Source organism: Nocardia inohanensis NBRC 100128, from assembly GCF_001612945.1.
Lineage (GTDB): Bacteria > Actinomycetota > Actinomycetes > Mycobacteriales > Mycobacteriaceae > Nocardia > Nocardia inohanensis.
Genome location: NZ_BDBK01000022.1, coordinates 1 through 57,179, shown reverse-complemented (window position 1 = coordinate 57,179; position 57,179 = coordinate 1). Strand labels below are relative to the sequence as shown.

The 57,179-nt window shown below is 68.1% G+C and carries 53 protein-coding genes and 2 pseudogenes (1 of these 55 running past the window's edge); 34 read left to right on the top strand and 21 right to left on the bottom strand.

The features are described from left to right. Nucleotides 1–610 carry the end of a polysaccharide biosynthesis protein gene (locus NI1_RS36365; protein ID WP_067830850.1) on the top strand. 812 nt of this gene lie to the left of the window's left edge, so the window shows 610 of its 1,422 coding nt (coding positions 813–1,422); its start codon lies beyond the left edge, outside the window; its stop codon occupies nt 608–610. A gap of 9 nt (nt 611–619) precedes the next feature. Further along, the gene (locus tag NI1_RS39725) at nt 620–2,740 is read left to right on the top strand and encodes an MmpA family trehalose lipid delivery protein (RefSeq protein WP_067830847.1); all 2,121 of its coding nucleotides are present in this window, start codon (nt 620–622) and stop codon (nt 2,738–2,740) included. A 97-nt stretch (nt 2,741–2,837) separates the two neighbouring features. Here the strand turns inward: NI1_RS39725 and NI1_RS36355 are convergent, their stop codons facing one another. Next, a complete protein-coding gene (locus NI1_RS36355; RefSeq protein WP_067830845.1) occupies nt 2,838–4,016 on the bottom strand; it encodes a glycosyltransferase family 4 protein in 1,179 nt (392 codons plus the stop codon). Between the two features lie 270 nt (nt 4,017–4,286). On the opposite strand from NI1_RS36355, the gene NI1_RS36350 reads away from it, so the two are divergent. Beyond that, on the top strand, nt 4,287–5,144 hold the full coding sequence (locus NI1_RS36350) for a class I SAM-dependent methyltransferase (protein ID WP_084524246.1): 858 nt from the start codon (nt 4,287–4,289) through the stop codon (nt 5,142–5,144). Here the strand turns inward: NI1_RS36350 and NI1_RS36345 are convergent. Beyond that, nucleotides 5,106–5,408 carry a hypothetical protein gene (locus NI1_RS36345; protein WP_067830843.1) on the bottom strand — a complete coding sequence of 101 codons (303 nt, stop codon included), beginning with the start codon at nt 5,406–5,408 and terminating at the stop codon, nt 5,106–5,108. The two genes, NI1_RS36350 and NI1_RS36345, sit on opposite strands and share 39 nt — an antisense overlap. Nucleotides 5,409–5,610: 202 nt before the next feature. Continuing rightward, nucleotides 5,611–5,814 (bottom strand): hypothetical protein, encoded by a 204-nt coding sequence (locus NI1_RS36340; protein ID WP_067830840.1) that lies wholly within the window; start codon nt 5,812–5,814, stop codon nt 5,611–5,613. Nucleotides 5,815–6,081: 267 nt separating this feature from the next. Here NI1_RS36340 and NI1_RS36335 point away from each other — a divergent pair, with 267 nt between their 5' ends. Then, entirely contained in the window at nt 6,082–7,512 is a 1,431-nt protein-coding gene (locus NI1_RS36335) for an aldehyde dehydrogenase (RefSeq protein WP_067830837.1), read from the top strand. A 60-nt stretch (nt 7,513–7,572) separates the two neighbouring features. After that, the gene (locus tag NI1_RS36330; protein WP_067830834.1) at nt 7,573–7,872 is read left to right on the top strand and encodes a DUF4190 domain-containing protein; all 300 of its coding nucleotides are present in this window, start codon (nt 7,573–7,575) and stop codon (nt 7,870–7,872) included. Nucleotides 7,873–7,934: 62 nt separating this feature from the next. Here NI1_RS36330 and NI1_RS36325 read toward each other — a convergent pair whose 3' ends face one another. The 3 genes from NI1_RS36325 to NI1_RS36315 form a co-directional block, all read right to left on the bottom strand. Beyond that, nucleotides 7,935–9,761: a phosphoenolpyruvate carboxykinase (GTP) gene (locus tag NI1_RS36325; protein ID WP_067830830.1), complete on the bottom strand. Its 1,827-nt coding sequence runs from the start codon at nt 9,759–9,761 to the stop codon at nt 7,935–7,937. A gap of 244 nt (nt 9,762–10,005) precedes the next feature. After that, nucleotides 10,006–11,541, bottom strand: coding sequence for a hypothetical protein (locus tag NI1_RS36320; RefSeq protein WP_067830951.1), 1,536 nt, complete (start codon nt 11,539–11,541; stop codon nt 10,006–10,008). Between the two features lie 513 nt (nt 11,542–12,054). Beyond that, nucleotides 12,055–12,729: a tRNA modification GTPase gene (locus NI1_RS36315; RefSeq protein ID WP_067830827.1), complete on the bottom strand. Its 675-nt coding sequence runs from the start codon at nt 12,727–12,729 to the stop codon at nt 12,055–12,057. Between the two features lie 261 nt (nt 12,730–12,990). Between NI1_RS36315 and NI1_RS36310 the strand changes: the two genes are divergently transcribed. The 4 genes from NI1_RS36310 to NI1_RS36295 are packed head-to-tail and all read left to right on the top strand — an operon-like array spanning nt 12,991 to nt 19,797. Beyond that, the gene (locus NI1_RS36310) at nt 12,991–14,484 is read left to right on the top strand and encodes a lipase family protein (RefSeq protein WP_084524244.1); all 1,494 of its coding nucleotides are present in this window, start codon (nt 12,991–12,993) and stop codon (nt 14,482–14,484) included. Nucleotides 14,485–14,543: 59 nt separating this feature from the next. Beyond that, entirely contained in the window at nt 14,544–15,347 is an 804-nt protein-coding gene (gene trmB / locus NI1_RS36305; RefSeq protein ID WP_067830824.1) for a tRNA (guanosine(46)-N7)-methyltransferase TrmB, read from the top strand. Next, nucleotides 15,344–16,093 (top strand): NYN domain-containing protein, encoded by a 750-nt coding sequence (locus NI1_RS36300; RefSeq protein ID WP_084524243.1) that lies wholly within the window; start codon nt 15,344–15,346, stop codon nt 16,091–16,093. Before trmB ends, NI1_RS36300 begins: the two co-directional genes overlap by 4 nt. After that, nucleotides 16,093–19,797 (top strand): MMPL family transporter, encoded by a 3,705-nt coding sequence (locus NI1_RS36295; protein ID WP_067830821.1) that lies wholly within the window; start codon nt 16,093–16,095, stop codon nt 19,795–19,797. The genes NI1_RS36300 and NI1_RS36295 overlap by 1 nt, the downstream gene beginning before the upstream one ends. A gap of 70 nt (nt 19,798–19,867) precedes the next feature. Here the strand turns inward: NI1_RS36295 and NI1_RS36290 are convergent, their stop codons facing one another. The 6 genes from NI1_RS36290 to NI1_RS36265 form a co-directional block, all read right to left on the bottom strand. Further along, nucleotides 19,868–22,015 carry a DUF2339 domain-containing protein gene (locus NI1_RS36290; protein WP_245663584.1) on the bottom strand — a complete coding sequence of 716 codons (2,148 nt, stop codon included), beginning with the start codon at nt 22,013–22,015 and terminating at the stop codon, nt 19,868–19,870. A 96-nt stretch (nt 22,016–22,111) separates the two neighbouring features. Next, entirely contained in the window at nt 22,112–22,933 is an 822-nt protein-coding gene (locus tag NI1_RS36285; protein WP_067830816.1) for an alpha/beta fold hydrolase, read from the bottom strand. Between the two features lie 117 nt (nt 22,934–23,050). Next, the gene (locus tag NI1_RS36280; RefSeq protein ID WP_067830813.1) at nt 23,051–23,722 is read right to left on the bottom strand and encodes a DUF1707 SHOCT-like domain-containing protein; all 672 of its coding nucleotides are present in this window, start codon (nt 23,720–23,722) and stop codon (nt 23,051–23,053) included. A gap of 62 nt (nt 23,723–23,784) precedes the next feature. After that, nucleotides 23,785–24,447, bottom strand: a complete 663-nt coding sequence (locus NI1_RS36275) for a response regulator (RefSeq protein WP_067830942.1) — start codon at nt 24,445–24,447, stop codon at nt 23,785–23,787. A 56-nt stretch (nt 24,448–24,503) separates the two neighbouring features. Beyond that, on the bottom strand, nt 24,504–25,724 hold the full coding sequence (gene macS, locus NI1_RS36270) for a MacS family sensor histidine kinase (protein ID WP_067830940.1): 1,221 nt from the start codon (nt 25,722–25,724) through the stop codon (nt 24,504–24,506). Next, complete coding sequence (locus NI1_RS36265; RefSeq protein WP_084524258.1) at nt 25,672–26,961, bottom strand: AI-2E family transporter; 1,290 nt, start codon at nt 26,959–26,961, stop codon at nt 25,672–25,674. Before NI1_RS36265 ends, macS begins: the two co-directional genes overlap by 53 nt. Nucleotides 26,962–27,279: 318 nt before the next feature. Here NI1_RS36265 and NI1_RS36260 point away from each other — a divergent pair. From NI1_RS36260 to NI1_RS36250, 3 genes and pseudogenes are all read left to right on the top strand, one after another. Then, a pseudogene (locus NI1_RS36260) lies at nt 27,280–28,797 on the top strand (adenylate/guanylate cyclase domain-containing protein). A gap of 4 nt (nt 28,798–28,801) precedes the next feature. Next, on the top strand, nt 28,802–29,929 hold the full coding sequence (locus tag NI1_RS36255; RefSeq protein ID WP_067830806.1) for a lysylphosphatidylglycerol synthase transmembrane domain-containing protein: 1,128 nt from the start codon (nt 28,802–28,804) through the stop codon (nt 29,927–29,929). Between the two features lie 53 nt (nt 29,930–29,982). After that, nucleotides 29,983–30,357, top strand: a complete 375-nt coding sequence (locus NI1_RS36250) for a DUF3054 domain-containing protein (protein WP_067830800.1) — start codon at nt 29,983–29,985, stop codon at nt 30,355–30,357. A 67-nt stretch (nt 30,358–30,424) separates the two neighbouring features. Here the strand turns inward: NI1_RS36250 and NI1_RS36245 are convergent, their stop codons facing one another. Then, a complete protein-coding gene (locus tag NI1_RS36245; protein ID WP_067830938.1) occupies nt 30,425–32,101 on the bottom strand; it encodes an NTF2-like N-terminal transpeptidase domain-containing protein in 1,677 nt (558 codons plus the stop codon). A 338-nt stretch (nt 32,102–32,439) separates the two neighbouring features. Between NI1_RS36245 and abmR the strand changes: the two genes are divergently transcribed. From abmR to NI1_RS36220, 5 genes are all read left to right on the top strand, one after another. Further along, nucleotides 32,440–33,036, top strand: coding sequence for an ATP-binding transcription factor AbmR (abmR, locus tag NI1_RS36240; protein WP_067830935.1), 597 nt, complete (start codon nt 32,440–32,442; stop codon nt 33,034–33,036). 28 nt (nt 33,037–33,064) lie between these two features. Next, nucleotides 33,065–33,502: a type II 3-dehydroquinate dehydratase gene (gene aroQ / locus NI1_RS36235; protein WP_067830798.1), complete on the top strand. Its 438-nt coding sequence runs from the start codon at nt 33,065–33,067 to the stop codon at nt 33,500–33,502. Nucleotides 33,503–33,681: 179 nt separating this feature from the next. Further along, nucleotides 33,682–34,608: an ABC transporter ATP-binding protein gene (locus NI1_RS36230; protein ID WP_067830796.1), complete on the top strand. Its 927-nt coding sequence runs from the start codon at nt 33,682–33,684 to the stop codon at nt 34,606–34,608. Further along, entirely contained in the window at nt 34,605–35,456 is an 852-nt protein-coding gene (locus NI1_RS36225; protein ID WP_067830794.1) for an ABC transporter permease, read from the top strand. Before NI1_RS36230 ends, NI1_RS36225 begins: the two co-directional genes overlap by 4 nt. Then, nucleotides 35,446–35,682, top strand: a complete 237-nt coding sequence (locus NI1_RS36220; protein ID WP_067830790.1) for a helix-turn-helix transcriptional regulator — start codon at nt 35,446–35,448, stop codon at nt 35,680–35,682. Before NI1_RS36225 ends, NI1_RS36220 begins: the two co-directional genes overlap by 11 nt. Nucleotides 35,683–35,742: 60 nt before the next feature. Here the strand turns inward: NI1_RS36220 and NI1_RS36215 are convergent, their stop codons facing one another. Then, a complete protein-coding gene (locus NI1_RS36215) occupies nt 35,743–36,627 on the bottom strand; it encodes an NAD(P)-dependent oxidoreductase (RefSeq protein WP_067830786.1) in 885 nt (294 codons plus the stop codon). Between the two features lie 138 nt (nt 36,628–36,765). On the opposite strand from NI1_RS36215, the pseudogene NI1_RS37645 reads away from it, so the two are divergent. After that, a pseudogene (locus tag NI1_RS37645) lies at nt 36,766–37,092 on the top strand (winged helix-turn-helix transcriptional regulator); the annotation flags it as partial. A gap of 29 nt (nt 37,093–37,121) precedes the next feature. Here the strand turns inward: NI1_RS37645 and NI1_RS36205 are convergent. Beyond that, nucleotides 37,122–38,255, bottom strand: coding sequence for a glycerate kinase (locus NI1_RS36205; RefSeq protein WP_067830775.1), 1,134 nt, complete (start codon nt 38,253–38,255; stop codon nt 37,122–37,124). Nucleotides 38,256–38,356: 101 nt separating this feature from the next. Here NI1_RS36205 and NI1_RS36200 point away from each other — a divergent pair, with 101 nt between their 5' ends. Further along, nucleotides 38,357–38,689 carry a GNAT family N-acetyltransferase gene (locus NI1_RS36200; protein ID WP_067830774.1) on the top strand — a complete coding sequence of 111 codons (333 nt, stop codon included), beginning with the start codon at nt 38,357–38,359 and terminating at the stop codon, nt 38,687–38,689. Between the two features lie 15 nt (nt 38,690–38,704). On the opposite strand, the gene NI1_RS36195 is transcribed toward NI1_RS36200, so the two are convergent. Then, on the bottom strand, nt 38,705–39,466 hold the full coding sequence (locus NI1_RS36195) for a lysophospholipid acyltransferase family protein (RefSeq protein WP_067830773.1): 762 nt from the start codon (nt 39,464–39,466) through the stop codon (nt 38,705–38,707). Between the two features lie 88 nt (nt 39,467–39,554). Between NI1_RS36195 and NI1_RS36190 the strand changes: the two genes are divergently transcribed. Genes NI1_RS36190 through NI1_RS36180 form a run of 3 tightly spaced genes read left to right on the top strand, consistent with a single transcriptional unit; the run spans nt 39,555 to nt 41,428 of the window. Beyond that, on the top strand, nt 39,555–40,169 hold the full coding sequence (locus tag NI1_RS36190) for a YqgE/AlgH family protein (protein ID WP_439957336.1): 615 nt from the start codon (nt 39,555–39,557) through the stop codon (nt 40,167–40,169). Between the two features lie 42 nt (nt 40,170–40,211). Further along, on the top strand, nt 40,212–40,718 hold the full coding sequence (locus NI1_RS36185) for a sigma-70 family RNA polymerase sigma factor (RefSeq protein WP_067830772.1): 507 nt from the start codon (nt 40,212–40,214) through the stop codon (nt 40,716–40,718). Further along, nucleotides 40,715–41,428 carry an anti-sigma factor family protein gene (locus NI1_RS36180; protein ID WP_067830770.1) on the top strand — a complete coding sequence of 238 codons (714 nt, stop codon included), beginning with the start codon at nt 40,715–40,717 and terminating at the stop codon, nt 41,426–41,428. Before NI1_RS36185 ends, NI1_RS36180 begins: the two co-directional genes overlap by 4 nt. 4 nt (nt 41,429–41,432) lie before the next feature. Here NI1_RS36180 and NI1_RS36175 read toward each other — a convergent pair whose 3' ends face one another. From NI1_RS36175 to NI1_RS36165, 3 genes are all read right to left on the bottom strand, one after another. Then, complete coding sequence (locus tag NI1_RS36175) at nt 41,433–42,203, bottom strand: ABC transporter permease (protein ID WP_067830767.1); 771 nt, start codon at nt 42,201–42,203, stop codon at nt 41,433–41,435. Continuing rightward, nucleotides 42,200–43,150 carry an ATP-binding cassette domain-containing protein gene (locus tag NI1_RS36170; RefSeq protein WP_067830766.1) on the bottom strand — a complete coding sequence of 317 codons (951 nt, stop codon included), beginning with the start codon at nt 43,148–43,150 and terminating at the stop codon, nt 42,200–42,202. Before NI1_RS36170 ends, NI1_RS36175 begins: the two co-directional genes overlap by 4 nt. A 110-nt stretch (nt 43,151–43,260) precedes the next feature. Then, nucleotides 43,261–43,776: an EXLDI protein gene (locus NI1_RS36165; RefSeq protein WP_067830765.1), complete on the bottom strand. Its 516-nt coding sequence runs from the start codon at nt 43,774–43,776 to the stop codon at nt 43,261–43,263. Nucleotides 43,777–43,907: 131 nt separating this feature from the next. Here NI1_RS36165 and NI1_RS36160 point away from each other — a divergent pair, with 131 nt between their 5' ends. The 4 genes from NI1_RS36160 to NI1_RS36145 are packed head-to-tail and all read left to right on the top strand — an operon-like array spanning nt 43,908 to nt 48,493. Continuing rightward, entirely contained in the window at nt 43,908–45,605 is a 1,698-nt protein-coding gene (locus tag NI1_RS36160) for a thiamine pyrophosphate-binding protein (protein ID WP_067830760.1), read from the top strand. A 2-nt stretch (nt 45,606–45,607) separates the two neighbouring features. Next, nucleotides 45,608–46,276: a hypothetical protein gene (locus NI1_RS36155; protein ID WP_067830756.1), complete on the top strand. Its 669-nt coding sequence runs from the start codon at nt 45,608–45,610 to the stop codon at nt 46,274–46,276. A 10-nt stretch (nt 46,277–46,286) separates the two neighbouring features. Beyond that, on the top strand, nt 46,287–47,327 hold the full coding sequence (locus NI1_RS36150; protein ID WP_067830749.1) for a 3-oxoacyl-ACP synthase III family protein: 1,041 nt from the start codon (nt 46,287–46,289) through the stop codon (nt 47,325–47,327). Continuing rightward, nucleotides 47,324–48,493, top strand: coding sequence for an aminotransferase class I/II-fold pyridoxal phosphate-dependent enzyme (locus tag NI1_RS36145; protein ID WP_245663581.1), 1,170 nt, complete (start codon nt 47,324–47,326; stop codon nt 48,491–48,493). Before NI1_RS36150 ends, NI1_RS36145 begins: the two co-directional genes overlap by 4 nt. On the opposite strand, the gene NI1_RS36140 is transcribed toward NI1_RS36145, so the two are convergent. After that, nucleotides 48,447–49,415 (bottom strand): bile acid:sodium symporter family protein, encoded by a 969-nt coding sequence (locus NI1_RS36140; protein WP_067830748.1) that lies wholly within the window; start codon nt 49,413–49,415, stop codon nt 48,447–48,449. The genes NI1_RS36145 and NI1_RS36140 overlap by 47 nt on opposite strands. 98 nt (nt 49,416–49,513) lie before the next feature. Between NI1_RS36140 and NI1_RS36135 the strand changes: the two genes are divergently transcribed. From NI1_RS36135 to NI1_RS36105, 7 genes are all read left to right on the top strand, one after another. Further along, nucleotides 49,514–50,461: a TIGR04222 domain-containing membrane protein gene (locus tag NI1_RS36135; RefSeq protein WP_067830747.1), complete on the top strand. Its 948-nt coding sequence runs from the start codon at nt 49,514–49,516 to the stop codon at nt 50,459–50,461. A gap of 23 nt (nt 50,462–50,484) precedes the next feature. Beyond that, nucleotides 50,485–51,387, top strand: a complete 903-nt coding sequence (locus NI1_RS36130; protein WP_067830746.1) for an MbnB/TglH/ChrH family RiPP precursor modification enzyme — start codon at nt 50,485–50,487, stop codon at nt 51,385–51,387. After that, nucleotides 51,384–51,761, top strand: a complete 378-nt coding sequence (locus tag NI1_RS36125; RefSeq protein ID WP_067830744.1) for an SCO6045 C-terminal-like domain-containing protein — start codon at nt 51,384–51,386, stop codon at nt 51,759–51,761. The genes NI1_RS36130 and NI1_RS36125 overlap by 4 nt, the downstream gene beginning before the upstream one ends. A gap of 94 nt (nt 51,762–51,855) precedes the next feature. Further along, nucleotides 51,856–52,152 carry a hypothetical protein gene (locus tag NI1_RS37640; RefSeq protein ID WP_084524239.1) on the top strand — a complete coding sequence of 99 codons (297 nt, stop codon included), beginning with the start codon at nt 51,856–51,858 and terminating at the stop codon, nt 52,150–52,152. Between the two features lie 104 nt (nt 52,153–52,256). After that, nucleotides 52,257–52,541, top strand: a complete 285-nt coding sequence (locus NI1_RS36115) for a cupin domain-containing protein (RefSeq protein ID WP_245663580.1) — start codon at nt 52,257–52,259, stop codon at nt 52,539–52,541. A gap of 45 nt (nt 52,542–52,586) precedes the next feature. Continuing rightward, nucleotides 52,587–52,850, top strand: a complete 264-nt coding sequence (locus NI1_RS36110; protein ID WP_067830738.1) for a hypothetical protein — start codon at nt 52,587–52,589, stop codon at nt 52,848–52,850. 20 nt (nt 52,851–52,870) lie between these two features. After that, on the top strand, nt 52,871–53,302 hold the full coding sequence (locus tag NI1_RS36105) for a GNAT family N-acetyltransferase (RefSeq protein ID WP_067830736.1): 432 nt from the start codon (nt 52,871–52,873) through the stop codon (nt 53,300–53,302). On the opposite strand, the gene NI1_RS36100 is transcribed toward NI1_RS36105, so the two are convergent. Next, a complete protein-coding gene (locus NI1_RS36100; RefSeq protein WP_067830733.1) occupies nt 53,299–53,706 on the bottom strand; it encodes an SdpI family protein in 408 nt (135 codons plus the stop codon). The genes NI1_RS36105 and NI1_RS36100 overlap by 4 nt on opposite strands. Before the next feature lie 171 nt (nt 53,707–53,877). On the opposite strand from NI1_RS36100, the gene leuS reads away from it, so the two are divergent. Beyond that, nucleotides 53,878–56,748 (top strand): leucine--tRNA ligase, encoded by a 2,871-nt coding sequence (gene leuS, locus NI1_RS36095; RefSeq protein ID WP_067830730.1) that lies wholly within the window; start codon nt 53,878–53,880, stop codon nt 56,746–56,748. Nucleotides 56,749–57,179: the final 431 nt, after the last annotated feature.

The following is a 57,179-nucleotide window of genomic DNA, read 5'->3' as shown; positions in this document are numbered from 1 at the left end:
CTTCCGGGCCGCGCAGGTGCAGGCGGCGTTGATGGCTATGTCGTCGGCGGATCTGATCGTGTCGCGGATCGTGCTCGGCGAGAACGATGCTGGGCGATATGCGCTGGGGGCGATCGCGGCGAAGATCGCGTTCTGGTTGCCGCAGGCCGTGGGGGTGGTGCTTTATCCGCGGATGGCGCAGCCTCGGCATTCCGCGCGTGCGGTGCGGTCGGCGTTGGCGGTGCTCACGGGCATCGGGGCGTTGGCCGTGGCGGGTGCGGCGGTGGCGGCTCCGCTGGCCCCGCTGTTCGCCGGGCAGGATTACGCGCCGATCCAAGGACTTTTGTGGGTGTTCGCGTTGAACGGTGCGCTGCTCGCGGTGCTTCAGGGGGCGCTGCTGTCCGCGATCGCCGCCGATCGCACCGCCCCCGCAGCGATCACCTGGATCGGACTCGCGATCGGCGTCGCCACCATGCTGACCTGTGCGCATTCGGTGACGAGCCTGATCGTCATCGCCACCGTCACCTCGGCCGCGACCACGCTCATCATCGCCGCCCTGGTGCTGCGCACCGCCCGCGACGACGACGAAACCGCTTCCAGCATCCCCGATTCCGGCCCGGCCGGAACATAGGGTGCCGGTGTGAACGAGCCCCGCGAACGGCGCTGGACCAGGCTGATCCCCGCCGGATACAGCCTGATCCTGGCCTTGCTGGTGCTCGGTCCCCTGCTTTCCCCCGGCTATCTGCTGCTCCGCGACGCCGTCAGCACCCCCCGCTCCTACCTCACCGACTCCGCTCTCGGTCTCGGCGATGCCGCCCCGCGCGCCGTCCCGCAGGACGCCCTCATCGCCACCCTCTCCACCGTGATCGACGGCGGCCTCCTGGTGAAAGCCATTCTCCTGGCCGCGATCTGGCTGGCGGGCTGGGGCGCGGCCCGCCTCGCCCGGGAACTGCTGGACGTCACCCTCGCACCGCAGCTCGCCGCCGCCACCGTCGCCATCTGGAACCCCTACGTCGCCGAACGCCTCCTGCAAGGCCACTGGAGCCTGCTCACCGGCTATGCCGCCCTCCCCTGGATCGCCCTGCTGGCCAACCGCTTACGACGCCCCCGCCGGGCGATCGAGAGCGCAATCGACGAACAGTCCACGAACGACGTGAATGCGACTGTCACCGGCAGCAAGAAGCCTCAGCAGGATTGCGGCCCTGCTGAGGGCACCGCCAGGAGAGGAGAGCAAGACGCCGCTGCCGCAGTTCGAGGCGCTGACGATCAGGCTGGCGCGCAGCATATTTCGGCCCAGCGCGACTGGTGGATGTGGGCGGCGCTGGGTGGCTTGCTAGCGGCCGCGGGTCTGACGCCGACGGGTTCGCTACTCGCGGGCTGCGTTTTGGCGCTGCTGGTAGGTCGGCGGAATCTTGTTGGCGCGCTGGCACTATGGGTACTGACATCCGCTCCCTGGCTGGCGGCGACCGCGCTCGCGGGTAGCGCGGCGCAGACCTCGGATCCGGCGGGCGTGGCGGCTTTCGCGGCGCGCGCGGAACCCTGGCTGGGCACCGTCGGCAGTTTGGCCGGGCTGGGCGGAATCTGGAATTCGACGGCGGTGCCGGGGTCGCGTACCACCTTCTTCGCGGCGATCGGGACCTTGCTTCTGCTGGCCGTCGTCGCCACCGGCGTGCGGGCGGTCATGGGCACGGCAGGCTCCCACCCGCGGGTGTTTCAGCCGGCCGAGCCGGGTGACACGCTGGCCGCATCCGGCATCGCCACTGGCCCTTCCGATTCGGGCGTGGTGCTCCGAAACTCATCCGGCACGGATCACCGGCCAGCTGCGGACCCGAACCCGCACGCTCGCCGCATGCTGCTGGGCTTGGCCCTCATCGCGGTGGTGATACCCGCCCTCGGCGCGACCGGGTGGGGGTTGGCTGCGGGCGAATTCTTGGTGACGAAGGTGCCGGGAGCCGGGCTGTTTCGCGATACGCAGAAGTTCGTAGCGCTGGCGATACCCGGATACGCATTGTGTGCGGCTGCGGGATGCCGGGTTGTAGGCGAATGGATTTCGGCCCGGCAGGCACGCGCGGCCGGCCTGAGTGGGACCGAGGCGCGGTCGGGCGGAAGTAGTCGAACCGCCGGGGTGGCAGCGGGGTTCGTCGTTCTGCTGGCCATCGCGCTGCCCGATCTGGCGTGGGGCGTGGGCGGAGCGCTGCGCCCGGTGCAGTATCCGGCCGGGTGGGCTCGGGTTGCCGAAATAGTCGATGCACCAGGCGATGTGGCGGTGCTGCCCGGCGGGATGTTCCGCAAGTTCCGGTATTCGGGGAAGGCTCCGGTACTGGACCCCGCCCCGCGCATGCTGCGCCGGGACGTATTGCAGACCGGCGAGCTACCGGTAGCGGGTGGCTCGGTGGCCGGGGAGGGGACGCGCGCCCGCGAGGCGGAGCAGGTGCTGCTGCACGGCGGCTCGGCGGCGCGTCTGGGTGAGCTCGGCGTCGGCTGGGTACTGATGGAGGGCGGCACGCCAGGTCCGGTCGGGGAATCGAAAACCACTCTGGACCAGTTGATTCCGGTGTATGCGGATCGGGAACTACGACTGTATCGGGTGCCGGGAGCGATCGCGGATCACGACGCCTCCGCCGCGGATCGCCGAATCTCCGGGGCGGCGCATCTGCTCTGGGCGGCCTTGCTGATCAGCGGAATGCTCGCCGCCGCATGGCATTCGAGGGATACGCGGATCAGTCGCGCGGGAAACCCAGGGCGAACCCGATCGCGATGACGACGACGCTGACTGCCGCGATTACGGCGATTATCCACACGGATAGGAGCGTACGAGCGGCGGGAACCGGTCGGCGGGGAATCGAAAGAGAAAGCGGCTAGGGCTGATTCGCGGGTGCGAGGGCGACCAGACCGGAGACGCGCTCACCGCGCGCGACCGCGGACAGCACCTGGTGGACGCCGATTCCGGTTTGCTCCCAGGAGAATTCACGAGCCCGCATGCGCGCCTTCTCGCCGAGTTCGGTACGCGCCTCGTGGTCGGCGAGCAGATCGCCGGCGGCGGCGGTGAGCTGCGCGGCATCATCGACCAGGATGCCGGTAACGCCGTCGACGATGGAGTCGGTGAGCCCCCGTGAGCTGCGGTAGCCGATGGTCGGCACGCCGTGCTGCGCCGCCTCGATGACCGCGAGCCCCCAGCCCTCCTTGCGGGAGGGCAGCACATGCACCCAGGCCCGGGACAGCAGCTGATGCTTGCGGTCCTCGTCGACGTGGCCGTGGAAGGTGACCGCGTCGGCGATGCCGAGTTCGCGGGCGTGGTCGCGCAGATTGTCGGCCCACCACCCGCCGCCGATCACATCGAGATGCAGGTCCGGAATGCGCTCGCGCAGCCCGGCGACCGCCGCCATGGCGTCTTCGATCTGCTTGTGCGGCACCAGTCGCGACAGCACCACGATGCTGGGGTGCGACGTGCGGGTGGCATCGTCACCGGCGGGTACGTGCGCGGGCACGGGTTCGGCCCCGTTGCGCACCACGGCAATCCGCGATCCCTCGACCCCGAGCGCGGTCAACTCCTCGGCCGACGGCAGCGACACCGTCAGATACTGATTCCCGCGATGCACCCGCGGCGAGAGCCGCGATTCGATCCACCAGCCGATGCGCCCGACCAGCTTGCCCGCGACCGGCCACTGCTCCCGATGCCCGTGATGCACCAGCAGCACCGTCGGCGCACTGCTCGCCGCGCGCGCGAAGAAGGGGATCCCGTTCTGGGTGTCGATCACCGCGTCCGGCCGGACGCCGCGCAACGGCCCGATCCCGACCCGCCCCAGCGCGATGGCCGCCAGCGCCCGCGGATACACCGTGTACCGCCCGCCCGCGCGACTGATCTCGATCCCGTCGACCCGTTCCCGCTTGGCCGCCCCCGGATACCGCGCGGTCCGCAAGGTGACCTTCACGCCCCGCGCCGCCAGCTGCGCCCCCACCTGTTCCAGGTAGCGCTCGCTGCCCCCGCCCTGCGGATGCCCGGTGTCGCGCCAGCACAGCAGCAGCACTTCACGCACGGGCGGATCTCCAGGGTTCACGATGACGTTCGACGGACAATGGGCTCCACCCTATAGCCCCACGTCGACCCCGACACCCCAAGTGGTCATCCGACCCGTTGCAATCGCCCCGCAGTTGCCGGCCACCGCGCACCCGACCCGCCCCGGCGGCATCACGTTCGAGTCCGCGGCGCGGCGCTCGCCACGCCGCGACGGGGCCGGGTGGGGTGGGGTGGCGCGAGAGTTCGGGTGGGCGGCGTCGGGCGGGATGGTTGTGCGAGACTTTCCGCCGTGCTTCGAGCTGAACAGATCGCTTCGCGCCGGGCCGGGCGTCGCCCGCGATTCGCCGGGCGGGCGACGCTGCGACGGTCGTGGCGGTTGCTGTCGAGTTTCCGGTTCGAGCAGACGGATCCGGCGATCTTCTACGGCGGGGTGGCCACCGATACGGCCGAGCTGGTGGGGGATTTCTACCGGGATCTGACCGGACGGTCGCTGCGCGGGACCATCGTGCTGGATGTGGGCGGCGGGCCCGGGTATTTCGCGGACGAGTTCGGCCGCGCGGGCGCCCGGTATGTGCCGGTGGAGCCGGATCCTTCGGAGATGCACGCGGCGGGCCTGCGGGTGGCGGGTTCGGTGCGCGGGTCGGGGATGGCCCTGCCGTTCCGGGACGATGCCGTCGAGGTCTGCGTCTCGTCGAATGTGGCCGAACACGTCCCGCAGCCGTGGGTGATGGCCGAGGAGATGCTGCGCGTCACCAAACCCGGTGGGCTGATGGTGTTTTCGTACACGGTGTGGCTGGGCCCGTTCGGCGGGCACGAGACCGGGCCGTGGCATTACCTGGGCGGGGAGTTCGCGGCGCGGCGGTACGCGCGTAAGCAGGGCCGGGAGCCCAAGAACCGTTTCGGGCGTTCACTTTTCGCGGTTCGCGCGGCGGACGGCCTGCGCTGGGCGGAGTCGACCCCGGACGAGGTGGAGATCCTCGCGGTCTTCCCGCGGTATCACCCGTGGTGGGCCTGGTGGATGGTGCGGGTGCCCGGCCTGCGTGAGCTGCTGGTCAGCAATCTGGTTGTAGTGGCCACCAAACGCGCTGCGGCCGAACCGAATCGAGACTCAGCGCTCGAGGCGGCCGCGACGCCAGAATCGGCGTAAACCGTCGGAGCGTTCGGGTTCGCACCAAGGTGACTCCTGGGTTGCCAGCCCCACGGTCTCCATGGCGGTGAGCCCGACCTGGCAGGCCAGCGCGTTCACCGCAGCAACCGCTTCCGCGGCCTGTAAAGCGGCCGTGGCCTGTTCGGTGGTGAGGGTCCGCCCCGGCAGGAATGACACCACCCAGCCGCCGATGCCCACGCTTTTCGCCTGATGCGGCGTGAGATCACTGGTCATCAGTGACCGGCCGACGACTTGCACCGCCATGACTCGGACTCCCCTGTGCGGTAACGGTTCCTGTAACGAACGAGCTATCCAAGGTAGCTATAAAGCATGCTCGCTACGACTGCGGAATGCAATAGTGCGTTCCGCGAAAAGCGAACCGACAGGTCGGGATTCGATCCTCCCGAACGCTGCCGGTTTGCCAGCGGTATGCGGAAGCCCTTGCGCCCCAGCGGCTCCGGCGACCTCACATGTCCGATACGACCAACCGCAGCACCGGCTGACCCGAACGGCCGGCCTCGCGCGGACCCTCGACCACCTGCACCCGCCACCCCGGAGGCAGCGCCCGCTGCAACTGGCCCGCGGCCCGATGCATCGGCGTGGTCGCCGATATCCGGGGGAGCCCAGCGATCTCCGGCAACAGGAAAGGATCGATGTCCACAGCGGTCATGCCATTCGCCTACCTTTCGCGTATCGAACCAGCGGCCGACCGCGGACAGAGCTATCCAACGGTCGCGGCAAGAAATTACCCATAGCTAATTTAGAGCAACCGGCCAGATCGGCGGCGGAACAAGAATCACGCAGAGCATAAGCCACCGATAGGCAAACCGAATTGCGAACCGGGTTACCGGCGCGCGATTTTCCGAGTCCCGCTCAGTGGACGCGAATCCGGACTTGAGTCCAGACAACCATCCCCATAAAACTGTAACGTGTTCTCATGGATTACCAGAGCCTGTTCATCGGCGGCCGCTGGACCGCTCCCACCAGCAGCGATACCCTCACCGTCGTCTCGCCCGCCACCCTCGAAACCGTGGGCAGCGTGCCCGTTGTCACCCGCGCGGACGTCGACGCCGCGGTCGGCGCCGCCCGGCAGGCCTTCGACCACGGCCCGTGGCCGGCCACCCCGCCGGAGGAACGCGCCCAGCTACTCGCCCGCGTGGTGGAATTGCTCGATCAGAAAGCCGGCGACATCACCGGCGCGCTCTCCGCGGAAATGGGCGCGCCCACCATGGCCGCCAGCACCTTGAATTACGTGCCGGCCCGCGCCACCCTCGACTTCTACGCCGGACTCGGTAAGGCCTTCCCCTGGACCGAAAGCCGTACCGGTCTGTTCGGCACCACGCGCGTATCGCGGGAACCGGTCGGCGTGGTCGCCGCGGTGATCGCGTGGAACGTGCCGCTCTTCCTGGCCGTCAACAAACTCGCGCCCGCACTGCTGGCCGGCTGCACCGTGGTGCTCAAGCCCGCGCCGCTGACCCCCCTGGCCGCCAACAAGCTGGCCGAACTCTTCGCCGAGGCCGGACTGCCCGAGGGCGTGCTCTCGGTGCTCCCCGCCGAAGCCGACGCCTCGGAATACCTGGTCTCGCATCCCGGCGTCGACAAGGTCACCTTCACCGGCAGCACCGCGGTCGGCCGCAAGATCGCGGCGATCGCCGGCAGCCAGCTCAAGCGCTGCTCACTGGAGCTGGGCGGCAAATCGGCGGCAATCCTGTTGCCGGACATGAATATCGAGGACATGCCGAAGCTGGCCTTCGCCGGTCTGATGAACTCCGGCCAAGCCTGCGTGGCCCAAACCCGCATCCTCGCTCCCCGCAGCCGCTACGACGAAATCCTCGACGCCCTACAGGCTTCCATCGGCTTCTTCCCCGTCGGCCTGCCCGACGATCCCGCCGCCCAGCTCGGCCCGCTCATCTCCAAGGCGCAGCGCGAGCGCGTCGAGGGCTACATCACCAAGGGCAAAGACGAAGGCGCCCGGCTGATCTCGGGCGGCGGCCGCCCCGACCTGCCCGGCTGGTACGTCGAGCCCACCGTCTTCGCCGACGTTAACAACGGCATGACCATCGCCCGCGAAGAGATCTTCGGCCCCGTCCTCTCCGTCCTCCCCTACGACACCGAAGACGAGGCGGTAGTCATCGCCAACGACTCGGATTACGGTCTCGCAGGCTCGGTCTGGACCACCGACATCGAACACGGCGCCGCCGTCGCCGCCCGAGTCCGCACCGGCACCTACGCCATCAACTGGTACGCCTTCGACCCCTGCGCCCCCTTCGGCGGCTACAAAACCTCCGGCATAGGCCGGGAAAACGGCCCCGAAGGCCTCGAGGCCTACTGCGAGACCAAGTCGCTCCTCATGCCGATGGGCAGCTGAGTCCCGAACCCGCACGGCCGGATCATGATTCAGTCATGGTCCGGCCGCTGTACTACGGCCATGAACTACCAGCCGCCGCTCCAGCCGAACTACCCCGCCCCGGCCGCGAAGAAGAACACCCTCGCCATCGTCACCCTGGTCACCGGCCTGCTCGGCTTCTGCGTGCTCCCCGTCATCCTCGGCTTCATCTCGCTCGGCCAGATCAAGAAGACCGGCGAATCCGGGCGCGGCATGGCGATCACCGGCATCGTCGCCAGCATCATCTGGAGCGCCGTCGCCATCACGGTCGGCGTCCTATCCGCCGCGGGCTCGGAATCCGCCGAAAGCCTGGGCGTACTCACCCGGACCCTGACCGTCTGACCAGATGAAAAAGCCCGCTCGCACCTCGATGGTGCGGGCGGGCTTAGTTCGTTGGCGGCTACTTATCCCAGACGCTCTTTGAGGGCCTCGAACTCGTCGCGGATGCCGGAAGGCAGCTTGTCGCCGACGAACTCGAACCACTCTTCGATCATCGGGATCTCGCGCTTCCACTCCTCGACGTTGACCACGAGCGCCTCGTCGACGTCGGCGGGGTTGACGTCCAGGCCCTCCAGGTCGAGGTTGGCGGCGTGCGGCACGGTGCCGATCGCGGTGGCCTCACCCTCGGCGGTGCCTTCGATGCGGCCGACGATCCACTCCAGCACGCGGGAGTTCTCACCGAATCCGGGCCACAGGAAGCGGCCGTCCGCGCCACGGCGAAACCAGTTGACGTAGAAGATCTTCGGCAGCTTGTTCGCGTCGGCGTTCTTGCCCAGCGACACCCAGTGGCTCATGTAGTCGCCCACGTGGTAGCCGAGGAACGGCAGCATGGCCATCGGATCGCGGCGCACGGTGCCGACCTTGCCCTCGGCGGCCGCGGTCTGCTCGGAGGACATGGTGGCGCCCATGAACACGCCGTGCTGCCAGTCGAAGGACTCGGTCACCAGCGGCACCGTGGTCTTGCGGCGACCGCCGAACAGGATGGCCGAGATCGGCACGCCCTGCGGGTCGTCCCACTCCGGAGCCAGGGTCGGGCACTGCGACATCGGGGTGCAGTAGCGCGAGTTCGGGTGCGCGGCGAGGGTTTCCGACTCACGCTCGTACCAGTCGTTGCCCTTCCAGTCGATCAGGTGATCGGGCTGGCCCTCCAGGCCCTCCCACCACACGTCGCCGTCATCGGTGAGCGCCACGTTGGTGTAGACCGTGTTGCCCGCATCGATGGTGGCCATCGCGTTGGGGTTGGAGGAGTGGTTGGTGCCGGGCGCGACACCGAAGAAACCGAACTCCGGGTTGACCGCGTAGAGGCGGCCGTCCTCGCCGAAGCGCATCCACGCGATGTCGTCGCCGAGGGTTTCGGCGCGCCAGCCCGGAACGGTCGGCTGGATCATGGCGAGGTTGGTCTTGCCACAGGCCGACGGGAACGCGGCGGCCACGTAGTAGTTCTTGTTCTCGGGCGAGATCAGCTTGAGGATCAGCATGTGCTCGGCCAGCCAGCCCTCGTCGTGCGCCATCGCGGAGGCGATGCGCAGCGAGTAGCACTTCTTGCCCAGCAGCGCGTTGCCGCCGTAACCCGAACCGTAGGACCAGATCTCGCGGTCCTCGGGGAAGTGGGTGATGTACTTGGTGTCGTTGCACGGCCACGGCACGTCGGCCTGGCCCTCGGCGAGCGGGGCGCCCACGGAGTGCAGCGCCTTCACGAACGCGCCGTCGGTGCCGAGCTTCTCCAGCGCGGCGGCGCCCATGCGGGTCATCACGCGCATGGAGACCACGACGTACTCGGAGTCGGTGATCTCGACGCCCAGCTTGGGGTCCTCGGCGCCCAGCGGGCCCATGCAGAAGGGCACCACGTACATGGTGCGGCCCTTCATGGAGCCGCGGTACAGCTCGGTCATGGTGGCGCGCATCTCGGCCGGGTCGACCCAGTTGTTGGTCGGGCCGGCGTCGGCCTCGGTCTTGGAGCAGATGTAGGTGCGCGATTCGACGCGGGCGACGTCGGAGGGATCGGAGAGCGCGAGATACGAGTTCGGCTTCTTCGCCTCGTTCAGCTTCTTGAAGGTGCCGGCGGCGACCAGCTGCTCGGAGAGGCGGACCGCTTCCTCCTCGGACCCATCCGCCCAGACCACGCGGTCGGGCTGGGTGAGTTCTGCGACCTCCTGTACCCAGGCAAGCAGTTCCTTGTGCTCGGTGGGCGCGGTGCCATCGTGAAGACCAGGAATGGTCGCTGAGGTCATGAAAACTCTCCTGAGATGGGCGGCTTCGCTGTTTGTCACCTCACGACGGCGTGAGGATCCCGACACCGAGTGCCACCAATTGCGGCAAGGCACCCACCCGCCTTGCCGATAGCACGCCCCGGATGGACGGCGTACAAGGACCAAGCGGACGCCCAGGTTCCTGCCACACAGGTTAACGCCATATATCCGGGTGGATGGAATCGGGTTGTCCAGTCGGTACCGGGTCGAAACCTCCGACCAGCCGCTATGCGAATTCGAGTGCGGCAAGGTCACGTTCGCATGCCGCCGTCAAGCCGGGTCGCCGCTGCGCCGCCGACCGCAGCTCCGCCTCCAATTCCCCTACCCGAAGGTCGGTTTCGACCAGGCAGGCGGCGCTCTCCCGCACCACCCGATCGGTGAGCCGTTCCTCGGTCTCCACCAGCGCCGTCGCCACCCGCTGTTCCAGCTGTGCCTTCACATTGACTAGCGCATCCGCCACCCATTGCCGTAAATGAGCACGCTCAGCCAGTTGCCCGCGCGCCCGCACCAGCCAACCCGCCACCACGACACCGAGGAGAAGACTGACCGGCATGATCGCGTAGTCGAGGGCTTCCCACCACGCCAGCGGAGCCACCACGAAGCGCCCCACCCCGAGCCCGGCCGACGCTCCCGCCGCGATCATCAAATGATCTTCGACACCCCGTCGCCGCGGTTCCGGATCCGCCCCCACCCGCGGTGGCGGCTGCGCTCGCCGCATCGGCCCGCCCGGCTCCGGCCCCGGGAAGGCTCCGGCCGCCTCCGGCGACAGACGCGGAATCGCCTCCCCGCGGCGCGAATTCGACCCGGTGGGCGGGAGCGCGGCCGCTGCGTGTTTCGCCTGATCGAGCTGCATCGACAGCTCGCCGACGCGCTGCCGCACCGCGCGATCCATCTCATATGTGAGTTTCTCCACTGAGCACTGCAAACGCGCCGGAAACCCCGCCCGCTCGCGCGCCGGCAACCGCTCCAACTCCACCCGCACCGCGGCGTTCAGCGCCCGAATCCGCGCCCCGGTCTCATGCAGCAGATCCACCCGCGCCAGCTGAAGCCGATTCCGCAAGGTGGACACGGCCGTTCCGCGCCCGCCGTCCCCCACCGCCAGCAGCGCCGCCCGCTCCTCGCGCAAGGCCGCCACATCCCGCCCCGTCCGCAATTTCTCCAGCTCGGCCCCGATCCGCCGCCGTGTCTCGGCGAGCACCCGTTCCCGCATGATCGCCACCTGGTCGGCCGCCGCACCCGCCCCGACCGCCGCCACCAACCGCGCGTGCAACAACCCCAGCCCCGACCGATCCAGCAGCGCCGCATCACCGTTCGCCCGCGCCACCATCGCCATCCGCACCGACACCGGCACGATCTCGGCCGCCAGCCCGGCCGCGCGCAACAACTCGGTATCGAGCCCGCGCACCTCCTGCCACTCACCGTGCGCGTGAATCCCATCCAATGCGAACACGATCCGCGTCCCGTCCGCGATCAAGCCCGCGAGCACGGCCAGCAGTCCCGCCCCGATCGGCGCCCCACCCTCCAGCACCACCAGTGCCACCGGCACCGGCAGCTCCGGCCCGGTATGCGCTCCCGGCTCCCTACGCGCCGGACCCACTTCGAACCCGTGATTCGCCGCGCCGACACAGACATCCACGTGCGGCGCGAATCGAGCAAGCTCGGTCCGCAGCAGTGTCGTGTTCACCTCCGCGCCGGTTCCCAACAGCGCCACTTCCCCACCGCGGCCCGCCCCACCGGTGTCCAACGCGCGCAGCAGTTCCATCCCGTGTGGATTCCACCGCGCGACCACCCCCGCGGCCCGCTCCGGGAGCCCCGCGATCGTGACAGCGTCACCGGACCCGGCACTCTCGACCGGCCCGCCCGCGCTTATCGGTCCCTGCGATGGTTCTGCACATTCATCCACAGCCTCCGGCGCCGAACTCGATCGCGGCTTCTGCTGCACCGTGCGAGGTTCCACGCCCGCTGCCCCGTCGGTCCCGTCCGCGGCCTCGGTGACCGGCCGTTCTTGCGCGAGAGCACCCGGCGACTTCCGTGTCTCACCTGGTACCGGGCTCGAGTCACCGGTCAAGGCGAAGGGCACGTGATCGGCGGTCCGATCGATCGACGTACCCCGCAGCTGCGGGTGAACGGGTTCGGGCAGGTCGAGTGAACCGGCCGGGCCTCGGAAACCCGGCTGGGCCGCGTCGTCGAACTCGCTGTCCACCACTACTGATTCGTTCTGCCGGGGCTCGCGGCTTGGCGCCACCACCCGCCACCGGGCGCAGCCATTTCCGCGTCATTCGGTGGCGGCCAAGCGGGCGGCTGTTTCCTGGTAGAGGCGGTGCAGGTGGTGGTGCACGGGGTCGATGCCGCTGGCGCAGTGCAGGATTTGGCGGAGGGCGCGGGCATCGAGGGTGGGGGCGTGGCGGAGGGCGGTGCGGGCGCAGGCGATGCCGTACAGGCCCCAGCGGTCGAGCAGGGCGCGGCGGGCGGGGGCGTCGGGGGCGAGGCCGGGATGGGTGAAGAGGTCGGGGGTGAGGGTGAAGGCGGGGTCGGTGCGGTGCCGATGGCGGTGCAGGGTGCGCAGATCGGCGTCGGTGAGGATGCCGGAGCGGGTGCGGGCGGCCAGGTCGGCGATGATCGGGTAGACGGGGAGAGACACTGTGGCGGAATAGGTTTCGGCGGTTTCCGCGGCTTCGTGGCAGTGGATTCCGATGGTGTCGGCTTTGTTGAGCAGGACAAGGGTGCGGTCGGGTGGGAGTGCGGCGAGGACGGCGCGGTCGGCCGGTTGCAGGGAACCGGGCAGGACATAGAGGAGTACGTCGGCGTCCAGGGGCGGGTTCGGTTGCCCGGGTTGGTCGAGCGGCCGGGTTTCCTCGGCGGAGATGAGGGAGAGCGCACTTCGGACGGTGGTTTTGCCCGCGCGGGCGCGGCCGGTGACCTGGATGCGCGGGGATCGCCCTGGCGGCACAGCGGCAGCCTAACGGTCGCGGACGGGCCGTGCGGGAGATTCGGATCGGGTATGACCGCAGGTCAGCTCACCGGATGTGAGGGGTGACTGTGCGTTCGCGGTCCACCTGTGCGACAGCACAATTCGGTGCAACACCTCTTCACATATATCCCGGATTCACCTACCGTTTGGAATCGGTCGGCAGTTGCGCCGATACGCGGCGTCAGCGTTCGGCACCATCAGGTCCCGGCCCCTGCCCGCGAGCTGAGCAGGGAGGTTGCGATGAGCGTCGACGCTGACGTCATCGATCACGGCGCGGCGGAAGGCGATGGCCGTTCCGGCGGGACCTGCGCGCCGCTGCACCCGGTGCACGGCACGGCCGGCAGCATCGCCTTCAGCGCGATCGGGCACAGCGTGCGCCGGAACCGGGATGCCGCAAGGCAGTCCGATCCGTGGTCGCACACCGGCGAGGCCGCCGATTTCGGCCCCGAACGCCCGCTGCCGCCCAGCCGCGACCCCTTCCTGCGCGCCCCCGCCGGTTTCGCCGCGCACGCGCCCGGCACCATCCTGCGCAGCCGCGAAGTGGAGGTGGCCCTGTTCGGCGTGGTCCCGCAGCAGGTCACCGCCTGGCAGCTGCTCTACCGCTCCAACGACCTGCACGGCCGCCCCGAGGTCGCGATCACCACCGTGCTGCTGCCGAAAGGCGCTGAGCCGGACCCGGATCGGCCGCTGCTGGCCTTCCAGTCGGCGATGGACGCGGTCACCGATCGCTGCGCGCCGTCCTACGCGCTGCGCCGCGGCGCGCTCGCGCCCGGCTCCATCACCCAGCTGGAATGGCTGCTGGTGGCCGGCGCTCTGCGCCGCGGCTGGGCGGTCAGCATCGCGGATCACGAAGGGCCGCACGGTAATTTCGGCGCGGCCCGCGAACCCGGCTACCGCGCGCTGGACGGCGTGCGCGCTGCCCTGCGCTTCGCGCCGATGAGCCTGCGCTCGGATACCAAGGTCGCCGTCTGGGGCTATTCCGGTGGCGGCATGGCCAGTTCGTGGGCGATCGAGATGGCCCCGCGGTACGCCCCCGAGCTGAATATCGTCGGCGCGGTGCTGGGCGCCCCGGTCGGTGACCCGCGCGAGGTGTTCCTGAGCCTCAACGGCGGCACCTTCGCCGGTTTCCCGGCCATCGTGATCGCCGCGCTGCGCCGGGTGTATCCGCAACTCGCCGAGGTGATGCGCGCGGATCTCACCGAGGCCGGCCATCGCCTGCTGGAGCGCGCGCAGAGCCTGGGCCCGATCGCGGTGCTGCCGCTGCTGGTCGGCCGCCACCTGGACGACTACCTGCATCGCCCGCTCTCCGAGATCCTGCCGAGCCTGGAGCCGATGTTCGACGACATCCGCCTGGGCAACTCCGCCCCGGCCTGCCCGGTGCTGGTGGTGCAGCCGGTGCGTGACCAGATCATTCCGATCGCGGGCATCGACGGTCAGGTCGAGCGGTATCGCGCGGCCGGCGCCGCGGTCTGGTACCTGCGCGATCGGCTCAGCGAGCATTTCTCGCTGCTGCCGCTCTCGACTCCGCTGAGCCTGGATTGGCTGGCCGATCGGATCGCCGGTAAAACTCTCACAGAACCCACAACCAAGACTGTCTGGTCGGTAGCACTGGCTCCGGCCCAGTGGCGCAGCATGGTGGAAATGGCAACTACCGCAATGCGAGTCACGTTGGGCAGGCCGTTGCGGCAGGTGTCCGCGCAGGTCCCCGGGGAGACGGCGGAGCTGGCAGCCTGAGGTTGAGCGCACGCGGCATCGCGTGGTCGATTGCTGCGCTAAAGATCCAATACTGGACAATGGACGCCGTGAACGACGCCGCGAACCACACTGCCGAGCCAGTTCCCGGGGCGGGGTCCGCCGGAGCCGCCGGTGACTCCGATCACCCCACCGGGCATCGACTCTTCCCCCGGGTCACCAGTTTCCGCTCCCGCCGCGGCGCCATCTCCGCGACGCAGGAGGCGTCCTGGGATCGGATGTGGCCGGTCATCGGCCGCGACGTGTCCGACGACAAGCTCGATGCCGACGCCTGGTTCGGGCGTCCCGCGCCGCTGATCATCGAGATCGGCTGCGGCACCGGCACCGCGACGGCGGCCATGGCGCAGGCCGAGCCGCAGTTCAATCTGATCGGCATCGAGGTCTATCGCCCGGGTCTGGCCCAGCTGGTGCAGCGGGTGGAACGCGAAGGCATCGACAATATTCGGCTGCTGCGCGGCGATGCCGTGGATGTCCTGGAAAATATGATTGCTCCCGAATCGCTGACGGGTGTCCGAGTGTTCTTCCCGGACCCGTGGCCGAAGGCGCGTCATCACAAGCGGCGGCTGTTGCAGCCGGCCACCCTGTCTTTGATCGCGAGTCGTCTGAAACCGGGCGGCGTGTTGCATGTTGCGACGGACCACGCCGATTACGCGGAGTGGATTGCCGAGGTGGGTAAGGGAGAATCCCAGTTCATCGGCATGAATGAAGCCACCGGCGGTGATCCGGAGGCCTATCGCGAAAACGCACCGATCGGTTTTGAACGCCCGATTACCAAGTTCGAAAGAAAAGGACTCAGCGCGGGCAGCGCCATCACCGAGTTCATTTGGGGGAAGATCGAATCATGAGCGTCAGTGAAATGGCCCGCGAGGTCGCGGATGTTGCCGAAATAATGCACGGCACCTCCTCGTCGGCGGAACTAACGGTCACTCCGGCCCTCGGCGGTACCAATACCGATGTGCGCCGCGTCCTGCTGGTGTGGGATGCGCCGAACCTCGATATGGGCCTCGGCGCCATTCTCGGCGGCCGGCCCACCGCCGCTTACCGCCCGCGCTTCGATGCCCTCGGCCGCTGGCTGCTGGCCCGCACCGCCGAATTGTCGGTCGGCAGCGTCACCCGCGTCGAACCCGAAGCCACCGTTTTCACCAATATCGCGCCCGGCACCGCGGATGTGGTGCGGCCGTGGGTGGAAGCGCTGCGCAATGTCGGCTACGCCGTCTTCGCAAAACCCAAAATCGACGAAGATTCCGACGTCGACAGCGATATGCTGGGCCACATCGAGCTACGCCGCCGCGGCGCGGGGCTGGCCGGCATCATGGTCGCCTCCGCCGATGGACAGGCCTTCCGCGCACCGCTCGAGGAAATCGCCAGTACCGGCGTCCCCGTCCAAGTACTGGGATTCCGCGAGCACGCGAGCTGGGCGGTCACGTCGGATATTCTCGAGTTCATCGACCTCGAGGACATCCCGGGCGTGTTCCGTGAACCCCTGCCCAGGGTCAGCCTCGAGTCGCTGCCCGACGAGGGAGCATGGTTGCAGCCGTTCCGGCCGCTGTCAGCACTGCTCACCTCCCGCCCCGCTCAAGGAGTCGCTTAGTGTTCACCCGCTGGGGCGACCTGGTCTACAAGCTGCGCTACACCGTTCTGGGTGTGATGGTGGCTGCGTTGCTCTCACTCGGCTGGTTCGGGTTGGGGGTAGAGGGCCACCTCAGCTCCAGCGGATGGTTCGATCCGAACTCGGAGTCGACACATGCTGCGGTGCTCAAGGATTCGGTGTACACCCGCGATCACAACAGTGACGTGGTCTTGCTCTACACCGCGCCCGATGGGCAGACCGTCGACGATCCGGCGTGGAATCAGAAGATCATCGACAGCCTGAACGCGCTGCCGCAGCAGTACTCGCAGATCACCAAGGTCAATGTCGCGCCCTGGAAGACCGATACCGGTCAGCAGGTCGCACAGGCCATCAGCCCCGATCGCAAGCACGCCTTCGCGACCGTGGCGCTGAACGGCACCAACGACACCGAGATGCTGGCCGCCTACGCCGCGGTCCAGAACGCCTTCGCCATTCCGGGCGTGACGGTCGAGGTCGGCGGTCTGCAACCGGTCGCCTACACGCTGAACAACACCATCGCCAGCGATGTGAAGCGCATGGAGATGCTGGCGCTGCCCGCGGTCGCGGTGCTGCTGTTCTTCATCTTCGGCGGAATCGTCGCGGCCGCACTGCCGTTGATCATCGGCGGGCTGACCATCATCGCCGCCAACGGCATGATCATGGCGCTGACCAAGTACACCGAGGTGAACTCGTTCGTCTCGGCCGTGGTGTCGATGATCGGCCTGGGCCTGGCCATCGACTACGGCCTGTTCATAGTCAGCCGATTCCGTGAGGAGCTGGCCGAGGGTTACGACACCCGGGCGGCCGTGCGGCGTTCGGTGATGACCGCCGGGCGCACGGTGAGCTCCTCGGCCACCATGATCATCGCGGCCAGCGCGGGCATGCTGCTGTTCCCGCAGGGCTTCCTGAAGTCGGTCGCCTACGGCACCATCGCCGCGGTGCTGCTGGCCATGATCACCTCGCTGACCGTGCTGCCGGCCCTGCTCAGCATTCTGGGTCCGCGCGTGGACAGCTTGAGCCTGAAGTGGATTCGCAAGACCAAGACGGCCGAAGAGGTCGAGGCCGGGTTCTGGGGCAAGCTCACCGCGTGGGTGATGAAGCATCCGCTCAAGGTCGCGATTCCGCTGACCATCGGCTTGCTGCTGCTCATCATTCCGGTGAAGAACCTGCAATTCGGCGGTATCTCGGAAACCTATCTGCCGCCGGACAATCCGGTGCGATTGGCGCAGCAGCACTTCGACGAGACCTTCCCGCTGCGCAAATCGGATCCGGTGCAGCTGGTCATCATCACCGACAACTCCCGGGATATCGGGCCGATCCTGTCGCAGGCGAATCAGGCTCCGGGACTGGTGAAGAACGCCCAGTTCGGCATTCCGGCCAAACCGCCGAACGGCTCCAATGTGTGGGTGTCCGAGGCGACCGTCGAGGACAGCGCGCATCCCGAATCGACCATCAACTATCTGCGGTCGATGGAGGTGCCGGACGGCGCCGAAGTCATGGTCACCGGGCAACCCGCCATGCAGATGGACAGCCTCGACACGCTGCTCGATCGCATGCCGTGGATGATCGGCATCGTCCTGCTGGTCACCACCATCCTGATGTTCCTGACCTTCGGGTCGCTGGTGCTGCCGTTGAAGGCCGCGCTCATGAGCGCGCTCGGGCTGGGATCCACGCTCGGCATCCTGACCTGGATCTTCATCGACGGTCACGGCGCGACCCTGCTGAACTTCACCCCGCAGCCGATCACCGCGCCGGTGCTGGTGCTGATCATCGCGATCATCTACGGCCTATCGGTGGACTACGAGGTATTCCTCTTGTCCCGCATGGTCGAAGCGCGCACGCAGGGGGCGAGCACCACCGAGGCGGTGCGAGCGGGTACGGCTCAGACCGGTCGCATCATCACCGCGGCCGCTTTGATCCTGCTCGTGGTGACCGGCGCCTTCGCCTTCTCCGATCTGGTGATGATGCAGTACATCGCGTACGGCATGGTGGCGGCGCTGTTCATCGACGCGACCGTGCTGCGCATGCTGCTGGTGCCCGCGACCATGAAGCTGCTCGGTGACGACTGCTGGTGGGCGCCGGCCTGGATGAAGAAGATCCAGCAGAAGATCGGGCTCGGCGAACCCATCCTCGACGATGAACGCCCCGGCGGCGGTGAAGTGGTCGACCTGGTCAAGACCACCCCCGTCACCGACCCGGTCACCATGCAGATCCCCATGCTGGCCGACGGCACCACCCCCGCCCGCCCGGCGCGCAAGCCGCGCCCGGTGCGCACGGTGGACGCCGACAGCGAAGCGCCGACCCAGCGGATCGCCGATGCGGCGCCGACCGTCCCGGTGATCTCCGCGACCACCCCGCCACCGCCGCCCCCCGAAACCCCTTCCGGCCCTACCGGATTCGGTTCCTCCCCCGGCAATTCGCCGACCACGGGCTTCGCGGGCGGCAACGGCACCGGCTTCGGCGCTCCCACCAGCCGCACGGCCGATACCGTCCTCGGCGCCACCCCGGACCGCCCGACCGGTACCGGATTCGGTTCCACCGCAGCCGGTTCGGCCAGCACCGGCTTCGGTACCACGTCCGGTGACGCAGCCACCGCCAGCTTCGGCGGTGCCACAGCAACCGGGTTCGGTAACACCACCGGCGATGCAGCCACCGCCAGTTTCGGCGGTGCCACACCGACCAGCTTCGGTAACACCACCGGCGATGCAGCCACCACCAGCTTCGGCGGTGCCACACCGACCAGCTTCGCTAACACCACCGGCGACGCAGCCACCACCAACTTCGGCGGTGCCACAGCAACCGGGTTCGGTTCCACGGCCGGCGACTCAGCGGCCGGCGATCGCACGAACGACGGGGCCTTCACGCCGTCCGGATTGAGCACCGGCGGCGCGGGTCGCCCGGCTCCTGAGACCCCGGACGCAGCCGCTACTCGCGGTGGCGACGGCGCGTTCGCTCCCGAAGCCAACCCGCCGAAGCCGCTGCCGTCGATCTCGCAGCCGGTTTCGCCCGCACCGCAACAGGATTCGTCCGAGACTCCGAAGCCGGTGGGCGCGGAGCGGGTGCTGCCGCCGCCGTCGATGAAGGTGCCGCCGCATCCGGCGACGCGGGCGCAGCTCTACCAGCCGAATCCGCCCGCCGCCGAAGGTCAGGCCCCGCCGCCCGCGCCGAATCGGTATCCGAACCAGGCGCCGGCTCCCGCACCGGCACCGAACCGGGCCCCGGTATCGAACCAGGGACAGGCACCCAGCCAGGCTCCCGGATCGAACCAAGGCCAGGCGTTCACCCAGGCACCCGGATCGAACCAAGGCCAGGCGTTCACCCAGGCACCCGGATCGAACCAAGGCCAGGCGTTCACCCAGGCACCCGGATCGAACCAAGATGCGGCATCGAACCAGGGTTCGGTATCGAATCAGGCTCCGGTTTTCGATCGGGGTCCGGCGCCGAGCCCGGAACCGGCCGCTGCACCGGAGGCGGAAGCGCCTGCGCCCGAGCATCAGCCGACTCACCACTCCGCCGAGGACGCGGCCCAGGGTGGCGGGCGGAGCAACAATATCGAGCAGTGGATGTCGGATCTCCGGTCCGCGCGCCGCCGTCCCGAGAAGACCGACGACGAGGGCAAACACCGTGGTGGTGAAGGCCGCACGGTGAGCGTGAACGAACTGCTCCGGCGCCAGAACCACGACTGAGCCTCGTCCGAATCACACGCGAAAGACCCGGCTGGAATCTCCAGCCGGGTCTTTCGTTTGCCGATGCCGGTCAGTGCGAAGACGCCTGCGGGTCGGCGGCTTCGGCGAAGGCCCGCGCGTAGCGGGTACCGGCCACCAGCAGCAGCACGCCGACGACCAGGAAGGCCGCGGCCCGGACCAGCCCGTCGAGGGTGGCCAGGTCGAACAGGAAGAGCTTGGCCAGCGCGGCGGCCGTGAGCAGCAGACCGGCGGCCAGGGATGCCTTGGCGGACTGCGGGGTTCGGGAGAGCCGGCGCAGACCGTAGAGCAACGCGGTGGTGGCCGTGACCATCCAGGCGACGGTGGCGATGCCGTGTCCCGCCAGGAAGCCGTCCGGATTGCCGGTGGCGACACCGAGCGAGACCGACAGCGTCGTAACGGCGTACAGCCCGGCCACGCCGCCGACCACAGAGATCGCGACGATATCGGATTCCCTGTTCGCCAGCCCCAGACGGCGGGCGCACCAGAAGGCGGTGGCCAGTGCCGACAGGGCGGCGATCGCCGAGAGAGCGGTCGAAATGCCCAGGTCCGCGCGCGCATTCACCTTCTCGGCGAGCATGGCCGGGGTGGCATTGTTCAGGAAAACCATGCCGCCGAGCACGGTGAACGCCGCGCCGAGGCCCGCGGCCACCCGCGAGCGCTGCTGCCCGCCGACCGCCAGGAATGCGATGGCGACCAGGAACAAGGCGATCGGCAAGGTCTGCACGGTGGTGACACCGAGGCAGGCTTCCAGCAGCGCGCAAGCCCCCGCGACCACCGACACCGCCGCCAGATGGGCCGGAATCCGCACCAGCCCAGCAAGTTTCGGCACCCAGGGCAGCGCGGCGACGGTGAGCAGCACCACCGCGAACCCACCCGAAACGAGCGCACCGGTGTGCGTCTGGAACAGCGTGGGCGCGGCCAGCAGCGGCACGGTCGCCGCACCGAAGGTGAGGCTCACGGTGCGGTCGCCCGGCCGACGCCGTACCACCAGCACGGCGCCGATCAAACCGACCGCGGCCACCGCGATCGCAGCGGCCAGCACCTGGTTGCGTTCGGTCGCGGTCGAAGCATCCAGAGCGGTGAAGACGACCGCGACGAAGGTGGCCAAGGCGGCCGGAACAGTGCGGACGATATGCAAGTACGGCCAATCACGCACCAATTGCACAGGGAGAGCGGCAATCTGAAGCACGATCAGGAAAGCGAGCAACGCCATCTCGGTGGTGACCGCCGGCGATAGCAATGCCGCCCCGAGCATCACCAGCACCGCCAGAGCCTGCGACCGCCACTGCAACGCCAGCGCCACCCCACCGGCCGCGATTCCCAGCGCAACTGCATACCCCACAACAGGATTCAGCCAGCCATAGAACGCGGTGACCGCGACGACATCGAGGTATCCCCCAGCGATACCCGTAGCCGCCAGCGCAATCGCCCCCACCTGCCCCCCGGCCCGCCCGTGCACCCGCGCGGCGACAGCCACCAGCGCCCCCGAGAAGGCCGCTCCGGCAAGCACTCTCGGCACCGGCCCGAAGAACCCCGCCTGGGCCGCCAGCACCAGCAGCATCACCACACCGATCAACGTGACCCCCACCCCGGCCACCGCCAGCAGTCGGCTGATCACGCCCTCCCGCTGCCACCACGGCGTCCGCCCCGGCACCTTTCGCCGAGCCGAAACCGGCGGCACAGCACCGTAATTCATCGTATTCACGCCGGTCACACCAGCATTCACCCGATAGCGGGGATCCACCCCCACTCCCGGCATCCAGGCCCCCGGCGGGGGAGTAGGCATCCATCCGGCAGGCTGCGGCCGACCCGCAACCGGCGTCGCAGCAGGCCCGCCCCACCCGCCCCCGGCCGGCGGCACCGGTCCCGCCGAGTTTCCCGGCTGCGCACCGGCAGGCATCGCACCGGAATGTCCGGTACCGGCGGATGTGCCGACGGGTGGAATCGAGCCGGTCGGCGTTGCTCCCGGCTGGGCCGGTCCGGCCGGGCCCGCGGCGAAAGGCGTCCAGGCTGCCGGGCGCGCCGAACCGCCCGCCTCCGGAACGGGAGCGGGCGGGGCGGCGTGGCGGGTGTTTTCGGCTACGACCTGATCGCGCAGTACATCGAGATCACGGCCGAGCACGCTCATGGTCTGGCTGAGCGACGTGAATTCGGTCGACAGCCGTGCGATCAAGCGGGGATCGAGGGCGGTATTCATGCTGGTCATCCTGTCCGCCGGGGATGGGCGGGGGGATGAGTAGAAACACCCGGGTGGTGGTCGATTCCTACCTGAATCGAGCAGGTAGGCCCGCGTTCAGGCGGATCGGGCGGCCGCGGCGCGGGCGATGGTGGAGCGGATGGCGGCGGTGACGCGGTCGGGGGTTTCGAGCATCGGGACGTGGCCGACGCCGTCGAGGTGGTGGACCTCGCGGGTGGGGGTGGTGGTGAGCGGGGCGTAGAGGTGGGGCGGGAGGACTCGGTCGTATTCGGGCATGAGGATGGTGACCGGGATGGAGAGGGAGTCGAGGGCGGTGAAGCCGGCGGGGAGGCCGGGGTCGTGAGCCAGGTCGTCGATGATCAGGCAGTTGGTGGCGGCGGCGGCCATGAGTTTGGCCAGGCGATGGTCGACGGTGGCCGGGCGATGAGCCAGTAGCGGAAGCAGCAGGCTGCGGATCATGGACGGCATGGCCGAGGGGCGGGCGCTGTCGATGCCGACCAGCGGGCCGAGGGCGCGGAAGCGGCGGATGAGGGCGGCCGCGGAGGTGGGGTCGGCCCAGAGGCCGGCGGGGGCGACGGCGGTGACGGAGCGGGCACGGCCGCGCGCGGCCAGTTCGAGGGCGAGCCAGCCGCCCAGCGAGTTACCCGCGATATGGGCTGTGTCCCAACCGGTTTCGTCCAGCAGTGTCTCGACGTAGTCGGCCAGGGAGGAGACGGTGGCGGGGTGTTGCGGGGCGGGGCCGCCCCAGTGCCCGGGGAGGGTGGCGGCGAGGATGTCGTGATCGGTGGCCAGGTCGTCGAGTACCGGGAGCCAGGACTGCCAGGTGAGAACCACGCCGTGCAGGAGCAACAGCGGCTCGCCCTGCCCGGTCCGGTGCCAGGGTGCCGGAATCGAGCTTGCCGTGAGGTCCTCCACCATGAGCGTGACGATACCTGGCCGGACCCGGTGTCGCGGTAGCCGATTCACGTGAGATCTGCTACCCACCCGATGCGACCGAGTTCACAAGCGCGGCAAGCGATTACCGGCGGTGTCCGGTCACGCTCCGTTGAGGAAGCGCTTCCAGTGGGTGCCGAAGGGGTGCTTGGCGGTGACCGAGCCGAAGCGCAGCTGCCCGTGCACGACCAGGTGCAGCGGCCCGATCGGCGGACCGGTGCGCACCTTGTTGTTGATGCTCGATCCGATCAGGTTCAGATTGTTCAGGTCCACGGTGGCCTCGGCCGGCACCACCAGGGTGAGGGAGCTGAGGTTGCTGTCGACCCGGATCTCGACCACCTGGGTGGACATGATGGCCTGGGTGAAGTCCAGGGTCACGCCCGAGAGTGTGTTCTCGAGCTGCAAGACCGGCGGCACCTGCCAGGGGCCTTTGCGTTCGACGCCGGACAGGAAGGCGCGGACCACATTCGACGATGCGGCTACCGGCGCTACCCGCTGCGAGGGCACGAACCGCGGCGGCCCGGCGGCGGGCTGGCCGATTAGCCGGACGCCGGGCAGGTCGACCAGTACGGCATTGAGCTCGCCGCGGGTCTTGGCCGCCAATGCGGTGTCCATGCGTTCGGTGAATTCTCCCAGCGACAGCATGCCCAGCCCGACCGCACGCTGTAGTAACCGTCCGACGTGTTCGCGTTCGACATCCGATACCCGTAGATCGCGGTCGCCGATAACGGCGGCGCCGGTCTCGAGGCCGGAAACAGATTCAGGACCTCCCATGCTTTCGAGGTTAGCGAGCGGCGGACCGGATTCGCATCAGGGCAATCCCTGAACTCCGGCCCCTACTCGAGCCCCTGTTCGATGGCGTAGCGGGTCAATTCGACGCGATTGCCGAGCTGGAGTTTGCGCAGCGTGGATTGCACATGGTTCTCCACGGTGCGATGACTCAGGCTCATGCGGGTCGCGATCTGCTTGGCGGACAACCCTTTCGCCACCATGCGCAGCACCTCGGTCTCGCGCTCGGTGAGCGCCGGCCGATGCGGTTCGTCGCGTTCGGGCGGGGCGCTGGCGATGCGCCGGTATTCCCCGAGCACCAGCCCCGCCAGTCCGGGCGTGAACACGGCCTGCCCGGCGGCGGTGGCGCGCACGGCGTCCACGAGTTCGGTGGCCGAGGCGCTCTTCACCAGATATCCGATGGCCCCGGCCTTGATGGCGTCCAGCACATCGTCGCGTTCGGCGGAGGCGGACAGCACCAGTACCCGGCTGCGCGGGGAGACCCGCAGCACTTCGGCGGTGGCGTCGGCCCCGTTGCCGTCGGGCAACTGCATATCCATCAGCACGACGGCGGGCTGCACCGCGGCCGCGCGCCGCCCGGCCGCGGCCACCCCGTCCGCCGTGGCGACCACGTCGAAGCCCTGTTCGGCCAGGTCCCGGGCCACGCCTTCACGCCAGATCGGATGGTCGTCGACCACCATGATCGAAATCCGCTCGTCCGTCTCGGACATCAGCACCTCCAGCCGTCGTCTCATATTGTCGCCCCGCACCCGGCGGGCATCCCGGGTCAGGTGCGCGGGATGCGGAATTCCCATTCGGCCCCGGAGCTCTCCTCGTCGTCCCCGGCGGCCTCGGCTTCGAAGAGCAGCGCCGCCGCTCCCCCGATAGCGGCGATGCGCCCGACGATGGAGCGCGAAACCCCCATCCGCCCTTGGGTTTCGGCTTCGGCGAGCCGGCCCGGGCGAATCCCCGGGCCGTCGTCACGAATGCTGATGATCAGCTCGTCGCCGGTATCCTCCAGCAGCACATAGGCTTTCGCGCCCGGTCCGGCGTGCTGGACCACATTGGCGAGCGCGGCCGCGACCGCCGCCGCGGCCTCGCGTGCCGCCCAGCGCCCCAGCGGAACCGGTTCGCCGGGCGTGGAGACGAACACCGAGGGCGTGGCCTGCGCGGTCAGCAGCGGCCGCAGATCCTCTTCCGCGCCGCCGGTCTCGGCCCGCCCGCCCTGTTCGGAGATGAGCACCCGCAGCGCCACCTCCTGCTCCCCCGCGCGCTGTGCGAGTTCCTCTGTCGGACCGCCTATTTCACCGCCGCGCCGCTTGATATAGCTCAGCACCTGAAGCACCCCGTCGTGCACCTCGCGGGCCAGCCGTTCCCGCTCCTCGGCGGCGGCGGTCAGCCGCACCGCGCGTTGCAGCTGCTCCTGGGCTCGCCGGGCGGTATTGGCCGCGAGCCCGATGGCCAGGCCGACCGAGACCAGCACCGGTACGGTGGCATCGCGCCAGACGTCGAAGCCCCATTGCGAGCGCGCGGTGAGAATCGCCGCGGCGATGAGTATTCCGGAGCTGACGCCGCCGAACGGCCCCCACAGAATGGCCGCCGACATGACGGCGTTCGCGGCCCAGAGCGTGGTGGGCAGGGTCTGGTGCCCGTGGTACCAGTCGTACTCCGAGACCAGCCGGGTGGCGAAGACCAGCAGGATGACGACGAGATGGTCGCCGAGCACCACGATGGTCCGCACCCGCTTCAGATGGCGAATCCGCCACTGCGACAACAACAGTGCCGAAGCCCCCGACCACACGGCCATCAGCGCGATGAACACCCAGCTGAGCCGCTGATTGCTGTAGTGCGATACCGAAGCGAACTGCTGCCCGATCGCATAGATCAGCGTGACCAGCCGGAATGCCTGGGCCGCCCGCCACAGCGGGGCCGTGGCGGCATCGTCGGAGTCGGGTTCAGTCCTCGTCGTCACCGGCGTCGCCCGCCACGGGAGGGGTCGCGGCGGCATCCTCCGGCTCGGTGCCGCCGGTCGCGGCGGGCTTGCCGTCGGTGACGTATTTCCTTGCCGCGGCGGTACTTCCGACCTCGGTGACCTTGCCGCTGGCCGCGGCGGGCACCGGCACCTGATAGCGCGCCGGGTCCGGGTCGTCGTCGGGTTCCGCGCTGAACATGGGCTGATGCGGATCCCCGGTGTGCAGGTCCTGGTACAGCTCGTCCGGCGAATCGGCCAGCAGCGACCGGATGGCGGTATTGAGCACCGCCACGAACGGCACCGCGAGCAGACCGCCGGCGATACCCGCGAGCACCACCCCGGCGGTGATCGCCAGCACCACCGCCAGCGGATGGATTCGCACCGCCCGCCCGAGCAGCAGCGGTTGCAGCACATGACCTTCCAGCTGCATGATCGCCACCGTGATGCCCAGCACGATCAGCGCCGTGACCAGGCCCTTGGTCATGAGGGCGATGAACACCGCCACCGAGCCCGCGATGAACGAGCCGATGATCGGGATGAACGCGCCGATGAACACCAGCGAGGCCAGCGGAAGCGCCAGCGGCACATTGAGAATGGCCAGCCCCGCGCCGATGCCGATGGCATCCACCGCCGCCACCATGACGGTGGCCCGCACGAATCCCGTCAGCGTCCCGAAGCCAAGTTTCCCGGCGGTGCGCACCTTTTCGCGCTGCGCGCTGGGAATGATGTTGGTGATGAACGCCCAGATCTGATCCCCGCCGTAGAGGAAGAAGATCAGGATGAACAGCGTCAGGAACGTCCCGGTCAGGAATTCGCCGATCACCGTGGCGGTGGTGAGCGCTCCGCTGGTCAGCGTGTCCTGGTTGTTCTCGATGGTCTTGACGATGGTGTCGCCCGCATTGCGAATCTGCTCGTTGCTCATGTGCAGCGGCCCGTTGATCAGCCAGTCCTGCACCTGATGCACCGAGGTCTTGAACTCGTCCGACAGCTGCGGCACACCGGTGACGAACTGTTCGACCACGAAGGTCATCACCCCGGCGAGCAGCCCGAGCGACCCCATCAGGGCCACGAACACCCCGATCGAGCGCGGCACGCCCAGCCGTTGCATGAGATCCACCAGCGGCGCCAGCAAGGCCGCGCCGAGCAGCGCGATGGAGAGCGGAATGGTGACGGTGGACAGGCGCTGCGCCAGATAGGCGACGGCCAGTACCGCGGCGAGGATCAGCAGCAGCCGCCACGACCACTCGGCGGACTTGCGGACGAGCGGATGCACGGAGTCGGAGTCCGGGCGCCCTTTCTCGTTCGGCTTGCCGGTTGATAAAGCCCCCGCGTCCTCGCTCACGAGCCCGAGCCTACTGTGCGAAACCCGGCTTTTCGCCGCGCTCGGTGCGCAGGTCGTTTGCCGGAGCCGGTAGCCGATCTCGCGAGGTCCGCGGTGACTCGCCGGGGATGCCCCGAATCGGGTTGGCGCCCAAGCGCGGGCACGGGTGCGCGCCGGTGACCGGTTCCCGGTTGCGCGCGGATGTCCCGCAGCGGCGGGGGAGCTAGATTGGTGGGCGTGTCAGCGCCCTTGGAAGCGGTCAAACAGACCATGCGAACCCGCTGGCCGCTGTACCTCGCTTCGATGCTCGCGGCCAACGCGTTCGGTGCTGTCCTGGTGTGGGCTTTCATCCAGTACGGCCTGCCGGTTCCGGAGGGCCAGACCAGCGCGACGCAGCAGACCGGGCTGCTGATTCCCGGCATCACCTTCATCGTGGCCGGCCTGCTGAGCCTGACCGCGTCGGCCCTGATGCTGCGCCCGGTGATGCGCTGGCAGTTGCGCGGCGGCCCGCCCAGCCGCCAGGAGCAGATGGCCGCGCTGCACGCCCCGCTGCGGCAGTCGATCGTGCACCTGGTGCTGTGGATTCTGGGCGGCAGCGTGCTGGCCTCGCTGATCATCGTGCGCACCCCCGAGCTGGCGGCGGCGGTGATCGTGACCGAATGTATGGCCGCCACCATCGTTTTCGGCTTCACCTACATGCTGGGCGAGCGGATTCTGCGCCCGGTCGCCGCCGAGGCGCTCACGGTCGGCGCCTTCGATCACACCCTGACCCCGGGCGTCGGCACCCGGATGGCGATGACCTGGGGCATGGGCACCTTCGCCCCCGTGATCGCCATCGTGCTGTTGTGCGTCACCCAGATTTCCGCGCGCGTGCAGTTCTCCGCGCAGTCGCTGGCGGTCTCGATTCTGTTGTTGTGCGGCGTCGTCATCATGCAGGCGCTGGCGCTTTCCATGCTGACCGCGTCGAGTATTTCCGATCCGGTGCGCCAGCTCAGCCAGGCCATCGATCGTGTGCAGGAGGGCGCGCGGGATGTGCAGGTGGAGGTTTTCGACGGTTCCGAAATAGGGCTGCTGCAAGTTGGCTTCAACCGAATGATGGGCGAAGCGGCCAAGCGTCGCGAACTCCAGGAATTGTTCGGTCAGCATGTCGGCGAGGAGGTGGCGCGCCGGGCTTTGGAATACGGCACCGAACTCGGTGGTGAAACCCGGTTCGTGGCGGTGTTGTTCGTGGATATGGTCGGTTCGACGGCCACCGCCGCGGAACGCCCGCCGACCGAAGTGGTCAGTCTGCTCAATGAGTTCTTTCGCGTCGTGGTGGATGTCATCGACCGGCACCACGGATTGATCAACAAATTCATGGGCGATGCCGCATTGGCCATCTTCGGCGCGCCACTGGATCGCCCGGACGCGCCGACCGCGGCCCTGTCCGCCGCCCGTGAGCTGCGCGAAGCCCTCAAGGAGGTGCCTGGGCTGGATATCGGAATGGGCGTCTCGGCGGGGCTGGCGGTGGCGGGCAATATCGGCGCCGCGAATCGTTTCGAGTACACCGTGATCGGCGATCCGGTGAACGAGGCGTAACGATTGACCGAACTGGCGAAGGAACAGCCGGGCCGGGTGCTGGCCTCCAGCAGCGCGCTGTATTTCGCCGACGAGTCCGAACAACGCCATTGGCGCACCGGCGACGAGGTACAACTGCGTGGTCGCCGCCGTAAAACCCGCTTGGCCTGGCCGAAGGAATCCCCCGAGGAGTCGGGTGCAGACGAGGCGGCGGCCAGTTCGTTAGGCTGACGACGTGACGGCCCATGGTGATCTGGACGGCGAACCCGCGCCGCCCACTGATAACTCGCGCCGTAGCAGGTTCTGGTGGGCCAAATGGGTGCTCGGCGCGGCGCTGCTGATTTCCGAAGGCGCATATCTGTATCCGCGCCTGGCCGATTCCTGGAAGAACCTGACCGAAATCCATTGGGGATGGGTGGCCGCCTGTATCTGGATGCAGGCGGTTTCGATGAGCGGATACGGCCGCATTCAGAAACAGCTGCTGCACGCCGGGGGCGTGGATGTCTCGCAGCGCAAATCGGTTTCGGTGGTGTACGGCTCGACCGGGATGGCCCTGACGCTGCCCGCCGGGCAGGTGTTCTCCACCGCCTTCACCTATCGGCAGACCCGGCGCTGGGGCGCGAGCCCGCTGGTGGCGTCCTGGCAGCTGGTCATGTCGGGGGTGGTGGCGGCGGCCGGGCTGGCGCTGCTGGGCCTGTTCGGCGCGGTGCTGGCCGGGGACCGGATCGGGCCGACCAAGGTGATCCTGACGCTGGGCGCGGTGGCGCTGCTGGTGTGGGCGGGCAATTACGTCTCGAATCATCCCGGCGGGGTGGAGGGGCTGCTGCGCCGAATCCTGCGGCTGGTCAACCGGATTCGGCACCGGCCCGCCGAGGCGGGCATGGACAAGGTCGGCGAGGTGCTGGCCCAGCTGGAGTCGGTGGATCTGGGCAAGCGGGACGGCGCCTGGGTCACGCTGTGGGCGCTGGTGCATCGGCTCGCGGATGTGGCCTGCCTGGGCGCGGCCTGTTACGCGGTCGGCGCGGAGCCGCGGCTGGCCGGGCTGATGCTGGTGTTCGCGGCCGGAAAGGCGGTCGGCACCATTCCGCTGGCGCCGGGCGGCATCGTCTATGTGGATGCCACGCTGATCTATTCGCTCACCGCGGTGGCCGGGCTGCCGGCCGCGCAGGCGGTGGCGGCGGCCTTCCTCTACCGGCTGGTCAGCTTCATCATGGTGGCGATCGTCGGCTGGATCGTCTTCCTGTTCCTGTTCCGGAAGCCTCAGGCCGGGGACACCGAGCTGGAAAAGGAGTTCGAACAGCGCAATTCGCTGGCGGTCGAACGCCGCCGGCCGAACGCCCCGCCCGATCCCGCCGCGAGCTGACCGGACCGGGTGTCCTGCACAGCGGGCCGGGACCGGCCGATTACCCTGTGCCCGTGAAGAAACTGGTGCCGTTCGTCGTCGATGCCATCCTGGTGATCGTGTTCTGCGCGATCGGCCGCCGCAGTCACAACGAGGACGTCACCGGATTGCTGCGCACCCTCTGGCCCTTCGCCACCGGCCTGGTGCTGGGCTGGGTGATCGCGGTGGCGGTCGCCGCGGGGCGCGAGGGGGCTTCCGCCGCAAAGCGTTTCGACGGCCGCAGACTGTGGCCGACCGGCGTCATCATCTGGGTCAGCACCCTGGTGGCCGGGATGCTGTTGCGCGTGGTCTCGGGGCAGGGCATCGCCTTCAGCTTCATCATCGTCGCGTCCAGCGTGCTCGCCCTGTTCCTGCTCGGCTGGCGCGCGGCCATGAAAGCCCTGCGCTGAGCACTCCCCCTGCCGAACGAATGGGCCCCGTCCGGGTAGGACGGGGCCCATTCACGTTCGGTCCCAGCTAATCCGGCGTCGCCAGGGATTGCATCAACCTGGCCGCCATGCGGGCGGTCATATCCCCGGAATCCACATCGTCGATGTGAATGGCGAAGGCCAGGTCACCCATGGTGGCGATGAGCCAGCCGTTGTTGCCGGCGGTGGCGGAGATGGCCTGCACACCCGCGTAGCGCGTCAGCGACGCCAGTTCGGGTGCGGCGGAACCCTCCCGGAGCAGGGTGCGTACCCGGTCGGTGACATCGCCCGGCATGGCGGGGGTGTCGGCCTCGGTCTTCGCCGGGCTGCCGATCACCATCATGGGCTTGGGTACCTGACCGTTGGCGATGGCCGCCGCCGCGATCGCCATCCCCCACGGGCTGGCCAGCAGTGAATCACCCGCATTGCCGCGGCTCACGGTCTCCGCGCCGTTCTTGCCGGCGGGCAGCCGTCCGGTGGTCTCGTCCAGGCCGGGCACCTGGAAGTCGAGCCCGACGCCGAGCATGGTCGCCGCTTCGGCCGCATCGTTGACCGAGACATCCTGCGGCGCTTTGTGTTTGGCCACCGCGGCCATGTTCTTGAACAGCTCGATCATGCCGCCGACCGGATACAGCCCGGTGAAGGCGACCGACCCGTGCGCACTGGCCTGGCTGTTCTGCGCGGCGGCCACCAGCGCCCCCGAGGACGGCTGGATGGCCACGATGGAGGCGGGCGTGCCGACGCTCACCACGGCATCCTCGGTGGCGCGCTGCAACCGCTGATCCATGGTGGCGGCGATATCGGGTCCGGGCGGGCCCTGCTCACCGGCGAGCTGGGTGACGAACTTGCCGTCCGGGTCGAAGAGCTGCACGCCCCAGCCCGCACGCTGATCGTTGTTGTCCTGCCACACTTTTCGCAGCGCGTCGAGCATGGGCGACCAGACGCGGCGGTCGGCGGAGATGAGCCGGGGCTGCTTCTCCAGCACCACGCCGGGGATGGGCGCCAGCCGCGACTCCAGGATCGCGAAGTCACCCTCGCGCAGTTGCACGGCCGTGATGGCCTTGCCCTGCGCCGCCGATACCTGTTGCACCAGGCTGGGTCCGGTGATGAGCGGCGCCACCGGTTCGATGGCGTCGGCCAGCGCGTTGGACGAACCGACCAGGTCGCCGGTCTTGCTCGGGTCCAGCTTCACCACATTGATGACCTGCTCGGTCATCAGCGGCGCGCCGACGATGTCGTTGACCTTGGGCGAGGGCTGGGCATAGGTGCGCACCAGCTTGACATTGCGTTTCGAGTCCAGCTGCGGCATGACCAGAGCCGGATCCCACGAGATGCGCCAGCCGACACTGAGTTTGCGCACGGTGCCCTGGAGATCGTATTTCCAGTTCTTCTTGTCCCCGAAGTTCCAGGCGCCGGTCATGCTGAACAGCCCGGTGCTGCCGTCGAGTCCGATGAACTGGGTCATCTCGTAGTCCGGCTTACCCGGATCGAGCCCCTCGAAGACTTGCTTCAACGTTGCCGAGGCGCCGCTCGGATAGGACGTCAGCCGCGCCGCGCCCTCGTAGTCCTTTTTGTCGAGCAGGGTGGTGAAGCGTTCCACCACGGCTTCCGCCCCGCCCGCTCGTTCCCGAAAAGAGCATGACCCCATCGCGATCGCAATCGCGGCTACTGCCGCGAGCGCGATCGTGCCGCGCACCCGGAAGCGGCGGGATCCCCACACATCCATATCGCCCACTCTTCACTCTTGCCACATCAGCAACGGGACCACGGTACCGCGTGTCGAAGCCTCGCGGTTCCACCTTTCCACCAGGCGTACTAGCACTGAGCACCACCATAGTGCCGAAATCGGCCAGGAGGGACCACTTACATGATCACCGGTCGGTTACGGGGCCTGGCGTATTCGAGCCAATGCAGACCGGTTGGCCTCTACTGCTGACAGCACTCGCCGCCGGTCCCGCCGATTCGGGCGAACCCCGTTCTCCGAGAGCGGAACCCAGGTGCCCGAATTCGACGTAACGTTGTAATCAGTATTACAACTCCATGCAGTTAGTGAGTGTGACCAACATGAGACACGGACATCGTGGACACGGATTCGGTCGCCCCGGCGGCTGGCAGCAAGCCGACCTTCCGGACGCGGCAGACGCACCCGACTGGTTCGCTGGAAGGTTGCCCGCCGACTGGTTCACCGGGCCCGCAACCCTCGACATCGATCGCGACGAAATCGTCGTCATCGGCGAACTCCCCATCCCCGCACCCGAATCCGCCGGCGACGACGCGCAGGACCAGGTCACCGGCGAAGTCCCCGCCGCCACCCGCGAGGGGCTCATCGCCCGCTTCCGGGAATCCACCCGCCCGGCCCGCATGCAGATCGCCCAGGAGGCGCAGGCCCGCTACCAGCGCAATGTGGCGTGGGGCGTGTCGGTCGGCGGTGAGCGAATCATGTTCACCCACCTGGCCGTTCCGGTCATGACGCGATTGCGCCAGCCCGAACGCAAGGTCCTGGACACCCTCGTCGACGCCGGCGTGGCGCGCTCCCGGTCCGACGCGCTGGCCTGGACGGTCAAGCTGGCGGGCAAGCACGCCGAGGAGTGGTTGGCGGAATTGCGCACCGCCATGAGCAAAGTCGACGATCTGCGCGCCGAGGGGCCGCGCGGGCTCTGAACCGCAAGCCTCCGGCTAGGCTCGGCGCATGGCTGATACCGGTCCGATTCTCGTGCTCAACGGCCCGAACCTGAACATGCTCGGCACCCGACAGCCCGAGGTGTACGGCGCGGACACCCTCGACGATGTGGTCGAACTGTGCCGCAAGACCGCGGCGCGGTTCGGTCGCGAGGCCGATGCCTTCCAGTCCAATCACGAAGGGGCGCTGATCGACCGGATCCACGCGGCGCGCGGGTTCGCGTCGGGGATCGTCATCAACCCGGGTGGATTGACGCACACCTCGGTGGCATTGCGGGACGCACTGGTGATTCCGGAGGTGCCGATCGTCGAGGTGCACATCAGCAATGTGCATGCGCGCGAGGAGTTCCGGCATCACTCCTATGTCTCGCCGATCGCGACGGCGGTGATCGCGGGCATGGGGATCCAGGGCTACGCGGCCGCGGTCGAGTTCCTCTGCACGCGCTGAGCAGAAGTCGACAGCGGCCCCGGGACCCCAGGTCCCGGGGCCGCCTGCTTTTTCGGAGCCCAGGCCCGCGACCGTCAGGTCGCGGGCCTTTCCATTCCCCCCGGTAAACAGCTTGTTCGCGTCGAAATGTAGTAGGTATGCTACATCTCATCGGGTTTTCACTACCTAGGGGCGGACATATGACTGTCGGCGAAGGCATCGTGCTCGACGTCGAAGAGCTGCGGATGCGATACGGCGCCCGGGATGTACTGCAAGAGGTCACCTTCCGGGCGCACCAGGGCGAGGTACTGGTTCTGCTGGGACCCAACGGCGCGGGCAAGACCACTACCATCGAAATCCTCGAAGGCTTCCGGATGCGCTCCGACGGGCGGGTGACCGTGCTCGGCACCGACCCCGCGCACGGTGACGAAGCCTGGCGCGCCCGCATCGGCGTGGTGCTGCAATCTTGGCGCGATCACGGCAAATGGCGGGTGCGCGAACTGCTCGAATACACCGGCAGCTTCTATGCCCCGTACTCCACCGAAACCCTCCGGCGCCCTTGGGACACCGACGAACTCATCGCCACCGTCGGCCTCACCGAACACGCGAACGCCAAGGTCATGTCGCTCTCGGGCGGCCAGCGCCGGCGTCTCGACGTCGCCATCGGCATTGTCGGCCGGCCCGAATTGCTGTTCCTGGACGAGCCGACCGCGGGCTTCGATCCACAGGCCCGCCGCGAATTCCACGATCTGGTGCACCGGCTGGCCGACGACGAGCAGACCACCATCCTGCTCACCACCCACGACCTGGACGAGGCCGAGAAGCTGGCCGACCGGATTCTGATTCTGGCGGGCGGCCGCATCATCGCCGACGGCTCCGCCGATCAGCTCTCCCGGCGCATCGCCGGTGAGGCCGAAGTGAAATGGACCCGGGACGGGCAGCGCTTCGTGCATGCCACCACCGAATCGACCAAGTTCGTCTACGGGCTGTTCCAGCAGTACGGCGACGCTATCGGCGAGCTCGAAGTGCGGCGGGCCTCGCTCGAGGACACCTATATGACGCTGGTGCAACGCTACGAATCCGGACAGGGCGAGGCCGATGTCCGCAGCCTGGAGGAGGTCCGATGAATCCGACGGCGGTCGCGGTCAAGGCCGGGCTCCGGCGCGGGCTGATCGAACTGCGGCAGACCATGACCACCGGTATGGATCTGTTCGCGCAATTCTTCTGGCCGGTGCTCACTCTGGTGGCGCTGTATTTCATGCGCGACGGCAAGTACGAGGGCAGCGGCTTCGGGCTGGGCGCACTGGCGCTGCCCGGTGTGCTCGGCATGACGCTGGCCTTCACCGGCACCCTCGGCATCGCGCAATATCTCGCCCTGGAGCGCGAGGACGGAACCCTGTTGCGCGCCAAGGCGACTCCCAACGGGATGGTCGGCTACCTGGTCGGCAAGATCACGCTCTCCTCCGCGCTGACCCTCATCCAGGTGGTGGCGCTGCTGGCCTTCGGCGCGGCGGTGGTCGGCGGGGTGCACCTGGATTCGGCCGGCGCGTGGGCCACACTGATCGGCGTGATGGTGCTGGGATTGCTGGCGACGCTGCCTCTGGGCGCGGTGGTCGGGTCGGTCTTCGAGAGCCCGCGCAGTATCGGGTTCATCTCCTTCCCCATCATGGGGCTGGTGGCCATCTCCGGAATCTTCTATCCGATCACCGCACTGCCCGGCTGGCTACAGGCGGTCGGGCAGGTGTTCCCGATCTATTGGCTGGGTCTGGGGATGCGCTCGGCGCTGCTGCCCGATGATGCGGTGGCGGTCGAACTGGGACAGTCCTGGCGGGTCTGGGAAACCCTTGCGGTGCTGGGTGTTTGGACCGTGGCCGGACTGCTGCTCGCGCCGATCGTGCTGCGGCGGATGGCGCGCCGGGAGTCCGGGTCGCGGGTGGCGGCACGGCGCGAGAAGGCTATGCAGCGTGCCTACTGAAGTTCTGTACAACCGGATCGCCATGTTGCGGGCCGAGCGCGGCATCTCCCGGCGGGAGCTGGCGGCAGCGCTCGGCGTGCACTATCAGACGGTCGGCTATCTGGAGCGCGGCGAATACAGCCCGAGCCTGCACCTGGCGCTGCGGCTCGCGCAGTACTTCGAAGTGCCGGTGGAGATCATCTTCTCTACCGCACCCTTCCCGCGCATCGGCTCCGAAACAGCCTGAGCCACAAACTTTTACGCAATCCCGCCCGCCGCTGTAGCGACGGACCGGGTGCTGCCGGAATCATGCGCGGGCCGACTCGCCCCGCATGAGCGTGAAAGTCGAAACCGCCGTTCCCGCTGCCTCGGAAGCGGCAATGGCCCTGCGCCAGAATGCTTGTGCGGTCCGCGAGAGGGTAGCGTCCACACCGACTTCCGCGCTGGCGTCGATGATGTGCTGCGCGCCCGCGTCCATCATCTTCAGGCTCGCCAGGTCGGCCCAGCCGCCCGCCTGGTTCGCCACCGAGAACTGCTCCATGAAGTACGGGAACGCCGCGCTCGAGCGCACCGCGAACGGCACGAACCGGGCGATATCGTGCCCGGAGCGCGCGATCATGGCCGTCGCCTGATCGAAGGCCAGCAGCCAGGGATGGAAGATGGTCAGCAAACCCTGGTAGAAGACCTGCGCCAGACCGTCATCCGCGCCCAGGTACTCCTGCGGGCTGAGCGGGCGCAGCAGCGTGGCGTGCGCGTCGAACACCTCGCGCGCTCCGCTGTAGAAAATGTACGAGGCCGGATGCTCGATATCGTCGCCCGCCGACATCACCCCGCCGGAGACGAATTCCGCACCGTGCGAACGGATCCAGGCCCCGCCCGCGCGCGCCTGCTCCGGTGAATCCGAGGACAGGTTGAACACGACCTTGCCCTTCAGCTGATCGGCGACCGGCCCGAGCACGTCGTACATGGCGGCGTAGTGGGTCAGGCTCAGCACGATGACCTGATTGGCGGCGATGGCATCGGCCGGGCTCGCGGCCTTCTGCGCCCCCACCTCGGCGACCATCTCATCGGCCTTGCCGGCGCTGCGATTCCACACCGTGACCTCGACCCCGGCCTTGCGAAACGCCCGCACCATCGACTTGCCCATCGGGCCCAGGCCGACGACGGTGACGGAATGCTGCTGCTCAGACATGATGTGCCCTTCGATTTCGTAACTGTGGATGGTGTCGGCGCCGAAATCGATGGTGGTCGCACCCGATAGGTTCGGGAAGAACGCACGTTCGAGTTCGGTTGCTTACCCGAAGGTTCGAAATCTGGTCAGGAGGTCGCGATGCAGCTCGACGGTGACACGGATCACCACGTGTGCGGTATGTCCCTCGCCATCGACGCGGTCGGCGGCAAGTGGAAGATGCATCTCATGTGGGTGCTCGGCGCGGGCACCCGGCGCTTCGGCGAAATCCGCCGGGCCCTTACCGGCGTCAGCGAGAAGGTGCTGGCGGAAAACCTCCGTCAGATGGAGGCCACCGGCATCGTGCATCGCGAGATCTACCCGGAAATCCCACCGCGCGTGGAGTATTCGCTCACGCCTCTGGGCCGTGAACTCGAAACCGCCCTGCGCCCGCTGGAAGCCTGGGGCGACCGCAACCGCCGCGTCCTCACCGATCCTCCCCTCGTCCCGCCGGGCCGTCAGCCGGCCGCGATGCCTTCGCCTACGAGTTCCAGCAGTGCGGCGGCGTTCGCGATGGAGCGGGCGGGGTCGGGTTCCAGCTCGGAAAGGGCATAGGCGGCATCGAATCCGGCTGCTCGGACCTGGCCGGGAGTGAGCTGGATGCGACCGGCGACCGCGACCACCGGCACTCCGGCGCGGCGTGCGGCTTCGGCAACGCCCGTGGGGGCCTTGCCGTTCAGGCTCTGAGCGTCGAGGGAGCCTTCACCGGTGACGACCAGATCCGCCCCGGTCAGCTGAGCCGGGAAATCCACCAGGTCGAGCACCACCTCGATACCCGATCGCGCGGTCGCGCCGAGCACCGCCATCGCGCCGAATCCGGTGCCGCCCGCCGCCCCCGCGCCCGGCTTCTCCGCCCATTCCGGACCGATCAGCTGCGCCCAATCAGCCAGCGCCGCATCGAGTTCCCGCACCTGTTCGGGAGTCGCACCCTTCTGCGGACCGTAGACGGCGGCCGCTCCGTCCGTTCCGAGCAGCGGGTTGTCCACATCGCTGGCCAGGGTGAATCGCGTCGACGCCAGGGCCGGGTGCAGGTGGCTGCGATCCACCCGCACGGCGCGGCCCAATTCCCCACCGCCGTGCGGCAATTCACGGTTCTCCGCATCGAGTATCCGCAGGCCGAGCGCTTGCAGCAGGCCGGCGCCGCCGTCGGTGGAGGCGCTCCCGCCGAGGCCGAGCACGATATCGCGCACACCCCGATCGAGGGCATGTGCGATGACCACACCCAGCCCGTAGGTACCGGCGCGCAGCGGCTCCTGCTGTCCGCCGGGCAGTTTCACCAGACCGACCACGGCGGCGAGTTCGATCACCGCCGTGGCTTCCGCCCCGGGCCGGGTTGGGCGGAGCGCGTAGGCGGTGGATACCGGTTGGCCGGTCGGGCCGGGCGCGTGCAACGGCACGCGCTGCCAGCCCGCCGCGAGGAAGGCGTCCACGGTTCCGTCACCGCCGTCGGCGACCGGCAGCTGCCGGATCTCGGTGCCGGGCGCCACCCGGGTGATGCCCGCGGCCAGCGCCGACGCCACCTCGGCGGCGGTCAGCGAACCCTTGAATTTGTCCGGGGCGAGGATGATCCGGCGGGCGGGGGCGTTCGTCACCCGTCCAGTGTGAAGATCGATTGCCGACTTCGCGACACGCCCGAGCTGCGGGAATGGGAATACGGACAAATGGGCAGCGCGGGCGGGTTAGCGTCGTGGGCATGTCGAGAGAGACGAGTGGGTCGATCGAGGTCCGCAAGAACACCGCGCTGGATCGGTTCGAGCTGTACGTCGACGGGCAGGACGCCGGGGTGGCGCAGTATCAGGACACGGCCAACGAGCGCGCCTTCGTGCACACCGAGATCTATCCGCAGTTCGAGGGACTGGGATACGGGCGCAAGCTGGTGCAGGGCGCGCTCGATCAGACCCTCGCCGAGGGATTCGGGATCCTGCCACTGTGCCCGATGGTGCACCACTTCGTGGAATCGCGGCCGGACTATCTCTCGCACGTGCCGCAATGGTCGCGCGAACGGCTGAATCTGCCGCAGCAATAGCCCCTTTCGACGGGGTCAGTAGGCGGCGACGGCCCCGTCGAGCGCGATCTGCAATTCGTCGCGGACGATCCGGGTGATCTCGGCGGGCTTGGTGGGCAGGCCCTCGACCGGGACGCCGAAGTAGAAGCTGGCCGAGCGCGCCTCCTCCTTGGTGGGCTCCACCTCGGGGTCGGGGCGCGGGCCGTAGCTCAGGCCCAGGCTCACCAGCGCCGGGTCCGCGCCGAGCTTCTTGGCCCGGAAGGCGATGTGCCCGATGCCCGTTCCCACCGTCTGCACCTGGGTGGGGTCCACGTCGTTACAGGTGCCCTCGGGAAACACCGCGATCCCGTCCCCGCGCGCCATCCGCTCGGCGCACACGTCGATCATCCGCTGCCCGGCCGCGTTGACCGCGCGAATCCCGTGGTCCTTGCCGCGGAACACCGGGATCCCGCCCATCATGTCGATGCGCCCGCGCTGCTTGTCCTCCAGGAACAGCTCGTCCTTGGCCAGCACCCGGGTCCGCCCGATCACCGGCCGCAGCACGCTGCCCCACGCGGCGGCGGCCACGGTGTACGGATCCAATTGCGAGAGATGGTTGATCGAGATGAGCAACGGCTTCTTACGGGAGATCAACTCACGCAACTTCTCCCGGGCTCCGGGCGCGTAGCTGATCCGCGGCCGGTAGCGGCGGCCCAGCAGCCAGTAGGCTCCGCGCGCCTTCAGCAGCTGCTGCTGATGATCGCGATAGAAGTCGTACACGGCGTCGCTGTTCTTGAGGACCACCTCGGGTCGTTCCATAGCGCCACCCTAGCTACGACACGGCGCATTTGGGCAGTCGGGAAATTAAGCCGGGCAATCGGTGAGCGGCAGTGCGATGATGGGCTGCGTGGCACGCGCAGAGGAACACGGTGACCGTTCTCGACGCGAATTCCGGCACGAGGACCAGGTGGTACGTCCTGGGACTCTGCTTGTGTCCGCGACCGACCTGACCGAGCCCGCCTTCCGGCGCTCCGTCGTCTACATCATCGAGCACAATGACGCGGGCAGTCTCGGCGTGGTGCTCAACCGCCCCAGCGAGACTCCCGTCGAGGACGTGCTCCCGAACTGGGCCGACCTGGCCGCCGAACCCGATGTGCTGTTCCTCGGCGGACCGGTGAAACGCGATGCGGCGCTGTGCCTGGCCACCGTCAAGGTCGGCACCTCGTTCCAGGGCACGAAGGGGCTCAGACGCGTGGACGGTCGTGTCGCCCTGGTGGATCTGGACTCCGATCCGGAGCGGATCGCACCGCTCATCGAGGGCCTGCGCGTCTTCGCCGGATACGCCGGCTGGACCTTCGGGCAACTGGAAGGCGAAATGGATCGCGGCGATTGGATCGTGCTCTCCGCGCTCCCCACCGATCCGTTGGCAGGCCGGACCGATCTCTGGGCGCAGGTGCTGCGCCGGCAACCGCTGCCGCTGTCGCTGCTCGCCACGCATCCGATCGAGTTGGAACGGAACTGAACCGCCGGCACGGTTGTGTCGTGAAATGGTCGGAGGTAACCGATGCCCGACGACCAGGCGGCGCTGCTGCGTGTGCTGTACGAAGAACACGCGGCCGCGCTGTGGCGGTACACGTACGGCCTGGTGGGCGATCCGGGCCGGGCGGAAGACATCGTGCAGGAAGCGCTCTTGCGGGCCTGGCAGCGGCCGAATGTGCTCGATCAGTCCACCACCTCGGCGCGGGCCTGGTTGTTCACGGTGGCGCGGAATCTGGCCGTGGACGAGCATCGCAGCGCGCGTAGCCGGCGGGAGTTCCGCACCGATCGTCCGCCGGAGGTGCCCGAGCCGGATCGCACGGATCGAGCCCTCGACGGCTGGCTGGTGGCCGATGCCCTGGCGCGGTTGAGCATCGATCACCGTGATGTCATAGTCCGCGCCTACTACCGGGGCCTGTCCACGCATCAGATCGCGGAGGAGCTGGAGATCCCGGAGGGCACGGTGAAATCCCGCATGCACTACGGCATGCGGGCACTACGACTGGTGTTGCAGGAGATGGGGGTGACGAGATGATCGAGAGCCACGAATTGTGCGATGGCTACACCACCTGGGACGGCGCGTATGTGCTCGGCGCTCTCGCCCGCGAGGATCGCCGCGAATACGAAGAGCATCTGGCGGGCTGCGAGCACTGCCGGACCGCGGTGAGCAAACTCGCCGGGCTGCCCGGCCTGCTGTCGTTGGTCGACGGAGATACGGCGCTTTCCATTGCGGCGCAGGAGGATCCGCCGGAAACGGTGCCGCCGCCACCGACGGACCTGTTGCCCCGGCTGGCCGATCAGGCACGAAAACGCGAGCGGCGCAGGCGTTTCTGGTCGCTGGGCGGTGCACTGACCGCCGCCGCGGCCGCCGTGGCCATCGCGGTGCCGGTGACCGCCACCGTGGCGGCGCGCGAACCCGTCGCGGTGCAGCAGGTGGTGGCCGAGGGCGCGCTGCGCCCGGAGGCGGAGACGCCGATCACCGCGACCTTCAAGCTGATCGCGGTGAACGGTGAGACCCGGGTGGACATGCGGTGCGCCTACCCGCCCGCCGATTACGAGTACTACTGGAAGCTGGAACTGTGGGTGGTGCGGGCCGACGGCACCCAATCCAAGCTGTCGGAGTGGACGGCCGAACCCGGTGAGGTCTACACCCCGGACGGCACCACCTCGGCCGAACCGGCCGAGGTGAAGGCGGTACAGGTCCGCAATGCGAGCGGAAAGGTATTGCTCGCCGCGAACCTGTGATCCGTCAGTTGGTCTTGCGGCGGAAAACCGAAGTGGACCAGAAGTATCCGGCCGCCGCGATGGCCACGCACCAGCCGATGGCCAGGATCCCGTTGTGCCCGATCTCGCTGCCCATCAGCAGCCCGCGCACGGTTTCGGTGATGGGCGTGAAGGGCTGGTATTCGGCGAACTGCTTGACCCCGGCCGGCATGGTGTCGGTGGGCACCAGGCCACTGCCCAGGAACGGCAGCATGATGATCGGCATCGGCATATTGCTGGCGCTCTCCGGATTCTGCGCGACCATGCCGAACGCCGCGCCCAGCCAGTTCAGCGCGAAGATGACCAGGGCCATCAGCCCGAAGGCGGCCAGCCATTCCGCCACATTGGCGGAGGGCCGGAAGCCGACGGCCAGCGCCACCAGGGTCATGGCGGTCAGGCCCAGCAGGCCCTGGATCAGGCTCCCGACCACCTCGCCGGTCACCACCGCCGACTGCGCGATGTGCATGGTGCGGAACCGGTTGACGATGCCCTTGGTCATATCGGTGCAGACCGAAACCGCCACGCCCGCAACCATGTACGCGGGGATGATGAGCATCATGCCGGGCGTCAGGTAGTCGATGTACTTGCCGCCGGTCGCGCCCTTCAACGCGCCGCCGAACACATAGTTGAACAGCAGCAGCAACACGATGGGCATCACCACCAGGGCGAAGGTCATCGACGGATAGCGCTTGGCGTGCACCAGGTTCCGGCGCAGCATGGTCTTGGAATCGGCGTAGGTGGTGGTGAGGGTGCTCATCGCGAGGTCTCCTGCTCGGGCGCGCCGGTGAGGGCGAGGAATACGTCATCCAGGTCCGGGGTGTGCACGGACAGCCCCTCGGGTTCGACTCGCGCGGCGTCGAGGCGGTCGAGGACTTCCCGCACCGAGCGCACCCCGCCGTCGCTCGGAATGGCCAGCGTCAGATCGCCGTTGACCTGCGCGGCCTCGCCGAAGACCCGGGCCGCGGCATCGAGGCCGGTGCGATCGGCGAAGTCGAGTTTGATGTAGCCGCCCGGCACCATGCGCTTGAGCTGGTCGGCGGTGCCCTCGGCTACGATGCGGCCGCCGTGCAGCACGGCGATCCGGTCGGCGAGCTGGTCGGCCTCCTCCAGGTACTGGGTGGTGAGGAAGATGGTGACGCCGCCCGCGACCAGGTCGCGAATGATGTCCCACATGGCGCGGCGGCTGCGCGGATCCAGGCCGACGGTGGGTTCGTCGAGGAAGATGATGCGCGGCGAGCCGACCAGTGTCATGGCCAGGTCGAGGCGGCGGGTCATGCCGCCGGAGTAGCCGCTCGCCACCTTGTTCGCGGCCTCGACCAGATCGAACTTCTCCAGCAGATCCTCTGCGATGCGGCGGCTTTCGGCCCGTGGCAGATGATGCAGATCGCCCATCAGCAGCAGGTTCTCGCGGCCGGTGAGCAGTTCGTCGACGGCGGAGAACTGGCCGGTGACGCCGATCACCGAGCGCACCTCGTCGGCTTGGGTGACGGGATCGTATCCGCCGACGCCGATTTCGCCGCCGTCCGGCTTGGTCAGGGTCGAGAGGATCTGCACCGTGGTGGTTTTGCCCGCGCCGTTGGGGCCGAGCAGCGCGTAGACGCTGCCTTCGGCGACCTCGAAGTCGAGGCTTTCGAGGACGATGTGCTCGCCATAGGATTTATTGAGGCCGGTGACCGAGATGGCCGGGCCGTAACCGGGGTTCATGAGTGTCCCTCTCATAAATGGATATGCATTAATGCATGCCTCAGCTGAGCCGTGCCCACTGGCTTGTGGACAAAGCGAGGCTTGTTCAGTTGTGTTTCAACGACTTCGGGTCAGATATCGAGTTCTTCGATGCTGGGGTGCTCGGTGGCGTCCACCACGCGGGCATAGAGGCGATCGGGGATCTTGCCTTGCAGGTCCGCGACGTCGTCGAAGACCTGGAGGTCGAAATCGCCCCAATTCTGTTCGCCCACACCGAGGAAGCGACGCCACTGCCGCCAGTCCTTCAGGATGTTGGTGTCGGTCGGGAACTCCGACCAGTTGGAGTAGTGGCTGTGCACCGCGAACGCGCCTTTGCGTGTGCGGTACACCCGGATGTCCTCGATGCGCTCGTTGGTCACCTGGTGCCATTCGGCGAGCTGCGCGGCGGAGAACCGGACCTGCCGGACCCCGTCCTTGCCCACCTTCAGGACCACCTCTTCGTAGCCCTCGATGCGGCCCTCCTCGAGCTCGATGAAACGCCGCAGCGCCGTAACGATCGCGCCCGAAAGATTTCCCCCCACCAATTCCTGGGCGCGCTGAAACAGCTTCAGGTCATCATCGGATACGTAGATCGTCTTGTTCGGCATGACCTAACTATACGTAGACATATACGTAGACTGCAAGTGGGTAGCGGCTATTGAACCGCTGACCGCTCACATTCGTATCCCGGGTGAGCGAGTTCTCGGGATTTCGGCACCCGGCTCCGGAAGGGGCGCCCATGCACAACGGCACACGCGTCGTGGACCACCTGATCAAGGCGGTTTCGGCACTGGGCGTGCGGCATGTCTTCGGCGTGGACGGCGCGAACATCGAGGATCTCTACGATGCCGCCTTCGACCATCGGCAATTGGTGACGGCGGTGGTGGCGAAGCACGAGTTCTCGGCCGCCACCATGGCCGACGGGTATGCGCGATCCACCTCGGGGCTCGGGGTGGTGTGCGCGACCTCCGGTGGCGGGGCCGTGAACCTGGTCGCCGGGCTGGCCGAATCGTTCGCCTCCCGGGTGCCGGTGCTGGCGCTGATCGGGCAACCGCCGACGAACCTGGAGGGCAAGGGCGCCTTCCAGGATTCGAGCGGGCAGGCCGGCGCGTTCGATGCCGTGCGCTTGTTCTCGCCGATATCGCGGTACTGCGCACGCGTCGATTCCCCCGCCGACCTGCCCGTGCATCTGGATCGGGCGGTCCGGGCCGCATACGGCGGCGGTCCGGCGATGCTGCTGCTGCCCAAGGACATTCAGCAGGCCGATCTGGTCGCGCCGCCGTTCTCACCGCCGGGCCGCGAATACCGGCGCGACCTGGCCGCGCTGTGGCGGGTACTGGATGCCGTCCGCGCCGCGCGCAGCACCGGCAAGGTGGTCATCATCGCCGGCGATCAGGTCGCCCGGGACGATGCCCGCGCCGAACTGGCCCGGCTGGTCGGCGTACTGGAGGCGGCCGTCGCGGTGGCGCCCGACGCCAAAGACGTCTACCACCACGGTGATCCCGGGTTCTGCGGCATCTCCGGCAGCATGGGGCATCCCGAATTGGCGGATGCGCTGCGCGGCGCGGCACTGTGCTTGCTCGTGGGCACCCGGATGCCGGTGACGGCGCGGGCCGGGCTGGATGAGGCGCTCGGCGCGGTACCGCTGGCGAGCATCGGGGCCGAACCGCCGTACCTGACGGCCGCCCATGCGCACAGCACCGATCTGACTCGCACCTTGGACGAATTGAACAGTGAATTAGCCGGGGCCACAGTGCATTCCATCGCGCAGCCACCACGATTGCGGGCGGTGCGGGAACCGGTGCTGACTCCGATCGAAGTGCCCTACTCCGATGGTCCCGGACTGCGGTATCGCGATGTGGTGGACACCATCAATGCCGAATTACCCTCCGGTGCTGATGTTTTCGCCGATGCCGGGAATACCGGCGCGGCGGTCGTGCACCATCTGCGCCTGCCCCGCGACGGCCGCTTCACCGTCGCGCTGGGCATGGGCGGGATGGGCTACGCGTTCGGCGCGGGCATCGGTTCCGCGTTCGCCCGGCACCGGCGGCCGGACGGCGGCATCCGGCGCACCTTCGTGATCGCCGGGGACGGCGCGTTCTTCATGCACGGCATGGAGATTCACACCGCCCTCGAGCACCGCCTGCCGATCACCTTCGTGGTCTTCAACAACAACGCACACGCCATGTGCATAACTCGCGAACAGATCTATTACGGGGATCGCTACAGCTTCAACAGGTTCCAGCCCGCCCATCCCGGTGCGGGGATGGCCGCCATGTTCCCGGAGTTGTGCACCCACTCCCCCACCACCCTGCGTGAACTCGCCGCGGCGCTGCGGCACTGCATCGGCCGGCAGGGGCCGTCGTTCGTCTCGATCGACTGCGATCCCGACGAAGTCCCACCCTTCACCCCCTTCCTCTCGGTACCCAGGAGGTAATCGTGACCGCCAGCGCCCTGCCCGCACTCAGCGACATTCCCGAGGAGGTGCCCGGCCTGCTGCGCATCGAGAACTCCGACCGGGAGACCACCACCCCGATCATTCTGGACATGCTGCGGTCGGTGTACCCGCACGATCAGATCTTCGGCGATTACTGCCCGGTCCAGGGATATATCGACGCGCCGCCGCGCGAACTCTACGAATACCTCGCCGACACCAGGTCCCTGGAGGAGTGGACCTACAGCCTGCGCGGGTTCAAGGAGACCGACGAACCGGGCCTGTGGGTCTCCTACGACCGGCTGGGCGACGCCACCGGGATCTACACCGATATCTACACCCGCACGGTCGCCAACCCCGAGGCCATGACCGTGGATTACCACTGCGCCTGGGATCAGCGCGAGCACCTGTGGATGATCTACCTGCTGCGGGTGATCGACGCGCAGCTGGTGTTCGACAAGCCGGGTTCGGTGGTGCTGTGGACCAACTGCCGCCACCCGTTCTACGACAACAACCCCTATCCCCAGACCGCGCCGGAGGGTCGCAAAGTGTGGGTGGGGGACTTCTGGGAGATGTTCTCGGCCGGGCATCAGCTCGAACTCGACAATCTCAAGGCGATCGCCGAGTATCGCGCTTCGCACGGCCTGCCCATCACGCCCGCTTGGATGAAATGAGTTGTGCGCCATGGATTTCACCGACCCCACCCTGAGGACGCCGCCGGTCAGCCTGGTGGACGTAGCCGGCTATCTGCCCGGCGAACCGGTCGGCACCGAGTACTTCACCCAGTTCTCCCGCTCCGACCGGATGGCGAAGAACGTCATGTTCCGGGCGCCCAAGGGCCGCCATCATCGCGGCCGTGACGAGACGGCGGTGGACATGGTGGAGCGCGCGACCGCCGCACTGGTGGATCGGCATGGCGCGGAGGATATTTCGAAGATCGACGTGCTGCTCACCCACACCCAGCTGCCGGACAATCCGGTAATGGGGTGCGGGCCCGAGGTGGCGCGGCGGCTGAATATGAAGCCGCGCTGGGTATTCGATGTTCACAATGGCGGATGCGCGGCCTTCGTGCACATGATGTGGCTGGCGCGGATGATCCTCCAGACCACCGATGCTCGCACCGCGCTCATCGCCGCCACCCAGAACTGTGCGGGGCCGGTCTTCACCCAGCCGGATATCCGCAAGCTGGCGCAGGCGCCGGTGCCCGGGGACGGGTGCGGGGTCGGGTTGATCGTGAAGAACAACAGTGCACCCATTCTGGATATCGAATGCCGGACCTATCCGGAATTCGCCGGGGACATGGAGTTCAGCACCAACGGCGATCGCAAGTATTGGGAGCCGGGCGAGGGTCAGGGATGCGTCACCTTCACCGAATCCAAAGTGGCCAAGGTGTTCTCGCGCGGCAACCGACTCGTGCCGGAGGTGGCGCTGGAGGTGTGCAAGCGGATCGGGGTGAAGAGCCGCGATATCGACACCCTGGTCACCAATCAGCCCAATCGGCTCTTCCTGCGCAACTGGCACGATGCGCTGGAGCTGCCGGCCGAACGCCATCCCGACACCTTCGACCGGTGCGGAAACCTGTTCGCGGCGGGCATTCCCGTCACGCTGGACGCCGAGAACCAGGCGGGGCGGTTACGCAATGGCTCGGTGGTGCTGCTGTCGGCCTTCGCGCACGCGGGTGATTTCGCGGGGGCGGCGGCGGTGCGCTGGGGTGCGGCGCGATGAACGCGCACGAGGACTCGCTCCGGCCGGCGCCCCGGATGGCGGCGGTGCGCTGGCCGACCGGATTGCGCGCCACCGATCAGGCCGGGGAGCGCGACCGCACGGTGCGCTACGACCTGACCTTGAGCGAGAACCCTTTCCCGCCACTGCCTTCCGTGCGGGCGGCGCTGGTGGATTGCCTGCGGCAGGCCAATCGCTATCCGGAGTTCATTCCCCGGCAGCTGCCCCGGCTGATCGCCGATCACCTGGGCGTCGATGCCGACCAGGTGGTGGTCGGCTCCGGGGCGACCGGGGTGGCCATGCAGATCATGCAGACCCTGCCCGCGCCGGGTGGCTCGTTCGTCTATGCCACACCGACCTTCGACGGCTACCCGATCATGGCGGGGCAGCTCGGGTTGCGCTCGGTGCCGGTACCGCTGGATACCTCCGGCCGCCAGGATCTTTGGGCGATGGCGCGGGCGGTGAACGAACACACCGGGCTGGTGGCGGTGTGCCGCCCGCACAATCCCACCGGCACGGTGATCGCGCCCAGCGAACTCAAGGCATTCCTGTGCGCCATTCCCGCGCGGGTGCCGGTGATCCTGGACGAGGCGTACGTCGAATTCCTGGGCGCCGCCGATGTACTGGACGTCGTCGAACTGGTGCGCCGGCACCCGAATGTGCTGGTACTGCGCACCTTCTCCAAAGCGTACGGCTTGGCCGGGCTGCGTATCGGCTACGCGTTCGGGTCCCCCGAACTGGTGGCGCGCGTGCGTCGGCTGCAACTGCCGTTCGGGATGCCCGATACCGCGGTGGCGGCGGTGCGAGCCTCCTATGCCGCGCAGGCCGAACTGGGCGAGCGGGTGCTGTGCATCACCACCGAACGCGAGCTGCTGCGCACCTCGCTGCGGCGCACCGGGATCCGGGTGCCGCGCAGTAGCGCGAACTTTCTGTACCTGCCCGGACCCGATATCGGCGCGGCGCTGGCACTCTCCGGGATCGCGGCCAAACGGTATCCGGACGGCAGCGCCCGTATCGCGGTCGGTGATCCCGGCGCGGATCGAGCGGTGCTGCACGCCTTGGCATCTCGCTCCGCGCCCGGGCTGCGACCGCTGCGGCACGAGGACAGCCGGGTGCTCTCGGCTACGGTGCGGTCCGAGCCCAGCGCTGTGCGAGGGCAGCGCAGGTGATCAGCTGAATCTGATGGAACATCATGAGCGGCAGCACGATCAGGCCCACGGGCGCACCCGCGAACAGCACGGTGGCCATCGGCAGGCCGGTGGCCAGGCTCTTCTTGGAACCGCAGAACACCACCACGATGCGGTCCGCGCGATCGAAATGCTCACCGCGCCCGATCAGCATGGTCGCGGCCAGCACCAGCGCCAGCATCACCATGCACACCACTGCCAGCGCCAGAATCCGCCACGGCGACAGCGCATGCCAGATGCCCTCCACCATGCCCGCACTGAACGCGCTGTAGACCACCAGCAGGATGGAACCGCGATCCACCAGCTTGGTGGGCTCGGCATGGCGTTTCAGCCAGCCGATCACCTTGGGCCGGATGAGCTGCCCCAGGAAGAACGGCACCAGCAGTTGCAGCACGATATCGACGATCGCCGACGGATCCACCCGCGCCTGACCGGTGGTGTTCATCAACAGGATGACCAGGGCCGGAGTCAGGAAGACGCCCAGCAGATTCGACACCGTGGCGCTCACGATCGCGCCCGCCACATTGCCTTTGGCGATGGAGGTGAAGGCGATCGAGGACTGCACCGTGGACGGCACCAGGCACAGGAACAGCAAGCCCGTGTACAGGTCCGCGGTCAGGATGTGCGGCACCAGCACCCTTGCGGCCAGGCCGATCAGCGGAAACAGCACGAACGTGCAGGCCAGCACGGTCACGTGCAATCGCCAGTGCTTGAGCCCGGCGAGAGCCTCCTGCGGGGACAGCCGGGTGCCGTACAGCAGGAACAGCAAGGCGATGGCAATCTTCGTCAGCCAGCTCACCACCTCGGCGGCATCGCCCCGGGCCGGGAACACACTGGCCACGGCGACGACGGCGAGGATCGACAGAATGAATCCGTCGATGTAGAACTTGCTGAGAAATCGCACCGAATCACACTAATCACCCGAAAAATTCATTAACGCCCCGCCCGGACCGCCGCGATACTGGGGGTGATCGACAGTTCTACGACTCCCAAGGGGGAGCCATGGTCAATGGGACCTACCTCGCCGCGGCATACGGCCCGGCAGCCGCCTCCGATACCTGGGGGATCTCCGGCCCGACCTTTCTGGGCCTCTACGCCCTGCTCGCACTGGCCGCCGCGGTCTACGGATTCGCCCAGCGCACCAGGATCATTCGCGGCGACGACGGCAAGCGGCCGGGGGTGCCGCTCTCACCCGTCGAGACCGCGATGCTCTTCGACGACCGGCGGCCGGTGCTCGCCGGACTCGCGCAGTTGCGCGGGCACGGGCACATCGACTCCACCGCCACCCCGACCCTGGTGCCCAGCCAGAACCAACGGCAGGCGCTGGAACCGTTCTCCCTGAGCCTGCTCGACCAGCTGCGCAGCACCGAGCGGCGGCGCGTGCTGTCGCTGCACACGGCGATGAAGTCCCAGCTCGAGCGTATGCAGGTCACGCTCGCGGATCTCGGTTACCTGATCGGCCCGGAACAGCGCACCGCCCTGTTCCTGGCGGCGCTGCCCCTGGACGCGGTGCTGGTGCTCGGCATCGTGCGCGTCATCGCCGGAATCTCCAACGATCACCCCGTCGGCTATCTCATCCTGATCATGATTCCGGTGCTGGTCTGCGCGGGCCTGATCATGCGACCCGCGCGGCTCACCCGGCGCGGCCGCCGCGTCCGCGATGAAACCCTGCGCCGCAACAGCCATCTGCGGCCCGGCAACTCCCCCGCCTACTCCGCGTACGGTGCCGACAGCGCCGCGCTGGCCGCCGCCCTGTTCGGAGCCGGCGTGCTGTGGTCGCTCGACCCCGGTTTGGCCGACGCCACCGGAACTTTCGCGGCCTCGGGCAGCGGCGGCGGGTACAGCGGCAGCAGCTGCTCCAGTGGCGACAGCGGCAGCAGTGGTGACAGCGGCGGCAGCAGCTGTGGCAGCAGTTGCGGAGGCGGCTGCGGCGGCGGGTGCGGCGGATGACAGCGAACCCGCCCGCAACCCATATGGCAGTGGGCATACGACCGGACGAGTCGCGCGCGCAGGCCGCGGCACCGCTGCCCTCCGGCGCGCTGGGCATCGGCTGGCGGCGGGAGATCTGCGGCATCATCGCCGAATTCGAGGGGATCGGGTTCTGCGAGGTGATCGCGGAGACCCTGCCCCCGGGGGCCAGGGATGGGGCCGTGGCGGTGCCGGAGGAACTCGCGGCCTTGATCACGCGCGGCATACCAGCTGTGCCGCATGGGATTTCACTCTCATTGGGCGGCGCGGAGGCAGTGGACGAGCGCCGGGTACGGCATCTATCGGAATGCGCGCGAGCCGTCGGCGCGCCACTGGTCAGCGAGCACATCGCGTTCGTACGCGCGGGCGGTCTGGAAGCCGGGCACCTACTGCCGGTACCCCGCACCCGGGAAGCGCTGGACGCCCTGTCGCGCAACATCTCTCGCACCCAGGCCGAGCTGGAGGTACCGCTGGCCGTGGAGAACATCGCGACCCTGTTCGATTGGCCGGACGCTGAATACACCGAGGCCGAATTCCTGAGCGAACTGATCGAGCGCACCGGCGTGTACCTGCTGCTGGATATCGCGAATGTGTATGCCAATGCCCGCAATCGAGACCTCGACCCGCTCGCCGAACTGTTGCGGTTGCCCACCGAACGGCTCGCCTACTGCCATGTGGCGGGCGGGCGGGAGACCGGCGGGCGCTATCACGACACCCACGTGCACGCCGTACCCCACGAAGTGCTCGACCTGGTGGCAGCATTCACCGCCGATCGAGATGTGCCCCTGATGCTGGAACGCGACGGGAACTATCCGCCCGCGCGTGAACTGTTCGACGAGCTGAACGCGATCGCCGCCGCGGCAGGACGCGCGCCGATCCGCCTCCGCCCCGAAAGCCTTGCGGTATGAGCGATCCCGAGCCCGGTTCACCCGCCCCGCAGCAGACCGCACTGCCCCACGCGCCCGAACCCGTGCCGCTCGCCGAACAGCAGGCCGCACTGGTGCGCGCGCTCGTCGGCGGGGGCGAGTTACCTCCCGGATTCGATGCGGCCGATGTAGCCGCCACTGCACATGCCCTGCTGCACAAGCGAACCGACGAGGTGGCACGGCGGTTTCCGATGCTCGCTCATCGATGCGGCCCGGATTTCACCGCGCGCTATATGGAATGGGCGCGGACCCGGCCCAAAACCTCCACGGTCGAGGATGCGGTGGCCTTCGCCGCCGACCACGGGCTGCCGGATCCGCGTCCCCGTCGCGGCTGGCGCGCACGCTTCCGCCGCTGACCGTGCCGCACCGGCGATCGACGACAGATGCGTGAGTGCTAATGTCGGCATGAGTTTGCTAGCAAGCCCTGACCAGTCTCGGAAAGGACGCTTCATGGCAGGACAACATGCCGCTCACACCGGTCATGATCATGTACACGGACCCAGTTGCGGGCACGTAGCCATACCGCACGACGAGCACATCGACTATGTGCACGACGGGCATATTCATCGCGCGCACGACGAGCATTTCGACGAATGCGAACCGGCGGAGCATGTCACGCACGCCGATCACGATCACCAGCACGGCCCGAGCTGCGGCCATGTGGCGGTGCCGCACGGTGATCATGTGGACTACATCCATGACGGACATCGGCACGCCGCACATGACGGGCACTACGACGATCACTGATCGTGAACGGTGATCCGAAGCGCGGGTTCCGTGCCAACCCGGCGCCCGCGTTTCGTACCGCCAGCCGCGTTCTGTTCCGATTCACCTGTGCCGGAAGAGAATTCGTGCTGCGGCAGACAGTGCTCGCGCCGGGTGGATACACCGGCTGGCATTATCACGACGGCACACTGTTCGTGCTGCTCACGGGCGGCCCGCTGGATCATCCCGGCACCGATTGCGTACCGGTGCGGAAGCGGCCGTGGCGGATCTTCCGGGAACCCGCCGGGCCCGAGCACGCACACATCGCACGCAACAGCGGCAACCAGCCCGTGCAGCTGACGGTCCTCTACGTCAATCCCCCGGGCAGTCCGCTGGCGCAAGGGATCGAACCGCCACCGTGCGCGCTCTGAACCCTTCTGGTGAATCCTTCGACGGAATCCGCGTCTCTTCTACAGATGACGAACCGTTCACCTGCCGACCACAGCACCACCGGAGTTGCGCTGCGTCGCCGGCAGTTTCGAGGCGCGCTCGGCTTCGGCGCGCTACTGGGAGCTTTCGTGCTGACGCCGATCCTCGGCCCGGCGCCCATGCTGCTCGCACCGATCGGCCTGATCGCCCTGCGCGGTTGCCCGACCTGCTGGATTGCCAACTTGCGTGCGGCGATGGCGGAAACTCCCCGAGTGCGCCCGAAATCGGCGCTGAGCTCCCGCAGCGACTGAACCGCTGGCATGCTGGGCTCATGATCGAGGTCGTTACTGTTGCTACCGAGCAGGAGTTGAAGGACGCGTACGCGGTCCGCATCAAGGTGTTCGTGGATGAGCAGGGCGTCCCACCGGAATTGGAGCTCGACGAGCTGGACGAGGTGGCCGATCACTTCCTGGGGCGGATCGACGGCGCGCCGATGGGGGCGGGGCGCATGCTCGTTCGCGATGACGTCGCGCTGCTCGGGCGGCTGGCCGTATTGAAGGAGACGCGCGGTACCGGACTCGGTGTCGCGCTGGTCCGGGCGATCGAGGAACGGGCCCGGGAACGCGGGCTCGCCGCTGTCGAACTGCACTCCCAGACCCACGCCCGAGGTTTCTACGAACGACTCGGGTACGAGGCGTACGGCGAAATCGAGATGGACGCGGGCATCCCGCACATCTGGATGCGCCGGGAGCTGCGGAACTAGCTCGCGGTCTCGCAGGCGTCGCGCAGTGAGCACGCGCCACACGCGCTGCCACAGCCACCGGTGGCCGGGGCGGGCATCTGGGTATCGAGCGCCTTCTCGGCGGCGGCGGCACCCGCGCCCATGGTGAACACGGCGATCACAACGGCGACAACCGGCACGACGATGCTCGCGACGCCACCACCGACCAGAACAACACCACCGGCGGCGGCCAGCAGCAGACCCGCGATCAGCGAGGTCGGACCGGCCACTTTGTTGGCGAGCTTGAAGGTCTCCTCGCTGCGCACCGCGTTCTCCGAGTGCACCCCGAAGAATCGGTTCGGCGGGAGCGTGCCCGTTGTTCCGAGCACGCCGGTGACCACGGCCACAGCCGCGAGGACGAAGAGAAGCAGCGCTACCACGAACACTCGATCGAGGCTACTCCAGCGGGATCCGGCGACCGTCACCGATGCGCCGTCGAATGGGACACACGGGTGGGTGTCGCGCGAGGTACGACCCTTTTTGGGTGTGGGGGTACGCACGCTTTACCCTGGTGAGCGACCTTATCGGGGATCGGCTAGGCAAAAGAAGGCAGGACCGTGCAGGACTCCCAGGCAACCGGAAATCCCACCGCCGCGGCGGCGGGAGCGACTGACGTTCCCGCACACCGCTATAACGCTGATCTCGCGGGCCGCGTGGAACAGAAGTGGCAGCGGAACTGGCAGGAACGCGGCACCTTCTTCGCGCCCAACCCGGTCGGCCCGCTGGCCGGCGACACCCCGGCCGACAAGCTGTTCGTGCAGGACATGTTCCCGTATCCGTCGGGCGCGGGCCTGCATGTCGGCCACCCGCTGGGCTACATCGCCACCGATGTGTTCGCCCGCTACCACCGCATGCGCGGCCGGAATGTGCTGCACGCGCTGGGCTACGACGCCTTCGGCCTGCCCGCCGAGCAGTACGCGGTGCAGACCGGTGCGCACCCGCGCGACACCACCATGTCGAATATCGCCACCATGCAGCGGCAGCTGGACCGGCTGGGCCTGGGGCACGATCGGCGGCGTTCGTTCGCGACCACCGATCCCGAGTACTACAAGTGGACGCAGTGGATCTTCCTGCGCATCTTCAACGCCTGGTTCGACGAGGGCCGGGGCAAGGCGCGGCCGATCGCCGAGCTGATCGCCGAGTTCGAGTCGGGTAAGCGTGCGCCCGCCGACAGCCGGCCCTGGAGCGAGCTGTCCCGGACCGAGCGCAATGCGCTGATCGACTCGTATCGCCTGGTCTACCAGACCGATTCGATGGTCAACTGGTGCCCGGGCCTGGGCACCGTGCTGTCCAACGAGGAGGTCACCGCCGAGGGTCGTTCCGAGCGCGGCAACTTCCCGGTGTTCCGTAAGCGCCTGTGGCAGTGGATGATGCGCATCACCGCCTACTCCGATCGCCTGGTCGACGACCTGGACGAGCTGGACTGGCCGGAGAACGTGAAGTCCATGCAGCGCAACTGGATCGGGCGCTCGCGGGGTGCGCAGGTCAAGTTCGAATCCGGCGCCGAGGTCATCGAGGTGTTCACCACTCGTCCGGACACGCTGTTCGGTGCGACCTACGTGGTGCTGGCGCCCGAGCACGAGCTGGTGGACCGGCTGGTCACGGGCGTGTACCCGGCGGGCGTGGATCCGCGCTGGACCTTCGGGGCCGACACTCCGGCGGAAGCGGTTGCGGCGTACCGCAAGTCGATCGCGGCCAAGTCGGATCTGGAGCGCCAGGAGAACAAGGAGAAGACCGGCGTCTTCACCGGCGCGTACGCCATCAACCCGGTGAACGGGGCGAGTGTGCCGGTGTTCATCGCCGACTACGTGCTGAGCGGCTACGGCACCGGCGCGATCATGGCGGTGCCGGGGCACGATCAGCGCGACTGGGAATTCGCCACCGCGTTCGGCCTGCCCATCACGGAAGTCATTGCGGGCGGCGATATCTCGGATTCCGCCTACACCGGCGACGGCGCACTGGTGAACTCCGGCTTCCTGGACGGCATGGATGTCGAGACCGCCAAGGCCGAGATCATCGGCAAGCTGGAGGCGGACGGCCACGGGGTCGGCAAGGTGCAGTACAAGCTGCGCGACTGGCTGTTCGCACGGCAGCGCTACTGGGGCGAGCCCTTCCCGATCGTCTACGACGAGGACGGCGCCCCGCACGCGCTGCCGGAATCCATGCTGCCGGTGGAGTTGCCGGAGATCGAGGACTTCGCGCCGGTCACCTTCGACCCGGACGACGCGAACTCCGAGCCGTCGCCGCCGCTGGCCAAGGCCACCGACTGGGTGAACGTGACGCTGGACCTGGGCGACGGGCCCAAGCAGTACCGCCGCGACACCAATGTCATGCCCAACTGGGCGGGCAGCTCCTGGTACCAGCTGCGCTACGCGGATCCGACGAACACCGAGGCGTTCTGCGATCCGAAGAACGAGGAGTACTGGCTGGGTCCGCGCACCGCCGAGCACGGCCCGAAGGACCCGGGCGGCGTCGACCTGTACGTGGGCGGTGTCGAACACGCGGTACTGCACCTGCTGTACGCCCGCTTCTGGCAGAAGGTCCTGTTCGATCTGGGTGACGTCAGCGGCTACGAGCCCTACCGTCGCCTGTTCAACCAGGGCTACATCCAGGCGTACGCCTACACCGACGAGCGGGGCGCCTACGTGCCGGCCGCCGAGATCGTGGAGCGGGACGGAAAGTTCTTCTGGACCGACACTTCCGGCGTGGAGATCGAGGTCTTCCAGGAGTACGGCAAGATCGGCAAGTCGCTGAAGAACGCCATCTCCCCCGACGAGATGTGCGACCTGTACGGCGCCGACACCTTCCGCTTCTACGAGATGTCGATGGGCCCGCTGGACACCTCCCGCCCCTGGGCGACAAAGGATGTCGTAGGCGCACACCGCTTCTTGCAGCGTGTCTGGCGTCTGGTGGTGGACGAGGAGACCGGCAAGGTCAAGGCCACCGATGCCGAGCCGTCACCCGAAACCCTGCGCCTGGTCCACAAGACCATCGCGGGTGTCGATGACGACCTGGCCAACCTGCGCGACAACACCGCGGGCGCCAAGCTGATCGAGCTGACCAACCATCTGACCAAGAACTACCCGCAGGGCGCCCCCCGCTCGGTAGTAGAACCCCTGGTCCTGATGCTGGCCCCCCTGTCCCCCCACATCGCCGAGGAACTGTGGGAACGCCTGGGCCACACGGCTTCCCTGGCCCACGGCCCTTTCCCGATCGCGGATCCGGCGCTGCTGGTGGCGGATTCGGTGGAGTATCCGATCCAGGTCAACGGCAAGGTCCGCGCCCGCATCAGCGTCCCCGCCGACGCTGATCAGGCCGCGGTCCAAGCCGCCGCTCTGGCTGACGAGAAGGTCGCCGAGCTGCTGGGCGGCAAGGAACCGCGCAAGATCATCGTGGTGCCCGGGCGTCTGGTGAACATCGTCGCCTGATCTCGCTTGTCTTGTTCGGCCCCGGCATCATGTGTGCCGGGGCCGAATTCGTTTCGGTGGCATTGTGTTCGGGCCGCCTATGGCGGAAACGAAATAGTGTGGCCACTTCGTGTGCCGTCCCCGACGTTGGTCCCCCCGCCGTCTGCCGTTACCTCGCCTTCCGGCGTCGTTCCGGCCGTTGTCACCTTCTCGAGCGGAAAAACCAAGAGCAAGAAACAGACTCATCGGTCAGTGGGAAATGGTTGCGGGGTTGCACGGCGTGTCGCCGCAACCAGTTCCCACTGACCACACGGTCTCCTTTAAGGCACCCGAAATGTGCTGATTCTTCCCGCTCGAAAGGCGACAACGGCCCCGCCGACGCTGGAAGGCGAGGTAACGGCAGACGGCGGGGGGACCACAGTCGGGGACGGCACACGAAGTGGCCACACTAA

Bases quoted from the DNA above. Each gene is read 5' to 3' on its own strand.
- NI1_RS36195 (WP_067830773.1), bottom strand. From the start codon at position 39,466: ATGGAACGACCCGAGGTGGTCCTCAAGAACAGCGACGCCGTGTACGAC.
- NI1_RS36160 (WP_067830760.1), top strand. From the start codon at position 43,908: ATGCACAACGGCACACGCGTCGTGGACCACCTGATCAAGGCGGTTTCG.
- NI1_RS36135 (WP_067830747.1), top strand. From the start codon at position 49,514: ATGGTCAATGGGACCTACCTCGCCGCGGCATACGGCCCGGCAGCCGCC.
- NI1_RS36245 (WP_067830938.1), bottom strand. From the start codon at position 32,101: ATGGATGTGTGGGGATCCCGCCGCTTCCGGGTGCGCGGCACGATCGCG.
- NI1_RS36175 (WP_067830767.1), bottom strand. From the start codon at position 42,203: ATGAGCACCCTCACCACCACCTACGCCGATTCCAAGACCATGCTGCGC.
- NI1_RS36150 (WP_067830749.1), top strand. From the start codon at position 46,287: ATGGATTTCACCGACCCCACCCTGAGGACGCCGCCGGTCAGCCTGGTG.
- NI1_RS36170 (WP_067830766.1), bottom strand. From the start codon at position 43,150: ATGAACCCCGGTTACGGCCCGGCCATCTCGGTCACCGGCCTCAATAAA.
- NI1_RS36130 (WP_067830746.1), top strand. From the start codon at position 50,485: ATGGCAGTGGGCATACGACCGGACGAGTCGCGCGCGCAGGCCGCGGCA.
- NI1_RS36145 (WP_245663581.1), top strand. From the start codon at position 47,324: ATGAACGCGCACGAGGACTCGCTCCGGCCGGCGCCCCGGATGGCGGCG.
- NI1_RS36290 (WP_245663584.1), bottom strand. From the start codon at position 22,015: ATGAATACCGCCCTCGATCCCCGCTTGATCGCACGGCTGTCGACCGAA.
- NI1_RS36200 (WP_067830774.1), top strand. From the start codon at position 38,357: ATGTCGAGAGAGACGAGTGGGTCGATCGAGGTCCGCAAGAACACCGCG.
- aroQ (WP_067830798.1), top strand. From the start codon at position 33,065: ATGGCTGATACCGGTCCGATTCTCGTGCTCAACGGCCCGAACCTGAAC.
- NI1_RS36185 (WP_067830772.1), top strand. From the start codon at position 40,212: ATGCCCGACGACCAGGCGGCGCTGCTGCGTGTGCTGTACGAAGAACAC.
- abmR (WP_067830935.1), top strand. From the start codon at position 32,440: ATGAGACACGGACATCGTGGACACGGATTCGGTCGCCCCGGCGGCTGG.
- NI1_RS36225 (WP_067830794.1), top strand. From the start codon at position 34,605: ATGAATCCGACGGCGGTCGCGGTCAAGGCCGGGCTCCGGCGCGGGCTG.
- NI1_RS36325 (WP_067830830.1), bottom strand. From the start codon at position 9,761: ATGACCTCAGCGACCATTCCTGGTCTTCACGATGGCACCGCGCCCACC.
- NI1_RS36320 (WP_067830951.1), bottom strand. From the start codon at position 11,541: ATGGAACTGCTGCGCGCGTTGGACACCGGTGGGGCGGGCCGCGGTGGG.
- NI1_RS36230 (WP_067830796.1), top strand. From the start codon at position 33,682: ATGACTGTCGGCGAAGGCATCGTGCTCGACGTCGAAGAGCTGCGGATG.
- NI1_RS36300 (WP_084524243.1), top strand. From the start codon at position 15,344: ATGAGCGTCAGTGAAATGGCCCGCGAGGTCGCGGATGTTGCCGAAATA.
- NI1_RS36110 (WP_067830738.1), top strand. From the start codon at position 52,587: ATGACGAACCGTTCACCTGCCGACCACAGCACCACCGGAGTTGCGCTG.
- NI1_RS36215 (WP_067830786.1), bottom strand. From the start codon at position 36,627: ATGTCTGAGCAGCAGCATTCCGTCACCGTCGTCGGCCTGGGCCCGATG.
- NI1_RS36165 (WP_067830765.1), bottom strand. From the start codon at position 43,776: ATGCCGAACAAGACGATCTACGTATCCGATGATGACCTGAAGCTGTTT.
- macS (WP_067830940.1), bottom strand. From the start codon at position 25,724: ATGCCGCCGCGACCCCTCCCGTGGCGGGCGACGCCGGTGACGACGAGG.
- NI1_RS36125 (WP_067830744.1), top strand. From the start codon at position 51,384: ATGAGCGATCCCGAGCCCGGTTCACCCGCCCCGCAGCAGACCGCACTG.
- trmB (WP_067830824.1), top strand. From the start codon at position 14,544: ATGGACGCCGTGAACGACGCCGCGAACCACACTGCCGAGCCAGTTCCC.
- NI1_RS36335 (WP_067830837.1), top strand. From the start codon at position 6,082: ATGGATTACCAGAGCCTGTTCATCGGCGGCCGCTGGACCGCTCCCACC.
- NI1_RS36345 (WP_067830843.1), bottom strand. From the start codon at position 5,408: ATGGCGGTGCAAGTCGTCGGCCGGTCACTGATGACCAGTGATCTCACG.
- NI1_RS36280 (WP_067830813.1), bottom strand. From the start codon at position 23,722: ATGGGAGGTCCTGAATCTGTTTCCGGCCTCGAGACCGGCGCCGCCGTT.
- NI1_RS37640 (WP_084524239.1), top strand. From the start codon at position 51,856: ATGGCAGGACAACATGCCGCTCACACCGGTCATGATCATGTACACGGA.
- NI1_RS36330 (WP_067830834.1), top strand. From the start codon at position 7,573: ATGAACTACCAGCCGCCGCTCCAGCCGAACTACCCCGCCCCGGCCGCG.
- NI1_RS36285 (WP_067830816.1), bottom strand. From the start codon at position 22,933: ATGGTGGAGGACCTCACGGCAAGCTCGATTCCGGCACCCTGGCACCGG.
- NI1_RS36340 (WP_067830840.1), bottom strand. From the start codon at position 5,814: ATGACCGCTGTGGACATCGATCCTTTCCTGTTGCCGGAGATCGCTGGG.
- NI1_RS36310 (WP_084524244.1), top strand. From the start codon at position 12,991: ATGAGCGTCGACGCTGACGTCATCGATCACGGCGCGGCGGAAGGCGAT.
- NI1_RS36105 (WP_067830736.1), top strand. From the start codon at position 52,871: ATGATCGAGGTCGTTACTGTTGCTACCGAGCAGGAGTTGAAGGACGCG.
- NI1_RS36275 (WP_067830942.1), bottom strand. From the start codon at position 24,447: ATGTCCGAGACGGACGAGCGGATTTCGATCATGGTGGTCGACGACCAT.
- NI1_RS36180 (WP_067830770.1), top strand. From the start codon at position 40,715: ATGATCGAGAGCCACGAATTGTGCGATGGCTACACCACCTGGGACGGC.